The organism is Clostridium tertium (assembly GCF_017873245.1).
Lineage (GTDB): Bacteria > Bacillota > Clostridia > Clostridiales > Clostridiaceae > Clostridium > Clostridium tertium.
Genome location: NZ_JAGGJY010000006.1, coordinates 115,343 through 173,013 on the forward strand (window position 1 = coordinate 115,343; position 57,671 = coordinate 173,013).

Annotated in this window: 52 protein-coding genes (1 of these 52 cut by a window edge); 38 read left to right on the top strand and 14 right to left on the bottom strand. The window is 26.6% G+C overall.

Translation table 11 applies throughout. The annotated features are described in order from the left end of the window. Window positions 1-366: 366 nt before the first annotated feature. From J2Z25_RS08705 to J2Z25_RS08765, 13 genes are all read left to right on the top strand, one after another. The gene (locus J2Z25_RS08705; RefSeq protein ID WP_035285983.1) at window positions 367-1,014 is read left to right on the top strand and encodes a sugar transferase; all 648 of its coding nucleotides are present in this window, start codon (window positions 367-369) and stop codon (window positions 1,012-1,014) included. A gap of 56 nt (window positions 1,015-1,070) precedes the next feature. Then, window positions 1,071-2,075, top strand: a complete 1,005-nt coding sequence (gene galE / locus J2Z25_RS08710; RefSeq protein WP_209739847.1) for a UDP-glucose 4-epimerase GalE — start codon at window positions 1,071-1,073, stop codon at window positions 2,073-2,075. A 162-nt stretch (window positions 2,076-2,237) separates the two neighbouring features. Continuing rightward, window positions 2,238-3,392 (top strand): non-hydrolyzing UDP-N-acetylglucosamine 2-epimerase, encoded by a 1,155-nt coding sequence (gene wecB, locus J2Z25_RS08715; protein ID WP_209739849.1) that lies wholly within the window; start codon window positions 2,238-2,240, stop codon window positions 3,390-3,392. 13 nt (window positions 3,393-3,405) lie between these two features. Beyond that, window positions 3,406-4,131 carry a WecB/TagA/CpsF family glycosyltransferase gene (locus J2Z25_RS08720; RefSeq protein WP_209739852.1) on the top strand — a complete coding sequence of 242 codons (726 nt, stop codon included), beginning with the start codon at window positions 3,406-3,408 and terminating at the stop codon, window positions 4,129-4,131. Then, on the top strand, window positions 4,121-5,203 hold the full coding sequence (locus tag J2Z25_RS08725) for a glycosyltransferase (protein ID WP_209739855.1): 1,083 nt from the start codon (window positions 4,121-4,123) through the stop codon (window positions 5,201-5,203). Before J2Z25_RS08720 ends, J2Z25_RS08725 begins: the two co-directional genes overlap by 11 nt. A 21-nt stretch (window positions 5,204-5,224) precedes the next feature. Further along, complete coding sequence (locus tag J2Z25_RS08730; protein ID WP_209739857.1) at window positions 5,225-6,721, top strand: hypothetical protein; 1,497 nt, start codon at window positions 5,225-5,227, stop codon at window positions 6,719-6,721. Between the two features lie 15 nt (window positions 6,722-6,736). Next, window positions 6,737-7,645, top strand: a complete 909-nt coding sequence (locus tag J2Z25_RS08735; RefSeq protein WP_209739860.1) for a glycosyltransferase — start codon at window positions 6,737-6,739, stop codon at window positions 7,643-7,645. 56 nt (window positions 7,646-7,701) lie between these two features. Further along, a complete protein-coding gene (gene rfbA, locus J2Z25_RS08740) occupies window positions 7,702-8,568 on the top strand; it encodes a glucose-1-phosphate thymidylyltransferase RfbA (protein ID WP_209739863.1) in 867 nt (288 codons plus the stop codon). A gap of 10 nt (window positions 8,569-8,578) precedes the next feature. Next, window positions 8,579-9,628, top strand: coding sequence for a dTDP-glucose 4,6-dehydratase (gene rfbB / locus J2Z25_RS08745; protein WP_209739865.1), 1,050 nt, complete (start codon window positions 8,579-8,581; stop codon window positions 9,626-9,628). A gap of 24 nt (window positions 9,629-9,652) precedes the next feature. Then, a complete protein-coding gene (locus J2Z25_RS08750; protein ID WP_209739868.1) occupies window positions 9,653-10,060 on the top strand; it encodes a sugar 3,4-ketoisomerase in 408 nt (135 codons plus the stop codon). 11 nt (window positions 10,061-10,071) lie between these two features. Then, window positions 10,072-11,160, top strand: a complete 1,089-nt coding sequence (locus J2Z25_RS08755) for a DegT/DnrJ/EryC1/StrS family aminotransferase (protein WP_209739871.1) — start codon at window positions 10,072-10,074, stop codon at window positions 11,158-11,160. Window positions 11,161-11,232: 72 nt separating this feature from the next. Further along, window positions 11,233-12,669, top strand: a complete 1,437-nt coding sequence (locus J2Z25_RS08760; RefSeq protein ID WP_209739873.1) for a lipopolysaccharide biosynthesis protein — start codon at window positions 11,233-11,235, stop codon at window positions 12,667-12,669. Then, window positions 12,666-13,451, top strand: a complete 786-nt coding sequence (locus J2Z25_RS08765; RefSeq protein WP_209739875.1) for an acyltransferase — start codon at window positions 12,666-12,668, stop codon at window positions 13,449-13,451. The genes J2Z25_RS08760 and J2Z25_RS08765 overlap by 4 nt, the downstream gene beginning before the upstream one ends. 207 nt (window positions 13,452-13,658) lie before the next feature. Here J2Z25_RS08765 and J2Z25_RS08770 read toward each other — a convergent pair whose 3' ends face one another. Together J2Z25_RS08770 and J2Z25_RS08775 are read right to left on the bottom strand one after the other, a co-directional pair. Then, window positions 13,659-14,663, bottom strand: a complete 1,005-nt coding sequence (locus J2Z25_RS08770) for an LCP family protein (protein WP_008680505.1) — start codon at window positions 14,661-14,663, stop codon at window positions 13,659-13,661. An 86-nt stretch (window positions 14,664-14,749) separates the two neighbouring features. Beyond that, complete coding sequence (locus J2Z25_RS08775) at window positions 14,750-16,303, bottom strand: cell wall-binding repeat-containing protein (RefSeq protein WP_209739878.1); 1,554 nt, start codon at window positions 16,301-16,303, stop codon at window positions 14,750-14,752. Between the two features lie 186 nt (window positions 16,304-16,489). Between J2Z25_RS08775 and J2Z25_RS08780 the strand changes: the two genes are divergently transcribed. Then, a complete protein-coding gene (locus tag J2Z25_RS08780) occupies window positions 16,490-18,367 on the top strand; it encodes a cell wall-binding repeat-containing protein (protein WP_008680502.1) in 1,878 nt (625 codons plus the stop codon). A 170-nt stretch (window positions 18,368-18,537) separates the two neighbouring features. Here J2Z25_RS08780 and J2Z25_RS08785 read toward each other — a convergent pair whose 3' ends face one another. After that, window positions 18,538-19,524: a hypothetical protein gene (locus J2Z25_RS08785; protein WP_209739881.1), complete on the bottom strand. Its 987-nt coding sequence runs from the start codon at window positions 19,522-19,524 to the stop codon at window positions 18,538-18,540. Then, complete coding sequence (locus J2Z25_RS08790) at window positions 19,472-20,314, bottom strand: polysaccharide deacetylase family protein (protein WP_008680496.1); 843 nt, start codon at window positions 20,312-20,314, stop codon at window positions 19,472-19,474. The genes J2Z25_RS08785 and J2Z25_RS08790 overlap by 53 nt, the downstream gene beginning before the upstream one ends. Before the next feature lie 176 nt (window positions 20,315-20,490). Between J2Z25_RS08790 and J2Z25_RS08795 the strand changes: the two genes are divergently transcribed. From J2Z25_RS08795 to J2Z25_RS08810, 4 genes are all read left to right on the top strand, one after another. Then, a complete protein-coding gene (locus J2Z25_RS08795; RefSeq protein ID WP_209739883.1) occupies window positions 20,491-21,915 on the top strand; it encodes a lipopolysaccharide biosynthesis protein in 1,425 nt (474 codons plus the stop codon). Window positions 21,916-22,026: 111 nt separating this feature from the next. Beyond that, window positions 22,027-23,895, top strand: coding sequence for a polysaccharide biosynthesis protein (locus J2Z25_RS08800; RefSeq protein ID WP_209739886.1), 1,869 nt, complete (start codon window positions 22,027-22,029; stop codon window positions 23,893-23,895). An 18-nt stretch (window positions 23,896-23,913) separates the two neighbouring features. Further along, complete coding sequence (locus J2Z25_RS08805; protein ID WP_209739888.1) at window positions 23,914-24,519, top strand: sugar transferase; 606 nt, start codon at window positions 23,914-23,916, stop codon at window positions 24,517-24,519. Window positions 24,520-24,533: 14 nt separating this feature from the next. Further along, a complete protein-coding gene (locus tag J2Z25_RS08810; RefSeq protein ID WP_209739891.1) occupies window positions 24,534-25,616 on the top strand; it encodes a Gfo/Idh/MocA family protein in 1,083 nt (360 codons plus the stop codon). A gap of 120 nt (window positions 25,617-25,736) precedes the next feature. Here the strand turns inward: J2Z25_RS08810 and J2Z25_RS08815 are convergent, their stop codons facing one another. After that, window positions 25,737-27,149, bottom strand: a complete 1,413-nt coding sequence (locus J2Z25_RS08815; RefSeq protein WP_209739895.1) for an O-antigen ligase family protein — start codon at window positions 27,147-27,149, stop codon at window positions 25,737-25,739. A 385-nt stretch (window positions 27,150-27,534) separates the two neighbouring features. Here J2Z25_RS08815 and J2Z25_RS08820 point away from each other — a divergent pair, with 385 nt between their 5' ends. The 4 genes from J2Z25_RS08820 to J2Z25_RS08835 are packed head-to-tail and all read left to right on the top strand — an operon-like array spanning window position 27,535 to window position 30,425. Then, window positions 27,535-28,116 (top strand): hypothetical protein, encoded by a 582-nt coding sequence (locus tag J2Z25_RS08820; protein ID WP_008680490.1) that lies wholly within the window; start codon window positions 27,535-27,537, stop codon window positions 28,114-28,116. Window positions 28,117-28,137: 21 nt separating this feature from the next. Beyond that, window positions 28,138-28,521, top strand: coding sequence for a GntR family transcriptional regulator (locus J2Z25_RS08825; protein ID WP_008680489.1), 384 nt, complete (start codon window positions 28,138-28,140; stop codon window positions 28,519-28,521). A 1-nt stretch (window position 28,522) separates the two neighbouring features. Then, window positions 28,523-29,419, top strand: coding sequence for an ABC transporter ATP-binding protein (locus J2Z25_RS08830; RefSeq protein WP_008680488.1), 897 nt, complete (start codon window positions 28,523-28,525; stop codon window positions 29,417-29,419). Further along, entirely contained in the window at window positions 29,400-30,425 is a 1,026-nt protein-coding gene (locus tag J2Z25_RS08835; RefSeq protein ID WP_209739897.1) for a hypothetical protein, read from the top strand. Before J2Z25_RS08830 ends, J2Z25_RS08835 begins: the two co-directional genes overlap by 20 nt. Before the next feature lie 124 nt (window positions 30,426-30,549). Here the strand turns inward: J2Z25_RS08835 and brnQ are convergent, their stop codons facing one another. Continuing rightward, entirely contained in the window at window positions 30,550-31,821 is a 1,272-nt protein-coding gene (gene brnQ, locus J2Z25_RS08840; protein ID WP_008680485.1) for a branched-chain amino acid transport system II carrier protein, read from the bottom strand. Window positions 31,822-32,239: 418 nt separating this feature from the next. Between brnQ and J2Z25_RS08845 the strand changes: the two genes are divergently transcribed. The 6 genes from J2Z25_RS08845 (at window position 32,240) to J2Z25_RS08870 (ending at window position 38,565) form a co-directional block, all read left to right on the top strand. Beyond that, window positions 32,240-33,394 carry a glycosyltransferase gene (locus tag J2Z25_RS08845; protein ID WP_209739900.1) on the top strand — a complete coding sequence of 385 codons (1,155 nt, stop codon included), beginning with the start codon at window positions 32,240-32,242 and terminating at the stop codon, window positions 33,392-33,394. Between the two features lie 61 nt (window positions 33,395-33,455). Next, entirely contained in the window at window positions 33,456-34,478 is a 1,023-nt protein-coding gene (locus tag J2Z25_RS08850; protein ID WP_008680482.1) for a glycosyltransferase family 2 protein, read from the top strand. 30 nt (window positions 34,479-34,508) lie between these two features. Beyond that, on the top strand, window positions 34,509-35,618 hold the full coding sequence (locus tag J2Z25_RS08855) for a glycosyltransferase (protein ID WP_209739903.1): 1,110 nt from the start codon (window positions 34,509-34,511) through the stop codon (window positions 35,616-35,618). Between the two features lie 37 nt (window positions 35,619-35,655). Further along, window positions 35,656-36,546, top strand: coding sequence for a UDP-3-O-(3-hydroxymyristoyl)glucosamine N-acyltransferase (locus J2Z25_RS08860; protein WP_209739906.1), 891 nt, complete (start codon window positions 35,656-35,658; stop codon window positions 36,544-36,546). A gap of 179 nt (window positions 36,547-36,725) precedes the next feature. Then, window positions 36,726-37,595 (top strand): UTP--glucose-1-phosphate uridylyltransferase GalU, encoded by an 870-nt coding sequence (gene galU, locus J2Z25_RS08865; RefSeq protein WP_008680476.1) that lies wholly within the window; start codon window positions 36,726-36,728, stop codon window positions 37,593-37,595. A gap of 118 nt (window positions 37,596-37,713) precedes the next feature. Then, the gene (locus J2Z25_RS08870; RefSeq protein WP_195624023.1) at window positions 37,714-38,565 is read left to right on the top strand and encodes a hypothetical protein; all 852 of its coding nucleotides are present in this window, start codon (window positions 37,714-37,716) and stop codon (window positions 38,563-38,565) included. 114 nt (window positions 38,566-38,679) lie between these two features. On the opposite strand, the gene trpS is transcribed toward J2Z25_RS08870, so the two are convergent. The 4 genes from trpS to J2Z25_RS08890 form a co-directional block, all read right to left on the bottom strand. Then, a complete protein-coding gene (gene trpS / locus J2Z25_RS08875; protein ID WP_008680469.1) occupies window positions 38,680-39,690 on the bottom strand; it encodes a tryptophan--tRNA ligase in 1,011 nt (336 codons plus the stop codon). Between the two features lie 395 nt (window positions 39,691-40,085). Then, entirely contained in the window at window positions 40,086-40,232 is a 147-nt protein-coding gene (locus J2Z25_RS08880; RefSeq protein WP_161956047.1) for a hypothetical protein, read from the bottom strand. A 139-nt stretch (window positions 40,233-40,371) separates the two neighbouring features. Then, on the bottom strand, window positions 40,372-40,527 hold the full coding sequence (locus J2Z25_RS08885; protein WP_008680466.1) for a zinc-ribbon domain-containing protein: 156 nt from the start codon (window positions 40,525-40,527) through the stop codon (window positions 40,372-40,374). 169 nt (window positions 40,528-40,696) lie between these two features. Beyond that, window positions 40,697-41,791 carry an endospore germination permease gene (locus J2Z25_RS08890; protein ID WP_008680464.1) on the bottom strand — a complete coding sequence of 365 codons (1,095 nt, stop codon included), beginning with the start codon at window positions 41,789-41,791 and terminating at the stop codon, window positions 40,697-40,699. Window positions 41,792-42,125: 334 nt separating this feature from the next. On the opposite strand from J2Z25_RS08890, the gene J2Z25_RS08895 reads away from it, so the two are divergent. The 5 genes from J2Z25_RS08895 to tyrS all read left to right on the top strand — a co-directional run bounded on the left by J2Z25_RS08895 (window position 42,126) and on the right by tyrS (window position 48,089). Beyond that, window positions 42,126-43,541 carry a spore germination protein gene (locus tag J2Z25_RS08895; RefSeq protein ID WP_209739909.1) on the top strand — a complete coding sequence of 472 codons (1,416 nt, stop codon included), beginning with the start codon at window positions 42,126-42,128 and terminating at the stop codon, window positions 43,539-43,541. Then, window positions 43,538-44,656 carry a Ger(x)C family spore germination protein gene (locus J2Z25_RS08900; protein ID WP_209739912.1) on the top strand — a complete coding sequence of 373 codons (1,119 nt, stop codon included), beginning with the start codon at window positions 43,538-43,540 and terminating at the stop codon, window positions 44,654-44,656. The genes J2Z25_RS08895 and J2Z25_RS08900 overlap by 4 nt, the downstream gene beginning before the upstream one ends. A 127-nt stretch (window positions 44,657-44,783) precedes the next feature. Continuing rightward, window positions 44,784-45,863: a sensor domain-containing diguanylate cyclase gene (locus J2Z25_RS08905; RefSeq protein WP_008680459.1), complete on the top strand. Its 1,080-nt coding sequence runs from the start codon at window positions 44,784-44,786 to the stop codon at window positions 45,861-45,863. 125 nt (window positions 45,864-45,988) lie between these two features. Further along, window positions 45,989-46,402 (top strand): hypothetical protein, encoded by a 414-nt coding sequence (locus tag J2Z25_RS08910; RefSeq protein WP_008680457.1) that lies wholly within the window; start codon window positions 45,989-45,991, stop codon window positions 46,400-46,402. Window positions 46,403-46,868: 466 nt separating this feature from the next. Further along, on the top strand, window positions 46,869-48,089 hold the full coding sequence (tyrS, locus tag J2Z25_RS08915) for a tyrosine--tRNA ligase (RefSeq protein ID WP_209739914.1): 1,221 nt from the start codon (window positions 46,869-46,871) through the stop codon (window positions 48,087-48,089). A gap of 107 nt (window positions 48,090-48,196) precedes the next feature. Here the strand turns inward: tyrS and J2Z25_RS08920 are convergent, their stop codons facing one another. From J2Z25_RS08920 to J2Z25_RS08935, 4 genes are all read right to left on the bottom strand, one after another. After that, the gene (locus tag J2Z25_RS08920; protein ID WP_209739917.1) at window positions 48,197-49,648 is read right to left on the bottom strand and encodes a sensor histidine kinase; all 1,452 of its coding nucleotides are present in this window, start codon (window positions 49,646-49,648) and stop codon (window positions 48,197-48,199) included. A gap of 2 nt (window positions 49,649-49,650) precedes the next feature. Beyond that, window positions 49,651-50,334, bottom strand: a complete 684-nt coding sequence (locus J2Z25_RS08925; RefSeq protein ID WP_209739920.1) for a response regulator transcription factor — start codon at window positions 50,332-50,334, stop codon at window positions 49,651-49,653. A 276-nt stretch (window positions 50,335-50,610) separates the two neighbouring features. Beyond that, complete coding sequence (locus J2Z25_RS08930; protein WP_209739923.1) at window positions 50,611-51,690, bottom strand: tetratricopeptide repeat protein; 1,080 nt, start codon at window positions 51,688-51,690, stop codon at window positions 50,611-50,613. A 24-nt stretch (window positions 51,691-51,714) separates the two neighbouring features. Continuing rightward, window positions 51,715-52,737, bottom strand: a complete 1,023-nt coding sequence (locus tag J2Z25_RS08935) for an Ig-like domain-containing protein (protein ID WP_209739926.1) — start codon at window positions 52,735-52,737, stop codon at window positions 51,715-51,717. Window positions 52,738-52,926: 189 nt separating this feature from the next. On the opposite strand from J2Z25_RS08935, the gene J2Z25_RS08940 reads away from it, so the two are divergent. The 5 genes from J2Z25_RS08940 to feoB all read left to right on the top strand — a co-directional run. Continuing rightward, entirely contained in the window at window positions 52,927-54,963 is a 2,037-nt protein-coding gene (locus tag J2Z25_RS08940; protein WP_209739930.1) for a PC4/YdbC family ssDNA-binding protein, read from the top strand. Window positions 54,964-54,985: 22 nt separating this feature from the next. Further along, the gene (locus J2Z25_RS08945) at window positions 54,986-55,240 is read left to right on the top strand and encodes an EscU/YscU/HrcU family type III secretion system export apparatus switch protein (RefSeq protein WP_008680445.1); all 255 of its coding nucleotides are present in this window, start codon (window positions 54,986-54,988) and stop codon (window positions 55,238-55,240) included. Between the two features lie 128 nt (window positions 55,241-55,368). Continuing rightward, complete coding sequence (locus tag J2Z25_RS08950) at window positions 55,369-56,055, top strand: metallophosphoesterase (RefSeq protein WP_008680444.1); 687 nt, start codon at window positions 55,369-55,371, stop codon at window positions 56,053-56,055. A gap of 272 nt (window positions 56,056-56,327) precedes the next feature. Continuing rightward, window positions 56,328-56,549 carry a FeoA family protein gene (locus J2Z25_RS08955; RefSeq protein ID WP_209739932.1) on the top strand — a complete coding sequence of 74 codons (222 nt, stop codon included), beginning with the start codon at window positions 56,328-56,330 and terminating at the stop codon, window positions 56,547-56,549. Window positions 56,550-56,561: 12 nt separating this feature from the next. Continuing rightward, window positions 56,562-57,671: the 5' portion of a ferrous iron transport protein B gene (gene feoB, locus J2Z25_RS08960; RefSeq protein ID WP_209739935.1), read on the top strand. The gene runs 771 nt beyond the window's last position; the window shows 1,110 of its 1,881 coding nt (coding positions 1-1,110); it begins with the start codon at window positions 56,562-56,564; its stop codon lies off the right edge, out of view.

The following is a 57,671-nucleotide window of genomic DNA, read 5'->3' on the forward strand; positions in this document are numbered from 1 at the left end:
CATAAGCATTTTTATTTGTTTTTTAAAAAGACGATATATAGCTATTATAAAGATTAAAATAATCCTATCAAATTCGACAATATAATTTTGAATTTATGGAATGAAAAGTCAAAAATAAATAAAGTTTAATGAAATACTAATATTTCAGAAGGATTTTAATTATACTTTTAAAATAATAAAAAACAAACAAAGAAAATTTGAAATTATACTAAGTTCCCATATATTTACAAGTCTTTGTTTTGAGAAATATATATGATATAATGATTTGTGCAAAAATATGACTAGGTTTGTAGTATTAGGGATAAATACTTAGAAAGAATATATTAATACTGTAAGGTTTTATTAGGGGGATACGCTTTGAGTAATATTAATTTAGATATTAATGTAGAAGTAGAAAAAAGAGATAATAGATTAATATATAACTTATCAAAAAGGATAATTGACATTATAGGTTCATTGATTGGATTAATATTATTAAGTCCTATATTAATAATAGTTGGGATATTAATAAAGTTTGAATCAAAAGGACCAATTGTATTTACTCAAAAAAGAGTTGGTAAAGATGGAAAAGAGTTTGATATGTACAAACTCAGATCTATGGTAGTGAATGCAGAAGAAATAAAAGAAAAATTAAAAGAGCAAAATGAGATGTCAGGTCCTATGTTTAAGATGAAAGATGATCCAAGAATAACTAAAGTTGGTAAGTTTATAAGAAAGACAAGCATAGATGAATTGCCGCAATTAGTAAATATATTAAAAGGTGATATGAGTCTTGTTGGGCCTAGGCCAAGCCTTCCGAATGAAGTGAAGGAATTTGAGACATGGATGTTAAAAAGGCTTAACGTAAAACCGGGTCTTACTTGCTATTGGCAAGTAATGGGGAGAAATAATATAGATTTTGAAGATTGGATGAAGCTTGATGTTAAGTATGTAAATGAAAGAAGTTTTTGGCTTGATATAAAGCTTATATTTAAGACGGTTTTTGTTTTATTTGGAGATAGAAATGCGGCATAGTGATGTTAGTTTTTTTGAAAGTATAGGTTTATTTTCTGATAATTGGAGGGGGTATAATGGCTATTTTAATTACTGGTGGCCTTGGTTATATAGGAAGTCATACGGCCATAGAATTGTTGGATAATGGGTATGAGATTGTTATAGCTGATAATTTATACAATAGTAAATTAGATGTTTTAGATAAAATAAAAAAAATAACAAATAAGATACCAAAGTTTTATAAAATAGATTTATTAGATGAACAAGCGGTTGAAAGCATATTCAAGGAGAATGATATTGAGGCAATTATACATTTTGCAGCATTTAAGGCAGTTGGTGAATCTTGTACTATGCCAATCGAGTATTATCATAATAATATAACTAGTACATTAGTGGTTTTAAAAGCAATGAAAAAATATAAAGTAAAAAAATTTGTATTTAGTTCATCAGCTACTGTCTATGGGGATGCTAAAAGTATGCCTATCAAAGAAGATTTTCCATTATCAGTAACAAATCCATATGGAAGAACAAAACTAATGATTGAAGATATACTTAGAGATACATATAAAGCAGATAGTAGTTGGGGGATTACTATTTTAAGATATTTTAATCCAATAGGAGCGCATGAAAGTGGGGAAATAGGAGAAGATCCAAATGGAATCCCAAATAATTTAATGCCTTATATTACAAAAGTAGCTGCAGGGGAATTAAGTGAACTTAAAATTTTTGGTGATGATTATAACACTAAAGATGGAACAGGAGTAAGAGATTTTATTCATGTTGTAGACATTGCAAAGGGGCATATAAAGGCGCTAGAAAGCTTGAAAAATAAATCGGGAATATTTACATATAATCTTGGAACAGGTAATGGATATAGTGTGTTGGAAATAGTCAAGGCTTTTGAAAAAGTAAATAATATAAAGATTCCGTATAGAATTGTGGAAAGAAGAGAAGGAGATATAGCAATATGTTATGCTGATTCAAGTAAATCAAATAGAGAATTAGGGTGGGTTGCAGAAAAGTCACTAGAAGAAATGTGTAAAGATTCATGGAGATGGCAGAAAAATAACGGCAATTATTAAAAACGTAATATTCTAATAAAAAGTCTCAGGAATGTGATTTATTGTTATGTAAGTGTATTTTATTAATTTACATAATAGATAATTGAAATGGAATTTTTATAAGTTTTTACTTAGATGATTTAATTAAGTTAGTTATAATAAAATTATATTTAGGAGAGTAAAATGAATAAAATTAAAGTGATGAGTATATTTGGGACAAGACCGGAAGCTATAAAAATGGCACCTTTAGTTAAAGAACTGGAAAAAAGTAGGTATATAGATTCGATTGTATGTGTTACAGCACAACATAGAGCTATGCTGGATCAAGTATTGGAGTTATTTGATATAAATCCTGAAGTAGATATGGATATAATGAAAGATAAGCAAACATTAACTGGTATTACAAATAGGGTTTTAGAAGGGTTAGAAAAAATATTTGAAGAGGTTAAACCAGATATTATTTTAGTACATGGAGATACTACTACAACATTTGCTGCATCATTATCAGCTTTTTATAAACAAATTAAAGTAGCACATGTAGAAGCCGGATTAAGAACCGGAGATAAGTACTTTCCATTTCCAGAAGAAATGAATAGAAAGCTTACAGGATCAATTGCAGATTTACATTTTGCACCAACATATAGCTCTAAAAAAAATTTACTAAAAGAAGGTATTAGTGAAACAGAAATATTTGTAACTGGAAATACTGTGATAGATGCTATGAATTATACTGTTGAGGATGATTATAAATTTAAAACTGAAGAGTTGAACGAGATAGACTACATGAATAAAAAAGTAATTATGGTAACTGCTCATAGAAGAGAAAATTGGGGAGAAGGAATTGGTAATATATGCCTAGCATTAAAAGAGATAATTGAAGGAAATGATAATGTAGAAATCGTCTACTTAGTACATTTAAATCCAGTTGTAAGAGAGGTTGTGGAAAGACATTTATCTGGATTAAAAGGAGTTCATTTATTGCCGCCTCTTGATACAAAAGAAACTCATAACTTGATAAATAAATGTTTTATGGTAATGACTGACTCTGGTGGATTACAAGAAGAAGCACCACATTTAGGAAAGCCAGTTTTGGTTTTAAGAGATGTAACAGAGAGACCAGAAGCTGTAGAGGCTGGAACTGTTAAGCTAGTTGGAACTGTAAAAGAAACGATTATAACTGAAGCTAATAAGTTAATCAGAGATAAAAGTTCATATGAATTAATGAGCATGTCTATTAATCCTTATGGTGACGGTTTAGCATCACAAAGAATAGTAAAATTGATTGAAAATTACTTTAATAAAACAAATAACTATATAAGCGAGTTTAAAGTTTTATAGATAGGAGTATTGTATGCATAATTTATTTAAACTAAATTTCTATGATAGGAATTTAAATTGTTTATTAGAATGTTTATGTGAAGATATAGAATCAAGAAAAAAATCAGCGGTTTTTACACCTAATATTGATCATATAATTAATAATTTTGATGATAGTAGGGTCAATGATGTTTATGCTAAAGGAGAATATATAATAGCTGATGGATGGCCATTGGTTGCAACAGCTAAACTTAAAGGTAAATCAATACATAGAATAACTGGTGTTGATCTAATGGAAAGTTTGCTTAAGGTCGCTAATGATAGGAATTATAATATTTATTTTTTGGGGGCTAGGGATAAAACGTTAGATAAATTGCTGGCTAATATCAGAAATAAGTATAATAATATAGACAATATAAGAGTACATAATGGCTTTTTTAAAGACGACAGCAAAGTTATAAATGATATTAATAAAGAGCATGTTGATATATTGTTTGTGGGAATGGGAAATCCAAAACAAGAACTTTGGATTAAGGAAAATTTTAATTTAATAGATGCTAGTTTAATGCTAGCTGTAGGTGGGGCGTTTAATATATTTTCAGGTGAGGTTGATAGAGCGCCTAGATGGGTTCAAAAAATTGGGATGGAATGGTTTTATAGATTCCTAAAAGAGCCTAAGCGACTTTTTCATAGATATTTTATAAAATATCCTAAGTTCATAAAAATATTTTTTGAGGAGCTTTTTAAAAATGAAAACTAAGAAGAAAATTCTTATGATAGACTTAGGTAAATCATATGGTGGAGCTGAAAAACTTATCGAGAACATAGTGATTGGACTAAAAGAAGAATTTGAATTTACATTAGCATTAGACAATAATGGTGAGTTTAGAGAGAAAAGTCATATTGTGAGAGAGTGTGATATTATATATTTAACTAATGATATTAAAAATTTATTATTTAATGTTATAAAGCTAAGGAATTATGTGAATGCAAATAAAATAGATATTATTCATTGTCATGGAACGCCTAGCAATTTGATTGGATTAATATTGAAAAAAATTTGTAGAGTAAAGTTTATTACTACCATTCATAGTGATTTAATGTATGAATTTTATGGCAAAAAAAGGAGCATATATTCAAGAATAGAAAGGAATACGTTAGAAAATTGTGATTGTGCAGTTGCAGTTTCAGGGGATTTAAATTCTAAGCTTAAGAAAAGATGCAAAAAAAATAGAGAAAATATTTTACTAATTCGTAATGGAATAGATGTAAAGAAAAATTGTAATATCAAAAAAAATGACAATGAGATGTTTAAATTTCTGTTTGTGGGAAGATTAGTAGAAATAAAGAATATCCCACTTCTTTTAGATGGATTAAAGTACGTTAAAGGTGTAAATTCAAGATTTATATGTAATATTATAGGTGATGGAGAGGAAAGAGAATCTATAGAAGTATTAATTAAGAATTTAGATTTAAGTGATAATGTAAAATTACTAGGATATAAAGATAATATTCAAGAATATATGCTAGAGTCTGATGCATTAATATTAACATCTAAAATGGAAGGTATACCAATTACAATTATTGAGGCTTTTGCTAATAAGATACCAGTAGTATCAAGTGCGGTTGGTGGAGTTTTGGAAATAGTTGAGAATAACAAAACGGGTGTATTGTATAGTTTAGATGATAAATTTAAGTTTTATAACATATTACTAGAATTTGTGAATGGAGAATATAAATATAGTGATATAGTTGAAAATGCGTATGATGAGTATTTAAATAAGTGGAATTGCAATGTATTGATTCAAGAATATAAAAAAATATATTTATAGTAATAGCTAAAAGGAGTTTTAATGAAGGATATAATTAGTAAATATTTAGTTAATAAGATTACAAGATTTTTAGTAAATAGATTTAAATTTAATGAAATAGAAATTAATTTTGTGGAAAAATTAATAAATTTAGTAATAATTAATTTAGTTTTAATATTTATAACTATGTTTAATAAAATGCATGCCTTAAATATAGTTATAATGACTATATATACTATATATATAATTAAAATGGATTCAGATGAAACTTTATTAAATACAATTATTTTTTTCTTAACATCATCATTTTTAATTGAGAATTTTTGGTACGCCACATATATCACTATTAATACATATGCATTTTATTTGAAACCAATATTAATGATGATAATATTATTCAAGATACTAAGAGAAAGAGAAAAATATAAGGGATTAATTAAAGACCCGATTGTATTATTAATCATACTATTAGCCGTTATAAATTTATTAAGAATATTTTTGGGGGGATATAGTTTAAATGATTTTATAAATGGATTTTATAGTTATTTTATTATTTTCACATTTTACATTTTTGCTGCAATTAATAAATTTGAATATAAATATTTATATATTACAATACTTTTAGCGCAATTACCTTTAGTATTATTTGAGTTGTTAATTTACAAGGATCAAGATCAGATTACAGGTATATTTGGATTACATGCTACTAATTGGTCAATGCTAATAATTTCTATTTCTATATATTATATTTTTACAATGTATATGCAAAAACAAGTGAAAATAAGAAGATTTATATTTATTTTGATTTATACATTTTGTATATTTATGATAAATGAAACTAAAATGGCTTTTTTTATAATTCCATTAAGTTTGCTAATATTAATTTTATGCAATAAAGATTCATTAAAGAAAAAGATAAAAATTATTTCTTTCATAATTATGACATCATTAATTTGTATGATAGGAATTATAAAAATATATCCATCATTTGAGAATATATTATTTAATCCTAAAATGATAGCTGATTATGTATTTAAACAACACTCTGGATTTTATCAATATAATAGGTATGAGAATTTAGTATTTACAAATGATGTTTTTCTTCCTGAAACTATTGATAAATTTATAGGAATAGGACAAGGAAGTGCAATACCAGATAGAGAACTATCTTTAGATTTGTATAATAGGGGAAGGTATTTTACTGATACTCCGAATTCCAGTAAGTATAATGAATATAAATTATGGGGATATCATCAAAGTTCATTAAATACAATGTTCATAGATATAGGTATATTAGGTGTTGGAATATATATACTTATAATTATATTTATGATATATAAAAGTATGAAAATCTATTTAAAATCAATTGATTTTAAAGATAAAGCTTTAGGGATGGCGTATACATTATATGCTATAGGATGGATTTTTGAGTTTTGGTACACAGATGTATTTTATATTGTGAATTCTAGTATGTTTTTCTGGGTATTTTCAGGAATTATTCATATGAAATATTCTAAGTTAAAGAGCATTACAGAGTAAGAGGAGATTATTAAATTGGTAAGTGATTTAGTTAGTGTAATAGTATTGACATATAATTCAGAAAAGTTCATAGGTGAGACACTAGAGAGTATCTTGAATCAAACATATGATAACATCGAAGTGATAATAGCTGATGATTGTTCAAAAGATAATACATTGATTGTTGCAAAAAAGTTTTTAGAAGTATATGGAGCTAAAAATTTTAAAATTATAAGTATGGATAAAAATTCTGGAATTCCAGCTAATTGTAATAATGGAATAAAGAATTCAAATGGAAAATTTATAAAAATTATTGCTGGAGATGACATTCTATTACCTGAATGTATATTAGATAATGTTGAGTTTGTAAAAAAGAATAATTCGAAAGTTCAATTTTCAAGAGTAGTCAATTTTATTGATACTGAAGGTAAAAGACTGAAATTAAAGAGTCCATATAGATATGATAAAAAGAATAATTGCTATGATTCAAAAAAACAGTTATATAATATGATATTTAGGAATTATATTCCTGCACCAACTGTGTTTTTTTCACGAGAAATATTCACTCAATATGGGTTTTTTGATGAAAAGTACAGATTTTTCGAGGATTATCCTATGTGGATAAAACTTTTGTATAATGGGGAAAAGATATATTTCTTAGATAAGGATACTGTATTATATAGACAACATTCTAATTCTTTGAGTAACTCTTCAGATTACTTAATAAATGAAAAGATGTTTGAGAATCTTAACGATTTTATAAATAATGATATAATAGGAATTCTTAAAAAAGATAAAAAGTATATGTACATTTATCATAAAAAAATAGAAATTTTAAAAATGAAGTTTATAATAAATAGTGGAAATAAAAAAGGAATATTCGAAAAAATAGGGAAACTATTAAATTTTTTAGATCCATTATGGATAGCAAATAAGATTAAATAATTAAGAATATAATGATATTTATAAAAACAAATTTTTGAGTATGTGAGGTAATTAAGATGAAAGGAATAATTTTAGCAGGTGGGTCAGGTACTAGATTATATCCAGTCACTAAATCTATGTCAAAGCAAATGGTACCAATTTATGATAAGCCTATGATTTACTATCCTATGTCAGTATTAATGTTAGCTGGGATAAGAGATATATTAATAATATCTACTCCAAGAGATATTATTAATTTTAAAGAATTATTTAAAGATGGCTCAGAGTTTGGATTAAGCATAGAGTATGCAATACAAGAAAAGCCTAATGGATTAGCAGAGGCATTTATTATAGCAAAGGACTTTATTGGAGATAGCAATGTTGCAATGGTATTAGGAGATAATATTTTTTATGGAAGAGGATTAAGCTCTTATTTAGAAAGAGCATCTAAGATTAAAAATGGAGCAATAATTTTCGGTCAATATGTACATAATCCGAGGGAGTTTGGAGTAGTTGAATTTGATGAAAATGGTAAAGTAATATCTTTGGAAGAAAAACCTATAAAACCAAAATCTAAATATGCAATTCCTGGATTATATTTCTATGATAATTCAGTAGTTGAAAAAGCAAAGTCTTTAAAACCATCTGAACGTGGAGAATTAGAAATTACAGACTTAAATAGAGTTTATATGAATGAAGGAAAATTAAAGGTTGAGATATTCGGTAGAGGAATGGCGTGGCTAGATACAGGGACTCATTCATCAATGCTTAAAGCTTCAAACTTTGTAGAAGCAATACAAACAACTCAAGGAAATTATATAGCTTGCCTTGAAGAAATAGCTTTTAACAATGGCTGGATATCAAAAGAACGAGTGAAGGAGCTAGCTAAGCCATTAATGAAAACAGATTATGGTAAATATTTAATGGATATTATTGAAGAGTAGGGGGATTAATATGAAAACTTATTTAGTAACTGGCGGAGCTGGGTTTATAGGCTCAAACTTTGTGTTATATATGCTTAATAAATATGAAGATATAAGAATTATAAACTTAGATAAATTAACTTATGCGGGAAATTTAGAGAATTTAAAGAGAATAGAAAATGATTCAAGATATATATTTGTTCAAGGAGACATATGTGATATTGAATTAGTATCATCACTATTTGAGAAGTATGAAATAGATTATGTTGCTCACTTTGCAGCAGAATCTCATGTGGACAGAAGTATAAGAGAGCCAGAGGTTTTTGCTAAAACAAATGTACTTGGAACAGTGAATTTATTAAACTGTGCAAAAAGTGCTTGGGAAACTGAAGGTGAATGGAAAGAGGGCGTTAAGTTCTTACATGTTTCAACAGATGAAGTATATGGTTCTCTTGGAGAAACAGGATACTTTATGGAAACAACCCTATTAGATCCTCATAGCCCATATTCAGCAAGTAAGGCTGGATCAGATATGATGGTTAAGGCATATGGAGATACTTATAAAATGCCAGTTAACATAACAAGATGTTCAAATAATTATGGACCATTCCAATTCCCAGAAAAATTAATACCACTACTTATTAATAATTGCCTTCAATTAAAGGAATTACCAATCTATGGTGATGGATTAAATATAAGAGACTGGTTATATGTTGAAGATCATGCTAAGGCAATTGATATGGTTATAAACAATGGAAGGGTTGGAGAAGTTTACAATGTTGGTGGAAATAATGAAAGAACTAACATTCAAATAGTAGATACAGTTATAAAATATATCAATGAAAATGTAGATAGTAAAGTAACAGAAAACTTAAAGAAGTTTGTTGAAGATAGAAAAGGTCATGATAGAAGATATGGAATTGATCCAACAAAGATAAAAGAAGAGCTAGGATGGTATCCAGAAACTACTTTTGAAGTGGGAATAGTTAAAACAATAAAGTGGTATCTAGATAATAAAGAATGGATGAGTAATGTGACATCTGGTGAGTATTTAAATTATTATACTGAAATGTATAAATAATTTATATGAAATTGGAGAAGAAATATGTTTAATACAGGATTAATAAAATTCAAGAATATAAGTGATAAATATGGATCATTGATACCAATCGAATCAAAAAAAGATATACCATTTGAAATAAAAAGAATTTATTATATAAAAGATGTTAAAGAAGAGGCAGTAAGAGGATTTCATTCTCATAGAATGTTACATCAAGTATTAATATGTATTAGTGGAAATGTAAAAATTAGATTGAAAAATGGATTAGAAGAGAAAATAGTTCAATTAGATAACAGTGATTATGGACTATATATAGGACCAATGATATGGAGAGAAATGTTTGAGTTTTCTAATAATGCAGTACTTTTAGTATTAGCATCAGAATATTACGATGAGTCTGATTATATAAGAGATTATGATATTTACTTACAAGAGGCTAGAAAATTTTTTTAGGAGATGATTTTATGATAGTTCCGTTTGCGAGTTTTGAAAAAATGCATAGTGAGATAAAAGAAGAATTAAAAGATGCATTTGAAAATGTTATAAATTTAAATTGGTTTATAAAAGGTAAAGAATTAAGTGAGTTTGAAAAGGAATTTGCTAATTACTGTGATTCAAAATTTTGTATTGGATGCGGAAATGGATTAGATGCACTTATGTTAATACTAAGGGCATATGATATTGGTGAAGGAGATGAAGTTATAGTACCTGCAAATACTTTTATTGCAACGGCATTAGCAGTTTCTTATGTAGGTGCAACACCAATATTAGTTGATAACAATGAATTATATAATATTGATTATACAAAAATTGAAGAAAAAATCACAAATAATACAAAAGCTATAATAGCAGTTCACTTATATGGTATGCCAGCAGATATGGATAAAATAAATGATATAGCTAAAAAATATAATCTTATAGTTATAGAGGATGCAGCACAAGGTCATGGTGCTTTATATAAAGGTAAAAAAGTAGGAAGCTTAGGAGATGCAGCAGCATTTAGTTTTTATCCAGGTAAAAATTTAGGGGCTCTTGGTGATGGTGGAGCAGTTGTAACTAATAATGAAAAAGTTGCAAAAAAAGTAAGTACATTGGGGAGCTATGGATCAAATAAAAAATATCATCATGTATTAAAAGGCGTAAATTCAAGGTTAGACGAAATACAAGCAGCATTTTTAAGAAAAAAATTAAAAAAATTAGATAAATGGAATGAAGATAGAGAAAGAGTTGCTAACTATTATTTAAATAATATAAATAATGATAAAGTAATATTACCTAAAGTTACAGATAGCACAAAATCTTCTTGGCATTTATTTGTAATTAGAGTTGGTGAAAGAGATAGATTTTTAGAATATTTAAAGGAAAATGAAATAGAGGCGTTGATTCATTATCCAATCTCTATAAATAATCAAGAAGCGTATAAAGAAATGAAGGATGAAAGATTTGAAGTAGCGGAAAAATATGCTGAACAAATAGTAAGTCTTCCATTGTGGTATGGCATGACAGAGGATATGTTAAGATATGTATGCGATAAAGTAAATGAATGGAAGTAAGCTTATAAATTTAGTGTAAAGTGTAATAAGTAGGGTTAGTTTTACTATCCCTATTTTAATAGAGGAGATAAAATGAGTAGAACGAAACTATTTATACATAATTTTTTAGTATATGGATTAGGTAGTATTATAAGCAAAATAATACCTTTAATTATGTTACCAGTAATAACATCAATTATGACTGATACTAAGTATTATGGAATAAATGATATGGTAAATCTGGTTATAAGTTTTGCTAGTGCAATAGCAATGATGGGTATGTATGATGCAATGTTTAGAATGTTTTTTGATAAAGAAGATGATAACTATAAGAAAAGTATATGTTCAACTGCATTATTTTTTGTTATCTTATCATCTTTAGTTATATGTATAATAATGTTTATATTTAGAAAACCAATATTAAATTTAATAATAAATAATGTTGAGTATAATTTATTATTTTTCATTATAATATTTAATACATTTTTGACTGGAGTTCAAGGAATAGTATCTGCACCTACTAGGATGCAAAACAAACGAAAAGTTTTCTTAGTAACAAATACATTAACACCAGTTTTATCTTATGCTATAGCAATTCCATTATTATTAAAGGGAATGTATGTATATGCTTTGCCATTGGCAGCTGTTAGTTCAAGTCTAACTATGGCTATAACATTCTTTTTTTTAAATAGAGAATGGTTTTCGATAAGGGAGGTATCAAAGGAACATTTAATATCACTAATAAAAATAGGTGTTCCATTAATGCCAACATTTTTAATGTATTGGGTATGTAATTCATTTGATAGAGTAATGATTAAATCTATGTTAGGGTTAGACGAGTTAGGAATATATAGTGTAGCAAGCAGGATAGCACAAATATCTCAATTTATATATACAGCTTTTGCAATGGGATGGCAATACTTTGCATTTTCAACAATGAATGATAAATATCAAAAAAAATTAACTGCAAATATAGCAAACTATTTAATGATAATTTCAATAGTAGCAACAATCGGAGTAACAGCATTATCTAAGGTGCTATTTTTTATTTTAGCAAAAGGGGAATATTCAAATGGATTCATTATTTTACCATATTTATTTATATCTCCTTTATTCTTAATGATTTTCCAAGTAATAGGAAATCAATTTATTATTATAAAAAAGACATATCCAATACCAATGATACTAACAGGAGCTATAGTAGTAAATATTTCATGCAACTATTTATTGATACCTAAGATTGGAATTGAAGGGGCATCAATTGCAACTATGCTTGGATATATGATGGCAGTAATAGTAGCTTATTTAATAACTATAAAAGTTAAGTTATTAGAGAAAGAAAGTAGAATTTTAGTATCAATAATAGTATTTTTTATATATCTATTTTTGTGGAGAATTTTTACTGTACAGAATGTTGTTAAATCTATAATATTAACTATTCCTTTTTTGATACTTTATTTAATAATTTATAAAAAGGAAATTATTATCATTATAGGGAAAATAAAAAAAATAATTGAGGGTGTAAAATGAATATTAGAAAAGGTAAAGGCGTAACAATTAAAGATAATGTGATTATTGGGGAAAATGTTGTTTTGGAAGATAATGTATATATAGATTATGGTGCAATTATAAAAGACAATGTTCATATAAAAAATAATACTTTTATTGGTGCTAATTGTATAATAGGTGAATATTTATACGATTTTTTTGAAGATAAGGAAAATAAAAAACATTCATTAGTAGTAGGATCAAACTCTATAATAAGGAGTCAGAGTGTTATTTATGGTGAAACAATCATAGGAGATAATTTTCAGACTGGCCATAGAGTTACAATACGTGAAAAAAATAAAATAGGAAATAACGTTAGAGTAGGAACAAATTCTGATATACAACATGAATGTAAGATTGGAAATTATGTTTCTATACATAGTAATGCATTCTTAGGCGAAGAAACAGAAATAGAAGATTTTGTTTGGATTTTTCCTCATGTTGTTATAACTAATGATTCAACACCTCCATCTAATACATTAAGTCCTGTGAAAATTGAGAAATATGCAGTTGTTAGTGCTAGAAGTACAATACTTCCTGGTGTAGTAATAGGTGCAAAATCATTAGTATGCGGTGGTGCATTGGTAAGTAAGGATGTACCGAAAGGGTATGCAGTTGCAGGGATACCAGCTAGAGTGATAAAACATACTGAAGAAATATTAAACAAGCATACTGAAGAATCAGCATACCCGTGGATGTATAAATTTGATAGAGGAATGCCATGGGATAAATTGGGATTCGAAGAATGGAATAAAAATAATTAGCATTAAATTATACAATTTATAAATGATTATATTACATGTAATAGTTATTTAAAATATAAATTAATTGTTGAATTATATAAAAAATAAATAGAAAATATAGTTATATAACAAATCAGTTTAAATTTATGTAAAATCAAGGCTACTGATAGAATATCAGTAGCCTTGATTTATAAAAGTTTAATTAATTTCATTTATATAGAGATTAGACTATTTTACATCATTAAATATATAATCTCTCATCTGCTTAACAGTAGCTTCTTTATCAAAAGTTAAATAATAAACTCCATCAATCATGGTTCCTTCACCATATCCATCTCTAGGAAATCTATCTTGTTCTAGATTATTTCCTATTCCAAGTACTTTTGTACCTAAAGAGAGAATATCTCCTGCATTTAAGTTTGTTTGAACATATGGTAAAACTTCATTTAATAGTGAATTATATGATGTAACTGATGTGCTTGTTAATTTATTAAACAAAGCATTAAGAACTGTTCTATGTCTTTGTGTTCTTTCATAATCACCACCACTAGTATATCTTATTCTTGAATATGCAAGCGCCTGAGTACCATCTAAATGTTGAACTCCAGCATAACTTATATGTGGAGAATAAGTTCCATCTTTTGCATTAATATCATCAATATACGAATTTATATATTCGAGTTCTTCTTGTGTTATTTCAATATCAATACCACCTAAAATGTTTATAATTGTTGGTAATGATGAGAAGTTAACTGATACAAAGTCTTCTATGTTTAAACCGAAGTTTTCGTTTAAGGTTTTAATTGCTAATTCAGGACCACCAAATGCATAAGCATGATTTATTTTATCTTGTCCATGTCCATCAATATATACATAAGAATCTCTCATAACAGATGTAATTTTTAATTTATTGTGTACAGGATCTAATGTAGCTATCATAATTGAATCTGAACGACCGGTTTCACCATCTGTTGCATCAATTCCGAAAAGAGCTATATTTTTAATTTTATTTACATTTTCATATTCTTTAAATTCATCTTCTACTATTCCTAAGTTATCTTTGTTTAATTTAATATTATCCATCTTATTTAATAGACCTATTACATAGCCACCGCCAACTACAGCAATTGCGAGTATTACACATAAAAAGCCTATAAAAATTTTGAAACCTAAGGATTTTTTCTTCTTCTTTTTATTTCTTTTTTTAGATTTATTATTTTCCATTTGTGACATGGTTACACTTCCTTTCAAGTAGATATTTTATCATAAAGCAATGATGCCTTCAATTTAAGTGTTAAAATGTAATAAATAAGTATAATTTAAAGGCCTGGTTCATGCTGATATGATATATTTAATGGATCAGAGGTAAGTGCATCAAATAAAGATGAAACAGATTTATAACCAATACCTTCTCTAATCATATCTCTATTGTCAAGCTTATATTCAAAACAAGCCTTTAAAATCTTATTTTTTTCGGTTTCATTATCTGAAATACTTTCAATTAATAGTCTATTATTATTTGTAGGAATTAATTCCTTTCGACCAAAGAATTTACAATCTTTTATTTGACCTGATTTATATAAATCGTATATTATGTTACCTGTTTTTAAATGTTGTTCATGTAAATCGTATTTATAACTGTGGGTAACATGCGTAACATTACTAAATTTACTTTCAAAATCTAAAACGGTATTTTTAACTAGGTTTTCATCTAAATTTTTTTCAGATTGATTTAAGAATACTAAATTTTTTTCTAATATACCTAGTTGAGCTGTTGCAGCTCTAAATTCATTATTTCTTAAAGCTGTTTTTTTCTCCAGACTAAGATTACTGTATCTAGGATTATTAAATACTCCACTTTCATCACCATCACTTATAAGAACGACATACACATTTTCAGCTCCAACTGCTTGAATGGCATCTACTATGGCACTTCCTGCAAATATAGTTTCATCGTCTTGATGTTGAGAATAAAATACAACTTTATCAGAGTAAACATACCCTTTAGCTCTATTTATGGCTGTTTGATTAATATCTCCAAAAACAGTTAAGCTTTTAGTACCAGCTATAACTGATTTATCTGAATTATTATCTATAAGAACTACGGGTTCTTTTAGTGCTGATGATGTTAAGGCATCTATAAGTTCATCTGCTTTGCTTAAATTTAGATGAGTTCTATTAGGAAAAAACTTTTCTATAACATTTTTATTAGTTTCAAACCTATTTTTTCCATTTAATCTTTCTGAGAATTTATCGAAGGATTCATTTAAAACACCAATTCCACCAATTGTATAAGATTTAATGTTTCTTTTATACTCAGTAGTTTTTCCATCAGTTAAAATTACTGGATTGCCTGTGTTTGCAGCTACAGGGGCAATGCTCATAGCATCAGCTTCTCCAATTAGTCCATTTACATAGTAAATTTCCTCTATAGGTTTAATTTTTTCAATTTCATTAGCAACAGAATAAGAAGTTAAAAATCTATCTTTGCCTCCTAGTCTAACAATTGTCTTTCCAAGTTTTTTTAACTTATCTTCTATATTTTTTGATATTACACCTTCGCCACCTACTAAGTATATAGTTTTTACTTTCTCAATTCTTTTTAAGGTAGAGTCTGGAATATTATTTGTTTCAGTAAGTAATATTGGTGCGTCTAAGGTTCCACTTAAGCCACTTGCTGATAAACCATCAACTAAAGATAGTCCATTAACTAATATAGCTGAAGAGTACTGTAATTTATCAGCAATTAATGCTGCTGTTTCGTATCTATTTTTTCCAGCTACATAATTTATGGGGAACGCTTGTACAGAAAAAGTTGAAATAGATATAAAAGATAGTGATAATATTAGCGTCTTTAAAAAATTTTTTTTCATTTTAAAACTCCAATCTAGTAAATAATATAAATTATAACATATTATAATCTAATATTATATAATTTACATAATTCGCATAGTATTTACTTCATTTTATCACCAGGATTTCTTGAAGTATTTATTTCGATAATATATAATTATACTATGTAAAGTTTAATATAAATAAAAAAATGAAGAGAAGAAAGGATGGGGATCTTGGGAAAGAATAAAACTTTAAAGATTATAGGATATATAGTAGTATTTGCACTAATTTTTAATCTTGTTTCACCTTTATTTGACACAAAAACACATGCTTATGAAAATAGTTCTAAAAGGATAGAACAAGAATTAAAGAAAATTGTCTCTAAATATGGAGAAGCAAATGTAGTATTTGATGATGGGATGTATATTTATATTGGTGAGGAAATTGACCTTGTTGATTCTGAGAAGTATCAAGGAGTAATATGGAACTCTGAAAATGAAGAGATTGTCAAAGTAGAAAATAATAAATTAACTGGAATAAAAGAGGGTACGACATTTATTGTTGGTAAAAAGGATGAAACATATTATATAAAAGAAGTATATTCTTCTATGAAAAGTGTAAATGTAAGATCTATAAACAATTTAGAATCAAGAGCAAATTCACAATATGTTGTTTATATTGATCCTGGTCATGGTGGATATGATCCTGGTACTCAAGGTAATGGAATAGTAGAAAAAGATATAGTTTTAAATTATGGTCTTAGACTTAAAGGTAAACTTGAGGCAAATGGAATAAAGGTAATAATGAGTAGAACTTCAGACGTATATGTGTCGCTAGAAGATAGAAGTAAGGGTGCTAATAATGTAAATCCAGATATTTTTATTTCAATACATATAAATTCTGCAGGAGCTACCAGTGCTTCAGGAATAGAAACTTTCTATAAGAAAGACATAGACAAGCCTTTAGCAGAAAGTATTCAAAACAAATTAATTAGTTACACTGGTGCAGTAGATAGAGGAGCTAAATGGGAGGATTTCCATGTAGTTAGAGAAACTAATATGCCAGCAAGCTTAGTTGAATGTGGTTTTTTAACAAATGTAAACGAGGCTAATAATTTAAAAAGTTGGAACTATCAAGAAAAGCTTATAAATGCCATGTTAGATGGAGCGTTAGATTACTTATATAATAGTAATCCATTAGTAGCTAATAGAATATATGGAAGTAATAGATATGAAACATCTTATGAACTGTTTAAAAATGGTTGGAGTAGTTCAGAATATGCTGTTATAGCTCCAGGTTTAGATTATCCAGATGCTTTATGTGCAACCCCCTTAGCTACTAAGTATAATGCACCTATAGTATTAGCTGAAAATACTTCCTTGAAGAATCAACAAACACTTTTAAATTTATTGAAATCTAAGGGTGTAAAGACTGTATTTTTAGTAGGTGGGACTGGAGTTATACCTTCATCATTTGAAAGTGAGCTTTCAGCGCAAGGTATAAGTAGCAAAAGACTTGGTGGGAAAAATAGATATGAAACTTCAGTTGAAATAGCAAAGCAAGTAGGAAATAGTTCTGGTGAGGTTTCAATAGTAAGTGGATTAGACTTTGCTGATGGTTTATCAATATCATCAGTTGCAGCAACAAGAAATATGCCTATATTACTAACAGAAAAAAATCAACTTCCTAGTGAAGTATTGAATTATTTAAATGGATTAAATACAAGTAAGACTTATATTATAGGTTCAAGTGGTGCTGTATCTGATAATGTTGCTAGTAAACTTTCAAAAGTGGAAAGACTTGGTGGGAAAAATAGATACGAAACAAATAAGAATATCTTTAATAAGTTTAAATCTAGCTTAAATCTTAGTAACTTATATATAGCATCCGGATTAGATTTCCCTGATGCGTTATCTGTATCTGCACTTGCAGGAAAGAACTCTGGATTTGTTGTATTATCAAATCTTAATTCTGCAGAGCCAGATGTGAAAGAGCTTATGAAATCAATAAGACCTAATTTAGATAAGGTATATGTTTTAGGAAGTAGAGCTATTATAAGTGATAGTGTATTATATAATTTAGGCATAAATATTATAAAATAGAGGATAATTCTCAAATTTTGAATTGGCTAATTATTTCTGAGGATTATAAAATAAATAACACCTAATAAGAGTATTTATTCTTATTAGGTGTTATTTACTTCATTATAGAACATATAATTTTTGAAATAACAAATTTGTATTTTTAAAATTAATCATTTTAGACAATTTATTTATTTTATATGATTTTTAATAGTAAGTAGTAAGCTGTTTAATGAGTAATAAGGAGTTAACTCTCCGCCAAATTTTCTAAAATATTTTTCAATTGATGGTATCATAGATCCCTCAAAATCAAATACAGGAAGCTGTAGTATATTTTTAGTATATAAAAGGGCTTGCCAAAGTAAATAAGACATTCCGAAGTTATTTTCTCTAGAGATTCCACCCATTATATAATAAGCTCTTTTATTATCATAAGCTAGAACGCATCCACCAATTGCTTTATTGTTTTCATCGAATATAATACCTATAATACAATTATTATTTCTATTTAATTCAGTTAACAATTTTTTAGTAAGCATATTATCAAAGTTATTTATATTTTGACTGCTAAAGCTCTTATCATTTAGTTCAAAATAAGTATCTAAATATTCGCTAAAGCCCCACTTAACTGTTACATTGCTTTTATTTCCTTTATTTATTTTTGTTTTTTCCTGTAAATTACTCCAAAGAATATTTTCATCTACTAAATTTACTCTATATGTGTATCTTACTGAAGTTATATATTTATTCCAGATAAATGGTTGTATGTCTGTATGTTCTGGCGAAAAACTATAGTAAAGTAAATTTTCCTTTTTTAATTCCTTTATAAATATTTCATTTATCTCTTTTATGTTTGAGATTTTTTTAGAAATAGTTAATTTATGAATAATTGGAGATATCATAACGCCTCCAAAAGGTGTCATATGAGGCATAACAATAAAGTTTATTCCAAATTTTTTAGATGTAGGAATATAAAATGCTGCAATCCAATTTTTATTTGTATCTGATAAATAAAAGAATTTATATTCTTGGGCACTTTTAAAGCTTGACCCTATATTATTAAGTAGCCAATAGCTTTTGTGATAAAATGTCCCTTCAGGTGATTCATCAACAAATTTGTTCCATTTATCTAGTAGTTCTAAGTTCTGTATATCTATTTGATTTATCTGTAAGTTCATTTACTACCTCCTGATAGCTAACAAATTCTATTTTTTTACTATTGCAATAAGTAACAAGCCATATATACCAATCTTTCCAATCCTTCCATCCATTTGAGAAGTATTCTTGGTGTAAATTTATGTTAAAAATAATATCTTTATCATAGTTTAAATCTATTATTTTTTTTGTAAAATCTATTGCATATTTTAAGTTATATTTTTGAAGACCATTTTCTTGAAATAAATAACTATCCATTATATGAAAAGGAATTTCAATTAACCCTTCTTCAGTTATGTAAGGTTGTTTTAACTCCTTAGAATATTCTGTTGTATCAAAGGTATATCCTATATCTTTCATATAAGAAAAAGTATTGTTGTCCCTTCTCAGATAATGCATTCTAATTCCAATATCCTTGGTATTATGAAGTAAATTAAAGGTATCATATTCCTTTTTCATTTCATTAAAATTATTATAGGCTATTCCATGTAATCCAACATTTAAATTGTTTTTTAATATATATTGTATAGGCTCTTTAGCTGCTTCTGCTTTATAGGCAAGTGTATTATCATTTGAAGTAGCAAAGAAGTAAGTAGCCTTTGTATTGTATGTTACATCAAATTCAACTAGATTGTCTATATTTGTGAAATTATTTTTAATTATGCAATTTAGTCTAGATAGAAATGTCGATATATTTATTCTAAAGAGAAATAATTCTAGAAATGCACGAATAATCATTTTAATGACTATTAAATCTTTCTTATGTTCCTTTCTAGTTAAATTATCAACATCGTGAGATACAATTACTTTCATATTAAATCCTCCTAAAAAATGGAATGTATATCATGATTAATTATATAGCAAATACATATATTAGTCGATATATGTGAAGAAATCTTAAGAAAAGTATAAGGTTTATTTATTGTTAATTAGACATTATATGCTATAATTATATAAAAATGAAAAAATATAAATTGATAGGTGAATGAATGAATGGATTATTTAAAAAATTTATAGAATTTGCAATAGGAAATGGCTTAGTTATGATTTTAGGACTTGTTTCAACTCCGATTGTTTCAAGAATGCTAGAACCCTATGAAAAGGGAAGAGCCGATATATTCATAACATATACTAGCTTGATGGTTCTTATTTTAACTATGGGTCTAGATCAAGCGTATGTAAGATATTTTAATGAAGAAAATGAAAGAGGAGCCTTATTAAGAAGGGCTATAAAAGTTCCAATATTATTAAACTTTTGTTTAGGAGTAATACTTTTAATATTCTACAAACAAGTTTCAAATTATATGGTTGAAGAAACTTCGTTTTTTTTAGTATTCTTATTTGCGTTTCATAGCTTTGTTAGTATAATAAGTAATTTTGCGATGATTAATGTCAGAATGAAGCAAAAGGCTAAGACATATTCAATGCTTGGTGTTATTAATAAGGTAGCGTTTGTTATTTTTGTTGTATTGCTATTTTATGTGTTTAGAAATAATTACATGACATTAGTTCTTGCAACTGTTTTAGGTAATTTAGTTATGGTAATAATGGCAATCCTGATAGAAAGAAAAGATTGGTTTAGTTTTGGAAAAGGCGAGGAGTTAAAAACATCTTCTAAAGAGTTAATTAAATATGGTACGCCATTTATTTTTTCAATGGCTATAACTTGGGTGTTTCAATCAATAGATAGGATATCAATACAGCTTTTTAGTGATTATACTCAACTTGGATTATATGGTGGAGCAATGTACATAATTTCTATATTAAATACTGTACAAGGAGCTTTTACTACTTTTTGGGTACCAGTTGCTTATGATAAATATCATACCAATCCTGAAGATAGAAAGTTTTTTAGTAATATTAATGAAATTGTATCATTCTTTATGCTTATTATAGCAATAGGTTTAATAGCTACAAAGGATTTATTAATAATAATACTAGGTAAAAACTATGAAGGAGCTCAATTTATATTTCCGTTCTTAGTATTAATGCCAATTATGTACACTATATCTGAAACAACTGTTTTAGGAATTAATTTTAAAAAGAAAACTAAATATCATATTTACATAGCAGTATCATCTGCAGTTACAAATATAATAGGAAATTTAATTTTAGTTCCTTATTTGGGAGCAAAGGGTGCAGCTATTTCAACAGGATTAGCTTATGTTGTTTTCTTTGTAACTAGATCGTATTTTGGGAATAAGTTATACAAGGTGGAAGTTAAATATGCTAAGTTTTTTATAAGTGTTATTTCTGTTTATGTTTTAGCTACTATATCAAGTGTTTATAAATTTAATACAATAATATTAGTAGTTACTATATTAAGTACATTTGTTGTATTGTTTATGTATAAAAATGTTATTAAAGATTTTTTTACTATAATAAAGTCAATGCTTAAAGGGAAAAATAAATAATAAGTTAACGCAATTCCGGTAATATGGACAATATATCTCCATTAGTAGTATAATTGTAGAAGTTAATAGAAGTTTGAAAATTAATTAAATAAATGTTGGGAGAAGAAGAATATGAATAAGCTAAGAACTTTTATATTAGTAATAATAGATATTTTTATGGTAAATATGGCATATTTATTATCAATAAATATTACTTTTTATGAAAGATTTACTGAAATATCTACTATATATCAAAAAGATGTGGTTATTGTTACAATAATATATTTAGTATGCTTTATCTTATTTCAAATGTACAGTTCTCTTTGGCACCTAACAGGAACTGATGAATTTTTATTGGGTGCTGGTGGAGGAATTTTAGCAGGAGCTTTAGTTATATTATATACTAGAAGTATAGGTGCTACTATACCATTAAATGTTTGTGTTATTGGCACTATGCTTACATGTATTTTTGTTCTTGGATATAGGGTATTATATAGAGTTTATAGAAGAACATTATTATATGTTCCGTATAAGTATTCAAAGGATCAACAAAGGGTAATGATTATTGGGGCTGGATCAGCTGGAACTATGATTATTAATGAAATGCTTGCAAGAAGAAATCTTAAACTAAATCCAATTCTTTTAATTGATGATGCAGACTTTAAGCAGGGTAAAAGAATAAGTGGTGTAAAGGTAGAAGGAAAAAGAAAAGATATAATAAGGTTAGCAGAAGAGAGAGAAATAGATACAATAATTATTGCTATCCCATCTATTGATAATGAAAATAAAAGAGAAATTTTAGATATTTGTAAAAAAGCTAATTGTAAAATAAAAATAATACCAGGTATTTATGAAATAATATCTGGAGAAGCCACAGTTAGTAAGATAAAAGATGTAGAACTTGAAGATTTACTTGGAAGAGAGCCTGTTGTTTTAGATAACAAGGGAATTTCTGATTATTTAAATAATAAGGTAGTCTTAGTTACTGGTGCAGGAGGGTCAATAGGATCTGAATTATGCAGACAAATAGCTCAGTTTGGACCAAAACTTTTAATTCTTTTTGATATATACGAAAATACTGTTTATGATATTCAAAATGAATTAAAACACGATTATTCTAATTTAAATATAAAAGTATTGATTGGCTCTGTAAGAGATAAGGATAGATTAAGAGAAATATTTGATAGATATAATATAAATGTTGTATTCCATGCAGCAGCCCATAAACATGTTCCGCTAATGGAAGATAGTCCTAAAGAGGCAATTAAGAATAATGTTTTTGGGACATTAAATTTAGTTAATATATCTAATGAAAAGGAAATTGAAAAGTTTGTTCTTATTTCTACTGATAAAGCCGTAAATCCTACTAATATAATGGGAGCGACAAAAAGATTATGTGAGATGATAATACAATCATATAACACAATCAGCAATACTGAATTTGTTGCAGTTAGATTTGGTAATGTATTAGGTAGTAATGGATCTGTAATTCCTTTATTTAAAAATCAAATAAAAAATGGTGGACCAGTTACTGTAACTCATAAGAATATAACAAGATATTTCATGCTTATACCTGAAGCTGCACAACTTGTACTTCAAGCTGGTGGTTTTGCTAAAGGGGGAGAAATCTTTATTTTAGATATGGGAAAACCAGTTAAGATTTATGATTTAGCAATTGATTTAATAAAGTTATCTGGATTAGAGCCACATAGAGATATAAAAATAAAGGTTACTGGATTAAGACCGGGAGAAAAGTTATATGAAGAATTATTAATGAGTGAAGAAGGACTTTTAAATACAAATCATAGAAAGATATATATAGGAAGACCAACCTTTGATAGCATTGATAATTTAAGAAAGAAGTTATTTGATTTAAAATATATATTAGAAGAAAACGATGAAGAAAAAGTAAAAGAAAAGTTAAAGCAAATAGTGCCAACTTATAAAGAACCCAGTGAAGTGAATGAAGTAGCAATAACTGATAATGAAATAGTTGATTAAAACGTAAAGGGAGAAGAAATGAAAAAGATTAATGAGATTATAAAAAGAATATTTGATTTTTTAGCTTCTTTGTTAGGTATAATAATCCTATCACCAATACTGTTAATAGTAGCAATAGCTATAAAAATAGATTCTAAGGGAGATATTCTTTTTCTACAAAAGAGAATAGGAAAAAATGGAATTCCATTTTATATTTATAAGTTTAGGACAATGGTAAGTGATGCAGAAAAACTTGGAAAGCAAATTACAGTAGGAAAAGATAATAGAATTACTAAAGTAGGAGCTTTTTTAAGAAAATATAAAATAGATGAACTTCCTCAATTATTTAATGTTTTAAAGGGTGATATGAGCTTAGTTGGACCAAGACCAGAGGTTCCTAAATATGTAGAGTTATATACAGAATTAGAAAGAAGAGTTTTGGAAGTTAGACCAGGTATAACGGATTTAGCATCTTTAAGATATAAAGATGAAAATGATATTTTGGGGAAGGTAGATAATCCAGAAGAATATTATATAAATGTAATCATGAAAGATAAGCTTAAGTTAAATTTAGAATATATTGAAAAAAGTAATTTGATTTTTGATATTTCTTTAATTTTTAAGACAATAATAAAATGTTTATAAAGGTGGTTAAATAAATGAAAAAGCTAAAATTTGCAATTATAGGTTGTGGAAGAATTTCATATAAGCATGTAGAAGGTCTAGTTGAAAATAAAGATGTAGCTGAGTTAGTAGCAACATGTGATGTACAGCTTAATCTTGCAGAAGCTAAAAAAGAAGAATACTTAGCTAAGATGAATGATTCAACTTTAAATATTGGAGTTTATGAAGATTATAAAGTAATGCTTGAAAATGAAGATATTGATGTTGTTACAATTGCAACAGAAAGTGGATATCATGCTGAAATTGCTATTTACTGCATGAATAAGGGAAAACATGTAATAGTTGAAAAACCAATGGCAATGTCAATAGATGATGCAAATGAAATGATTGAAGTTGCAAAGAAAAATAACGTTAAGCTTTCAGTAGCTCATCAAAATAGATTTAATAAGCCAATACAAAAGCTTAGAGAGGCTGTAGAAGGAGAAAAGTTAGGAAGAATAATGAATGGTACAGCTAGAATACTTTGGAGAAGAGATGACAATTATTATAAGCAAGCTCCATGGAGAGGGACTTGGGATTTAGATGGCGGTACTTTAATGAATCAATGTATACATAATATAGATTTATTACAATGGATGATTGGATCAGAGGTTGAAAGAGTATATGCAGAATGTGATACTTTTAGAAATCCTATAGAAGGTGAAGACTTTGGTGCTATAGTTATTAGATTTAAGAATGGAGCTATTGGAATTGTAGAAGGTAGCGCAGTAGTTTATCCAAAGAATTTAGAAGAAACGTTAAGTGTATTTGGTACAGAAGGAACAGTTGTAATAGGCGGACTTGCTGTTAATGAACTTAAGACTTGGAGATTTGATGGAGAAGACGAAGAAGCTGTTAAAAAAGATTTACAAGTTCAAATAGATAGCGTATATGGAAAAGGGCACACTCCATTATTTAGAGATGTTGTAGATTCTATAAATGAAGATAGAAAGCCATATATAAGTGGTGAAGATGCTATAGTACCTTTATCAATTATTTTAGCTGCGTATAAATCAAGAAAAACAGGAATGCCAGTAAATTTCCCGTTTAGCAATTTTTCAAGTTCAGATATGAAATAAAAAGAAAAAAAGCTTCATATTTTAAGAGATGAAGTTTTTTATAGCATTAAACTTTTTTTAAATATTTATACTAAAAGAGTAGTATGTTTTTAATACTACTCTTTTGTACTACACATTTATTTATTTTGCCTTATCTAATCTTCTAGAAAGATAGCTTAGATAAATCCATAAAACAGTTGTTATATAACTTTGAGTAAGTAAAATTACATTTTCAAATAATCCATTAACAGCAATTGAGAGTACTAATCCTGTTATAAAGAACAATGGAATATATGAACTTTTATCTGATATAATTTTAGTGCTAAATAGTGAAAATAGTGTATCTTTTACTATAAGAATAATGAATAAAGAAAAAGCTATGAATCCAAGTATTCCATTTGATAAAAGTATTTGCAAATATCCATTATGCATGTTGTTTGTTACCATATATCTGCTTTTATCATTAGGATATATTTTTTGCTTAGCTAATCCTATGTTATCTGGACCATGACCAAATAGAGGATTGAGTTTTAATGTATTTAATCCATAAGTCCATATTTCTACTCTTCCTGTTGAAACATGTCCACTTTCGATATTACGATCTAATTCTATAACCTCGTCATTACTTTCTGTTTCGATTACCCCTACATTACTTTTTTCTGAATTAATTAATTTATCTATTGTTTTAGGAATATGAGCTAATCCTTTTTTTAATGAAGGAATAGAAGTAGTATAAACAAAAGAAATAATACATGTTAATAATAAAGAAATTATTATTGATTTAATATTAGCCATTTTTTTATCTTCTTTAAAGAAAATAAATAATAAATAAAATGATGCGAAAATTATAAAGGCTAATAGTGAAATTACAGCACCTCTAGAGTTACATAATATCAGATATAAAAATTGAACTACTATATTTAAGTAATAATATATTTTTCTTGCTAAGCTAGAATTTTTATCTTTTAAGCTTTTATATAAATATATATTAAATGTTGTGGCTATAATTGAAATAACTGCAACCATACCTCCAGAGTTTGGATTTCCATAAAATCCCCATAAAGCAGGTGAGTTAGGATAAACAAACCCTTGAGGAACATTATTATATGTAAATTGAATAAAAAATATAAAAGTCAGTAATGATGCAAAAGATACAATTGAGCTAATTATTATTATTATGCTATTTATGTTATATAATTCTTTTTGAGTATATCTTTCTTCAAAATCATTTTTGTAAGAATATACAACAAATAGAAAGAATCCAGTGTAGGCAAATGTTTTTATATTGCCAATTAAATTATTTTTGTAATTAATTAATATACCTATAAAAAATATTATCATATAAACTATTAGTATTTTTGAATACCTAGATTTATAATAAGTTTTTTCCTTGAAAAAATCATATACAAAATATAATGCTCCCCATAATAAAATTAATACATTAAACTCAGTTGTAATTGGAGCGATTATAGATATTGTAGATAACATCATTAAGGTAATAAGTGAATAAATTATATTGTTTTTATTTAGTATTTGTCGTTTGATTGCATTCATATAGATTAATCTCCTTTTAAATGATATCTATTAATAGTTTTATTTTTATCTCTTAATAGTTTTATTTTTATCTCTTTATTTAAATATATTCAATATTTTAATTATACGTATCAGATTTTCTTATGTCAATTAATGAGAAGGTTCAAGAGCAATAGAAGCGGCCGTATTTAAACATAAAAAAGTATTATTAAGAAAATTTTAAGATTAATCTTTACATATTAAGAAAATATTAATTGTTTAAATACATCATATTCCATATAATACTAAGTGTACTATGTAAAGTAATACACTCAGTATTTTTTATTTTAGTAAAACTAGTAGTTACTTCATATATAAATAAAGTAACTACATATATTATTTATTGATAAAAACAGGGGGATTTTATATGAAAAAATCTACGCTTTTAGCCTTTAGTGGGCTTATTATTATTTTTTTTATAGTTGTATCATTAGGTAATAGAACTAAGGTATATGAAAAGCAAGAAAGATATAATACTCCAGAGGAAGCAATAGTAAATTTTATTGGTTATATTAATAGTTATGAAGAAGTAAAATCAAAAAATACTTATTATCATGTAACTCCAAATGAATTTTTTGAAAGTATATCTAAGAGATATAGATTATATTTGGGAGAAGGTAATGGTAATAGGTATATAAATGATCAAGTACCTGTAGTTCATAGTTATGAGTTAGAAGAAGTAAGTTTAAATGATTTAATAAATTTAAAAGTAAATTATGAAGATTCTTTTAAAGGGATGACGAATTATAAAAATCATAGTGAAGTTAGAGTATATAAGTTAGATGTTTTAGCTTCATACAATCTTAGTGTTGATAAAAATTCTGTAAAAAAAGATGGAACTGTAGATAAAGTTAATGATACTGAAGAAACTCCAGTGGAAATATATTTAGTAGTAGTTGATGAAGGGGAAGGATATGTTGTTGATTATTACAATATAATATATAAATAATCTTTTAGAAGAGGTGAGCTTATGATAATAATTGATTCAAAAAGTAGTACACCTATTTATGAACAAATTACAATTGGAATTAAGGAACTTATATTGAAAAATGTAATAAAATCTGGTGATAAATTACCTTCTGTAAGGGAATTATCTACTATTTTAACTATAAATCCTAATACAGTAAGTAAGGCTTATATGGAACTTGAAAAACAAAATATTGTAGAAAGCATAAAGGGAAAGGGAACCTTTATAACTAGTGACTATAGAAAACCGGTGTCAGAAGAAAAGCTAAGTAAATTAATTTTAGATTTTAAAAGATTAATATTAGAAGCAAATTATTTAGGACTTGAGGAAAATGATTTAATTTTATTATTAGATGAAGGTTTTAAGGAAATAAGAGGAGGAATATGAAATGATAGAATTAAAGAACTATTCCTTAAATTATGGAGATAGTAAGATATTAGATAATATAAGTTTTTCCTTAGATAGGGGAAAGATATTAGGTATTGTTGGACCAAGTGGAGTAGGAAAAACTTCTCTAATTAGAGGAATAGTGGGTATTTATAAAGGTACATCTGGGAGGTTAATTTTCGATGGAGAAGATGTCTATGACAATCCAGAAGTAAAGAGAAAAATAGCATTTGTTCCAGACGAGCATAGTAGCTTTTATTTAATAACATTAAAAGAAATATTAAATTACTATAAAAGCATATATTCAAATTTTGATGAAGATAAGTTTTATAAGATTAATAAAATTTTTAAGATTCCTCTAAATAAAAGATTTTTACAATTATCTAAAGGAATGAAAATGAGAGTAAATTTAATGATTGCTTTTTCATTAAATTGTGATCTATTAGTATTAGATGAACCCACATCAGGATTAGATCCAATACTAAAAGAAAAAGTTCTAAAGATAATAATGAATGAAGTATACAGTAAAGAAAAGTCAGTTATAATAAGTTCACATAATTTAGGAGAACTTGAAAGAATATGTGATGAAATACTTATACTTAATGATGGGAAAATAGAATATCATAATTCTTTAGAAAATATAAAACGCAATATAAGAAAGATACAAGTTGCATTTGATATGCCAGTATATGAAGAGGATTTAAATATAGACGGTATATTTAGTATTTCTCAAGTTGGAAGAGTATTTACTATTATAACAGAAAGCTATGATGATGCTTTAAAAGAAAAGTTGAATAAGTTTAACCCCTTGTTTATAGAGGAAATAGATTTAAGTCTTGAAGAGGTATTTATACATAGGCTAGAAGGGGAGTGTGATTATGAAGAAATATTTGAATAAAAGTTTGTTTTATCAAGGAGATGCAAAAATAATACTTCCATTGTCTATAGCTTATATAGGAGTAATTTTATTTAGTAAGATTAGTTTAAGTAATTATTTTGATTGGCAAATAAAGCAAAGATTATATGGTTATTATCAGGATTCATTTATTCTTTCTTTTGATAGTATTGTAATATTACTATTATATTTAATAATAGTATATATAATATCAGTAGGTATTTTTAAAAGAAAAAAGTGGTCTACCCTATTAGCTGGTCCTTTTTCAAGAATGGATATAAGAACTAGAGAATTTATAATAGTAGTCATGTCTGCTATTTTTTATCTATTGTGTTATTTAGTTATAGTTGGACAAGAAACTGTTCAAAATATTGAAATAATAATTTATATAGGGAATTTTAAGGAAATTGTAATTATTGATGTAATTAGAATAATTAGTATATCTACAATTACTATAGGTGGATTAGCTTTGCTAGATTCTATTTTTTCTAATATGTATTATTTATTTGGATCATTAATATTTATTATAATATATATGATTTCTTTATTAATAAACTTCGAAGTAAGTCGTTATATTTATTTATACAATGGTGATAGAGGGCTTAGATATTTATATAATGGAATAATGGAATATTTAGGGGGATATTCTATTGGAAACGAAATAAGTAATTTACAAATTGCATGTATATCGGTGTTTTTTATAATAACAGGAATAGTATTAATCGTTATAGCTAAAAAGCTAACTAATAAAATGTTAGTAGAATATATGAATGAAGGCATAATTTTTGAGTTTCCTAGAAGAATTGCTAAGTTTATGTTAATAACTTTCCCTGGAATTATATTAGCACCTATATTAAGTAGTTTAATTGATGAATTTTATTTCAATTATACACTGAGTGATTCATATTTGATTTTTATAAGATTGGTAATTGTGATTATAATTACGTTCTTTAGTAATTTAGCATTAAAGAAATTTCAAAATTTAAAAAAAGATAAGTATTATTTTTAAATTAAATATAGAAATAGCTGTATTATTATTAAAAATACAGCTATTTTTTATAATTAAATTACTATTATTAAATATCTTAAAGAATATTATATGTTCTAAAATTATAAGTTTTTCCATTTATTCATTAATCTACTTGAGGAACTTTACTATCTTTAGTAGTAAAGATAGTATAACCTATTGCAATTGAAATTATTGTTGGAATAACCCAACCAAACCCAATACTTGCTAGAGGAATAAAACTTAAATTTATTCCTGGTATTGCAAATAAAATTCCAAAAACTAATGAAGTATAAACGCCAAGTCTTATAGCATTTAAATTTTTTAATACTTTAGATAAAAGAGTAGTTGCAATTAATGTAATTGAAACTGGATACAAAACATTAAGAATTGGTACAGATAAAACTACTATATTATCAACACCTAAAGTAGCAAGTCCTAAACTAACAATAGATAAAACTATTGCATTAACTTTAAATGGTAATTTTCCATTTGATATTTTTTCAAAGAAATTAGCTCCTGCAGTTAATAAACCAATAGAAGTTGTTAAGCAAGCAAGCCCCATAGCAAGTCCAATTATTACAGGTCCAATATTACCTAAAATGCTTTTTGATATTAATATTAAAAGTCCTGTTTTTCCAATATCAGTTGGTGCTAAGTTAACTGTTTGGGCACCTATGTATGTTAAGCCACCATAAATAAAAGCAAGGCCTATTACAGCAACAGTACTCGATTTTAAAATCATACTTGGCATTTCTTTTGAGTTATATCCTTTATCTCTTAAAGAAGTAGTTATAATCCCAGCAAATAAAAGTGCAGCTATAGCATCCATAGTTTGATATCCTTCTAATAATGAGGATGAAAATACATTTATTGAATTAGTTTCTACTATAGAGCCTATAGGACTTATAAATCCTTTTACAATAAGGAATACAAGAAGTATCATTAATGCTGGAGTTAAATATTTACCAATTGCATCTATTATTGAGGTACTGCTTAAAACAAAAAATAAATTAATAATAAAGTATACTGCCATAGCTATGAATGGAGATATACTAGGAAAAAATGGGTTTATTGTAAGTTCAAATGTTGTAGCTGCTGTTCTAGGAATAGCAAGCATAGGACCGATTGCTATAAAAAGTATAGCTGTAAAAATTACTGAAAATTTAACTCCTATTTTGCTTGAAAGAGTTTTAAAAGTTCCATCTCCTTTAGAACATGCTAATATTGCTAAAAGTGGTAGACCTACTCCTGTACATATAAAGCCGATGATTCCAAGAATAAACTCACTTCCTATTTTATTTCCCAGGAAAGCTGGAAATATTAAGTTACCTGCTCCAAAAAACATCGAAAATAGAGCAAAACCAACAACAATCGAATCTTTTGTACTTTTTTTCATTATTTAACTTCCTCCATTTAATTTCAATAGATATGTTTTAATTAATAATTTTAATTAAAGTTATCATGTTATAAATTATAAATAAATTTATTTAATGCTAATATCAAATTTAAAGAATATTACTTAATTGTTAAACAAATTCTTATAAATATTAAAACATTAATTCCTTATTTAATTAATAATTCCATAAAATATAATAAAAGTTAATAAATTAATAAGGAAATAACTATTTTTTTGAATAAACGTTAAATAGTTATGTTTTATATTAACATAATACGACAAAATATTCAATTAAAAGTACATGGTATTTTATAGTTATCTATTTATTAAGAAAATTGTAGCTTTCCTTTATTGTTTTAGCTTATCTATATGTTATAATTATTAATAAATTATATTTATTAATTTTAAGGAGAATTTTATGCATATTTTAATATTACCTTCTGGATATCCTACTAAAGAAGAGCCTTTAAGAAGTATATTTTTTAAAGAACAAGCTCTTGCCTTAAAAGATGGAGGACACAAAGTAGGAGTAATTTATAGTGAAACTAGAAGAATTACTAATATTAATTATAAAAATTTGAAAAGAAATCATTTTCAAATTACATTTAATGATGAAGAGGGTGTAAATACAGTAAGATTACATGGATGGAATATATTAATGATGAGAAATTTCCTTGGTGTAAACTTATGGGTAAAGCAAACACTAAGTTTATATGAAAAGTATGTGAAAATATATGGTAAACCAGATATAATACATGTTCATTGTGGTTTATATGGAGGTTTAGCAGCAAAAGTTATAAAAGATAAATATTCTATTCCATATGTTATAACAGAACATTCATCTACAATATTAAATAATTCTTTAAATGATTATAATAAACAAGTTTTAACTGTAGCTTATAATAGTGCAAATAAATTAATAAGCGTAGGTGAAAAGCTTAAATCCTCAATGAAAAATTATACCAATAATGATATAGTAGTTATACCGAATATTGTTAATACAGATGGATTTAAAGTTGATAAAGAGCATAAAAGAGAAAAGTTTAGATTTGTAACAGTAGCATATTTAAAGAAAAATAAAAGAATAGATCTTGTTATTGAAGCTTTTAATAAGATTAAAGAGAAGTATAAGAATATAGAATTATATATAGGTGGAGATGGTCCGGAAAAAATAAATATACAACAAATGATTGATAAATACAATTTAAAGGATGATGTTCATTTATTGGGAGAAGTTTTAAGAGAAGATTTGCCAGCTATTATGGGGAATTCTGATTGTTTCGTATTGCCAAGCATGTATGAAACTTTTGGAGTTGTATATATAGAAGCATTAGCATGCGGGGTACCTATTATAGCAACAAAGTGTGGAGGTCCAGAGGATTTCTTTAATGAAAATCTTGGATATATGATTAATGTAGATAAATTAAATGAACTTTATGATGCTATGGAAAAGATTATAAATAATAATTCGAAATTTAATAGCAATGAAATTTCAGAGTATATTAAAAATAGATTTAGTAGAAAAGTAATAGTTAAAGAGTTAGAAGAGGTTTATAATTTAATTTATAAATAATCTTAGAGATGAAATATTAATATAGTTTATAGAGCTAATAAGTTTGATAGGAGTTGTAATTGTGAAAAAGACGGTATCAATTGTTATCCCATGTAGAAATGAGGAAAATTATATAAAGAAATGTGTAGATTCTTTATTAAATCAAAGTTATCCTAAGGAATTAATTGAAATACTAATAGCTGATGGAATGTCAACAGATAATACAAGAGCTATAATTAGTGAAATAATAAAAGAAAATCCTTCTGTTAGGATTTTAGATAATAAAAAGCTTTCAGCTCCTTCAGGTATGAATCTTGGAATAAAGCAAAGTAAATCTGATATTGTAATAATATTTGGAGCACATGCATATGCAGATAAAGATTTTGTTAAAGAAAATGTTTTGGCACTAGAAAATAAAGAGGTTGGTTGTGCTGGAGGAGTTATAAGCACTATTAATGATAGCATAAAAGGTGAAGCTATTGCAGAAGCAATGAGTTGTCCTTTTGGAGTAGGAAATGCATTGTTTAGATATGCAGATAAGGAAAGTTATGTTGATACTGTAGGATTTGGAGCTTACGATAGAGAGTTTGTCCTTGGTATTGGAGCTTTTGATGAAGAATTAGTAAGAAATCAAGATGATGAATTAAACTTTAGAGTTCAAAAGACTGGTAAAAAGATTTTATTGACTCCAAAGATAAAATCAACTTATTATAGTAGAGGTGATTTTAAAAAGTTATGGAGACAATATTATCAATATGGATTTTGGAAGGTTAGAGTAATACAAAAGCATAAAAAGCCAGCTTCAATTAGACATTTAATACCACTTATGTTCGTGTTATTTTTACTGTTTGGTGGAATTGCTAGTATTTTTTCTAAGTTAATTAGAATAGGTTATTTTGCTACTATTCTTTTATATTTAATTTTAGACTGTTTATTTAGTTTTAAAATGTCCAAGAAGAAAGGCTTTAAGCACTTCCCATATTTACTTGTTACTTTTCCAATATTACATTTATCTTATGGGATTGGATTTATACTAGGTGTATTTAATTTTTATATTTTTAAAAGCAAAACAATAGAGGAAAAAAATAAAAAGATTTCAAGATAAACATTAAATTTATTTTTGAGGAGATAAGTAATGAAAAATAAAATTTGTCATATTTCTACTGCACATAAAGAAAATGATAGTAGAATACTTTTAAAGGAGTGTCAGAGTTTAAGTAAAGCAGGTTATGATGTTTCTTTAATAATAAATTCAGATCATGATAAAACGTTATATGGTACTAAGATAAAAGCTTTAGATCATAGTAATAATGGTAGATTACATAGATTTTTCAAAAAGAGTAAAGTAGCATTAGATAAAGCTATGGAATTAGATGCAGATTTATATCATTTTCATGATCCAGAACTAATAAAATTAGGGATGGCATTAAAGAAAAAAGGAAAGAAAGTAATTTATGATGTTCATGAAGATGTTCCAAAGCAAATTTTAGCTAAAAGCTATTTAGGACCTATGTGGGTAAGAAAAACAATTTCTAGAGCATATAATTTTTATGAAAAAAGTAGAAGTGAAAAATTTGATGCAGTTATAGCAGCGAGTGATGAATTAGCAGCTAAGTTTAATAATACAAATAGCATTTCAGTAAAGAATTTTGCTATTAGAGATGTAATAGAAAATGCGAAACCAATAAAAAGAGAAGATAATGATAAATTTGTTATAATTTATGTAGGGTCTATTACAAAAATTAGAGGAATTAAAGAACTTATACAGGTAACAGAACTTTTCTTAGGAAAGGTTGAACTTTGGATATTAGGAACTTTTGAAAGTGAAGAGTTAAAAGAAGAATGTATGAGTTTGGAAGGATATAAATATTGTAAGTATTTTGGAGCATTGCCTGTAAAAGACGTGTATTCATATATAAAAGCATCTGACTTAGGAATGTGCACATTATATCCTACTGAAAATTATAAAGAAAGTATTCCAATAAAGGTGCTTGAATATATGGCCTGTGAAAAACCATTAGTGTTATCTGACTTTGAATTTTGGAAGAAGTTCTTTGGAAATGTAGGAAAGTATGTAGATCCTTTAGATATCAATAGTATTAAAGAAGGAATTGAGTATTTTTTAACAGATAGAAGTAGGATAGAAAGTATTGGTAAAGATAATAAAGAGAGTTTTATTAACAATTTTTCATGGGATAGAGAAGAAAAGAAGCTGTTGGAATTATATGAAAAACTATTAAAATAAAGGATTGACCAAATAAAGAGTTATGGGAGGATATTATATGTTATTAAGTGAAATTTTAGCTTTAAATAATAATTTTGAACTTTTTAGAGAGGGAGATTTTTCATCTTTAGGCTTAAATATTTCTCAAGCAGATGAAAAATTACTATCATTTATTGAAAGCGAAAAATTTTTAAGTCAATTAAGCAAAAGTATTTCATGTGTTATTACTACAAAGGAAATGGCAAGTAAAATTCCAGAAAATATTGGAGTTATAATTTCAGAAGTTCCAAGAATAGATTTTTTTAATCTACATAATAAGTTGATTAGAAATAAATGTTATAAAAGAGAAGACTTTGAAACTGAAATAGGTGAAAACTGTAGTATTTCTCCGACTGCAATAATTAGTAATAAAAATGTTAAAATTGGTAATAATGTAGTGATTGAAGAGTACGTAATTATTCGTGAACACACTACAATTAAGGATAACTGCATAATTAGAGCTAATACTGTAATTGGTGGAGAGGGTTATGAATTCAAGAGATATGATAATAAAACTATTGGAGTTGATCATATTGGTGGAGTAATAATTGAAGAAAATGCTGAAATTCAATATTCTGCTTGCATAGATAAAGCGATCTATCCTTGGGATAATACTATAATAGGAGAGTATAGTAGAATAGACAATCTTGTTCATATAGCTCATGCTGTAAAAGTCGGTAAGAGATGTTTTATTACATCTAAGACAACAATAGGAGGAAGAACTATAATAGGAGATGATTGTTGGTTTGGTATAGGTGCAACTGTTTCTAATGGACTTATAATTGGAAATAATTCAAGTATTAGTTTAGGAGCTGTTGTTACAAGAAGTTTAAAAGAAAACAGTAAGGTTTCTGGAAACTTTGCAATTGATCATAATAAATATATAGATTTCATAAAAAGTATTAGATAGGATATTATATAATATAGTTAAAAGTTAAATTATAAATAAATTTCTAATATTAATAGCAATATAAGTTAAAATTGTGAAATAGTTCAATTTATATAAGCCATAAATTGAACTGTTTTTATTAATATGCTAAAATTAATATGATTATATTGTGTAAAGATATGTGAATGAGAGGGATAAATATGAAAGTAAGAAAAGCCATTATACCAGCAGCTGGTCTAGGAACTAGATTTTTGCCAGCTACTAAGGCACAACCTAAGGAAATGCTTCCAATAGTTGACAAACCAACTATACAATACATTATTGAAGAAGCTGTAGCTTCAGGAATTGAAGAAATTTTAATTATAACTGGAAGAAATAAAAAATGTATTGAAGACCACTTTGATAAATCAATAGAACTAGAAATGGAACTAGAGAAAAGTCATAAGGAAGAACTTTTAGAACTTGTTAGAGGAATATCAGATATAGCAGATATTCATTATATAAGACAAAAGGAACCTAAGGGGTTAGGTCATGCAATATTATGTGCAAGAGCGTTTGTGGGTAATGAACCTTTTGCAGTATTATTAGGTGACGATGTAGTTGATTCAGAAGTTCCATGTTTAAAGCAATTAATGGATTGTTATAAGGAATATAAAACATCTATTTTAGGTGTTCAAACTGTAGCACATGAAGATGTAAATAAATATGGTATAGTAGATGGAATTCATATTGAAGATAGAGTTTATAAAGTTAAAAAATTAGTTGAAAAACCAGCTATAGATGAAGCACCAAGTAATGTTGCTATTTTAGGAAGATATATAATAACTCCTCAAATATTTGAAATATTACAAAGTACAGAGCCTGGTAAGGGGGGAGAAATTCAACTTACAGATGCTCTGCAAACTTTAATTCAAAATGAAGCTATGTATGCATATAATTTTGAAGGAAGAAGATATGATGTAGGAGATAAGCTTGGTTTCTTACAGGCTACTGTTGAGTATGCATTAAAAAGAGAAGAGCTTAGAGAGCCATTTATACAATACTTAACAAATAGAGATTGGAAAAACTAATCAAGATTTTAAGTCAAAAGTTACTGATTTGTATCAGTAACTTTTTTGCTATTGACCACTTAATGCCTTAATAGTAAAATATATACAAGAGATAAAATGGGTATAATGGAGAGGTATTATGTTTAACATAAAATTAAAAAAGTATATTTTAATAATAGTTATTACATTTTTGAGTTTATTTATTTCATTTAATGTCGTAAGTGCAGATAATGGTCCTAAGCCGGAATTAACAATCATAGTTGAAAATCCACCAACTGATGAATATTATTTAGATTTACTTGTTGATTATGAGATTAATTATGGATATACATGGTTACATGAAGAAGAATATGATCAAGAAAAAATAAAAATATTTAAAGATTTTAGAGATGGAAATTGGAGACCTGCATTATTAACTAAGACACGAGCACCTATTACTGGAAGACTTATTGGGAGGAGAGAAGGAGATAGGGTTATACATGAATTTGGATATACTTTACCTAATAAATTAAAAATAGCTATATTAGATAGTAATAATAAAATTACAGTTTCTGACGAAATAGCCATAAAAGCGTTGAAAACTACTATTACGTATGACTATAAAAATAATAATATAACTTATAAAAGTAAGATGTCATCATTTAAAGACATAATAAGAACTTGTATAGTGACATTACTAATAGAAGGAATCATATTATTATTATTTAGATTCAGTATTAAAAAGAATATTAAATCTTTTATATTAGTCAATGTATTAACTCAAGTATTATTATATGTAGTTTTGAATTTAGTAGTTTATAAATACAATTTTACATCTTTTATACCAACATTTATTACTATGGAGGGAATAATATTAATTATAGAGAGCCTTTTATTTTCAAAATATTTAAAGGAACATACTATAAAAAGGAAAATAGCCTTTAGTGTAGTAGCTAATATTTTTAGCTGTATAAGTGGATTTGTAATATATCTATTTATTTATATAACTTAATAAAATGTTTGTTTTGCGCAAGTATTCTTAGTTATTTAATATAGTCAAATAAAAATTCTATTATAAGTTATATAGAAAAGTTGGATGAAATAAAAATCATCCAACTTTTTTTCATTATCCTCTAGGAATAAATCCAATCTTCTTTTGCATTTTTCTAAGTGTCTTCATTGAAACATAGTTTGCTTTTTCAGCACCTAGTTTGTAGATATCTTCTAATGCTTTTTTATCTTTAAGGATATCTTTAACCTTATTTTGAATTGGTTCTAATTCGTTAACTATAGCATCAGCTACATCTTTCTTTAAATCAGCATAGCCTTTATCCTTATAGTATTCTACAAGTTCTTCTGCTGTTGAACCATTGATTGCTATTAGAAGATCAAGTAAGTTTTTAACACCTGGTTGTTCATCAGAATAATTTATAACTCCAAGGCTATCAGTAACAGCTCTAGATATTTTTTTTCTTATTACTTCAGGTGGATCCATTATTAAGATGTAAGCATTTGGATTATCATCTGATTTAGACATCTTTTTAGTTGGTTCTTGCAGACTCATAACTTTAGCGCCAACCTTTGGAATATAAGGGTCTGGAATCTTAAATGTTGGGCTATAAGTATTATTGAATCTGTTAGCTATATCTCTAGCTATTTCTAAATGTTGTTTTTGATCTTGACCAACAGGTACTAAATCTGTGTTATATAAAAGAATATCAGCAGCCATTAAAACTGGATAAGTAAATAACCCTGCCCCTATTGAATCACCATATCTTTGTGACTTATCCTTATATTGAGTCATTCTGCTAAGTTCACCCATATAAGTGTTACATGTTAAAAGCCATGCACATTCACTATGAGCAGGAACATGTGACTGAATAAATAAAGTATTCTTTTCAGGAACTATACCTGCAGCTATATATATTGCAAGGACTTCAAGAGTTCTTTGTCTTAAATCCTTAGGTTCTTGTTTAACAGTTATTGCATGTAGATCAACTACGCAAAAATAACAATCAAATTCATCTTGAAGAGCAACCCAATTTTTTATTGCCCCTAAATAATTTCCTAAAGTTAATTGTCCTGAAGGTTGAATTCCACTAAAAATAACCTTCTTTTGTTCTGTATTATTTTCCAATTAAAGCACTCCTTTCATTTGTGCATGTTATATATAACGTTTAACTATATCATTAATTATAGATTTGGAAAATTGTCGTGTCAACAAAGAATGAGCTAATATTAGACTTAATAAATTTTTATGAATAGTATATGGTAGTTATTTTAAATATTAAGAAAATGTTTTAAAAGATATGATAAAGAATTCTGAGATAGTTTGGATTAATAAACACATATGATAGAATTGAAGTAGCCCAGGGGTTTTAAGATTTTACATTTGAAATCAGCAATAATTACAAAAAAAAGAAGATTTTGACTTATGTTAAGAATAGATGTATAGAGAGGGAGAAATTAAAAAAGTAAATGATACAAATATTTTAATTAAAGATATAATGTAAAGTTAATATATAATCACTTTTAAGCCTTAACATAAAAAATATCTACTATTAATAGTAAAATTGCTGAAATTAATATTACATCTATAGCCCAAAATGAAAATTTAAATATTAAAGATACTAAAACTAGTAAAGTTAATATTGTAAAAATTATTTTTAATGATTTCATTACACATGCCCTCCTATTAAGTAAATCATTGTATAGATTATTAGTTTATGCAAAATTAATAAAAAAATACTTATCATATAAATAAATCTTATAAAAAACAAAGACTAACCAATTAATAGGTTAGTCTTTAAAACAGAGATTATCTTCTGTTATTTTGAGCTTTTCTAGCTTTTCTACATTCAGGGCATCTTACAGGATCATTATCAAATCCTTTTTCCTTGTAGAATTCTTGTTCTCCAACAGTGAAAATAAATTCCTTTCCACAATCTTTACAAGTTAGTTTCTTATCTTCCATTTTGAAATCCTCCTTAAAATTCATAGGGATAAACTTGATATATTTCTTCGCTTAAGTATATTGAACTTTAAGGAGAGAATTTATCGAGATTAACCTAATCATTTAAATTTTCAAAATAATTATACCATAAAAATAAATAAATTCAATACTTATATAAAGAAAATTTGGATTATTTAGAATCTTTTAATAATTTTTCTTTAGACTTAAATTTAAAGTAGTAAGTAGAAAATACTATAAGAGGTATTAAAATAAAACTAAATAAATTAATTATTTGTAAATACTTTAATACATCATAAAGTACATAGTTATTCATTCCTAAAAAGCTTGATAAAACAAATACTATAAAAGTATATATCCCTATAAAAAGACGTTTATCTTTAATATATTTTCCTAGGATTAATAAGATACTATAAGTAGCTAATACATACTTTATAAAGAAGCCTAAAACTGTTTGGATTATGAAAAATAATTCCCCAAACTCTAAAAATCCTGCTACTTCAATTCTTTGCCCTAATATAAATTCTGGATAAAAAATATTTGCAGATCTTAGTGGACCAAAAGCTGTAATTACTCCAATTATTGAAATAACAACAAATGCAGAAGTTATAACTCCAGCATAAAGAGTATGTTTTCTTATATGTTCAAATTCATTTATATACTTTAAAAATGGTATTGCAATCATAAATGAGGAAAATCCACCTAAAATGAGGAAAAGAGAAACAGTAAAGCCTGAAGATATACCGTTTCCAAGTACAGGTAATAAATTATTTATATCCTTATAACTTTGAGTTAATGCAAAAAATACTATTCCATTTATTATAATTACAAAAACACTTACTAAAACAAATATTAATATAGTACGCAACCTTTTATTAAAAATAAAAAGTGATGGAAGTATAAAAAATATTAATGCATACCAAACTGGAGTTTCAAGAAATAATGTAGAATGTAATACATTAGCCTCAACAGCAGCTGACTCAATAGCATTTATAAATAAAGTAAGTGTAAATATAAGCATTAAAATAACGCTTATGGCTTTTGGCATAGAACGAGCAAAAATATCATTTATATCAAAAGTCTTAGTGGAAACACAAATATTAATTATATAAATTAAAAAGATAACAAATATAATTGATGCAATAAGAGAAGCAAGCCAAGTATCTCTTCCCCCTATATCTATGAATATAGATGGATATGTTTTAACAGATATAAATGCCACCCCAATTATAAATAATATAAAATGTTTACTAGAAATTTTATTCATTATTAACCACCCTTCTAAAGTTAATGGGAAAAGTGAAAGAATGAAAGAGTGAAAAGTTATTGAAATAATTTAGCTTTGCTAAATTTAAGAAATATAATTAATAATTCTTTCATTTTTTTATTAATACAATGTAAAAAATATATTAATGAATTAATGAAAGACTTTCTGAAACAATCTTTATTTCAATAAATTTAAGCTACTAATTTAATAGAAAAACTCCATAGGAGTTTAACCTTGATTTTTTCATTCTTTAATTCTTTCATTCTTTCATAGTATTAGCAAAAAAATGAATATTAAACAGTTTTTCAACAAATAATACAATCAGGTGATGTATATGAATAATTTAGAATATGTAAAAGAGAAATTAAAAAACTCTTTTGATGTTAAGTATAGACCGGTTCAAACGGTTATTGGTAAAGCGACAGTAGTATTTATCGATGATTTATGTAATGTAAATATGATAAGTGAATATGTACTTTTACCTTTAAGAGGTTTTGGAAAGATAAAACCAGAGGTAGGAAGTGTTACTTCTATAAAAGAAATAATAGAAAATGTTTTAGATATAGGAGCAACAGATATTGCAAAGGATGTAGATGATGCAATAATGCACATATTATCTGGAGATCCAGCTGTGATTTTTGAAGATTATGAAGAAATCATATTCGTAGAAACTAAGGGATTTCCAGTAAGAGGGGTTGGGACTCCAGAAACAGAATCAGTATTAAAGGGACCAAGGGAAGGATTTAATGAATTAATAGTTAATAATGTTGCATTAATTAGAAGAAGAATTAAAAATCCAGATTTAAAATTTGAAGCTGTAGTTGTTGGAGAAAAATCTCAAACTGCAGTTGCTGTATGTTATTTAGAGGGTGTAGCTCCAAAAGATTTGGTGGAAAATGTCAAAGAAAAAGTAAGTAGTTTAGATTTGAGATTTATTTTGGACACTAATTATATTGAAGATGCTTTAAAAAATCAAAAAAGTTTTTTTGATACAGTAGGTTATACTGAAAAACCTGATGAAGTTAGTGCGAAATTATTAGAAGGAAGAATTGGTGTAATAGTTGATGGAACACCATTTGTTATTACTGTACCATATTTCTTTTTAGAAAATTTTCAAATGCCAGATGATTATTACTTAAATAAGTACTATACAAATTTTAATCGCATATTAAGATGGTTTGCATTTTTTATAGCAACATTAGTACCAGGATTATATGTAGCAATAATAACATATCATTTTTCGATGATACCATCATTATTTATGTTTAGACTTGCAGTATCAAGGGCAGGAGTTCCGTTTCCTACTTTTCTTGAGGTAATATTAATGATGCTAGCATTTCAATTTATAAAAGAAGCAGGACTTAGACTTCCACAACCAATAGGTGGAGCAATGAGTATAGTTTCAGCTTTAATTTTAGGAGATGCAGCAGTTGGAGCAGGGATAGCATCAAGAATAACAATAATAGTTGTAGCTTTAAGTACGTTATCATACTTCCTAATTCCAAAGCTTTATGGAGCGGTTTCATTTTGGGCAATAGTTCTAGTTGTATTTTCTGCTGCATTTGGTATACCGGGGTTTTTATGCGGAGCTTTATTACTACTAATACAGTTAGCTGAATTAGATTCAATTGGATATCAATTTTTATTTCCAGTTGGAAGTATTAACGAATATAGATTTAAAGATGTGGTACTTAGAGGTAGTTTAGGTAAGATCTCAAAGGATTTTATAAAAAAGGGGGATGAAAAATGAAATTAAAAAGACTAAGTAAGATTTTAGCAGTATTTTTTATTCCTTTATTGTTAGTTGGTTGCTTTAATTATAGAGATATAAATAAAGTTAGTTTTGCAACTAGTATAATTTTTGACACAGATGATTTTGGAAGAGCGATAGTTTATGTTGATTGTGTTAAACCTTATAGAAGTACTAATGAAAGTTCAGATAAAGGAAAAAGAATAATATATAAAGGAATAGGCAAGACAGCATTGGAAGCTTTAAGAGATGTAAATTTAGCTTCAAGTTATGAATTAAATTATTCACAAAATAGAGCATATATATTTACTGAAAAGGCTACAAGAAATGGAATAAAAAGATATGTTGATTTAATCAATAATAATCAAGAATTTCAAATTAAGCCGTATATGTTCATTTATTTTGGAGAAGTTGATGAATTGCTTAAAATTACTTCTAGTGATGAAGAATATTTAGGATTATATTTAGAAGAATTAGTTCATAAGAATAAGAGAAATCCAAGAGCAATGAGAGCAAATATAAATGACTATTTAAGTAATTCCATAACAGCTAGTGATACATATATTGTTGGTGCAATTGAAATAAGAGAAGATGCATTAGATAAAAAGATAGAAATTGGTGGTGGGGCAATAATCAAGGATAATAAATTAGTTGAGAAAATAGATTCTAAAGATGCTATGAGCTATAATTTATTTATGAATAATATTAGAAGAGGAACACTTGAAATGTCTAATCCACAATCACAGCAAGGATTTATTACATTAGATATTTTAGATAATAGTACAGAAAGTAAACTTAAGTATGATGGAGAAAATATTACTTTAGTTAAAAATTTAGAAATGAAGGTTTCAGTCGCAGAAATTCAAGGTAGGCTTATAGTTGATAATGAACTTTTGAAATATATAAAAGATGTTAAAGAAGAAGAAATAGAAAGCTATCTTAAAGATATATTTAATAAGTATAAAGAAAAACAAATAGATGTTTTTGAGGTTGAAAGACTTTTAGATATATATTATCCTAAAGCAGCAGTGTATAATCCGATTGCAAATACTAATTTGGAAGTTAATGTTAATTTAATAGTTGAAGGAACTGGATTAGTAAAAGATAGTCTATAATAAATACTGCAATGAAAATGATTTAGAGGGCAAAAAGTTATTGATATTAAAATGGAAATAAAGTAATATTAAGTTATAGATTATCTGAATTCGATTCATACTATATAAGATGAGATGGGGAGGGAGTATGGACGATTATAAAGCAATGTATCACCAACTTAAGTTAGAGTACGAAGGATATCAGAAAATCACTGAAGAAAAAATACAAGAATTAAGTTCTGTTAATATTCAGCATGAGAAAAATCTTGATATGCTTTCAAATGTAATATTAATTAGTAACTATATAAACTCAAATTTAAGTAGTAAAAATATAATACCTATGATAAATGATATGATAATAGGAATTATAGGTGTAACTCAATCTACAATATATTTGTTAGAAGACTCTAAGTTTGTTATCAAGGCTACTAATGGTACACAAGATAGTATAGCTATTACAGAAGAATGTAAAAATTACATAAGTAAAAATAAGACATTTATCTTAAATTCAAAAGAACCAATTGTAAAAGATGAATTAAATAATATATATATTCATTCAAGGATGGGGGTACCAATAAAAGTTGCTGAAAAATTTATAGGATATATTGTAGCTGACCATACCCATTATAATTTTTTATCAGAGTTTCATGAAATATTCCTAAGTTCAATAGCAAGTCAAATTGCAATAGCTCTAGAAAATTCTATACTATATAAAAAAATAGAAAGGGCAGCTAAGTATGATGCATTAATAGGTATCTATAATAGAAAGACTTTTTATGAAATTATAGAAGAAAGGTTATCTAATGAAGGCGTAGATAAATATGCAATAGTAATGATTGATTTAGATAACTTTAAAAAAGTAAATGATACTTTAGGACATCAATTTGGTGATAAAGTTTTAATAGAAACTGCAAATTTAATTAGGAGTATGTTAGAGCCAAAAGATATAATTGCAAGATATGGTGGGGAAGAAATAATACTATATATAGATTGCAATGGTGATAATGAAGATGTATATATAAGAATAGATAAAATAAGAAATTCAGTATCAAGTAATTTAGTTTCAAATGAAAATAATGAAAGAAGTATTACTGCAAGTTTTGGAGTAGGCTTTTATCCTAATGATGGGAAGACACTTGAAACTGTTATTAATTGTGCAGATAGGTTTCTTTATAAAGCAAAGCACGCAGGAAAAAATAAAGTTATGAGTTCGCATTTTTTTAGATAAAAGATAGAGATTAAGGTATTTTCTCTATCTTTTATTATTTTTTATATTATATTGTAAATAATTTCAATGCTGTAGAATATATATAAATTAAGAGAATAAAAATTCTATAAGAGGAGTGGATTCCAATGATTCAAGTTTTTTGCGCAAAGAGAGGGGCAGGTAAAACTAAAAGATTAATAGAACTTGCAAATGAACATTTAAGCAAAGCAAAAGGGGATTCAGTTTATATTGATGATGATGCTAGACGTATGATGCAACTTAAAGGTAAGATAAGGTTTATAAATACTAATGAGCTTGGCGTAATAGATTGTGATAGCTTTTACGGATTACTTTGTGGAGTTATATCTCAAAATTATGATGTTGAAAATATATATATAGATGCTTTATCAAGTATAGTTACTAAAAATATGTCTGAATCAGCTAAACTGTTTGGAAAGTTAAAGGAATTCTCTCAAAAATTTAATTTAAATTTGTATATAAATTTGAATTGTGAATGTAGTGATGAACTACCAGATTTGATAAGGGAATATGTGGCTTAGAGGAATGGGAAAAGTTAAATAATTATGGAAATAACTCATGCAAGCTGAGTTATTAAAAATGAGAAATGAAAAAGAGAAGTAATGGGAATAATGGGGGATGGTTCGGAAATTCTGAGTGGTTGAGAATTTAGAGAGTAGAAGTATAAATGGATAAAGAGGGGTCTGGGAGTCTGGATTATGTGAATTACAAAGTTGTATGAATGAATATTATTTAAAATTTAAATTTGTATTTTAAGTTCAAATTTTGAATAATGAATAAGAGAATTTTAGTTATAATTTGGATTAACAGAATTAATAATAATTAAGTGTCGCAGATTTAGTAATGAGGGGTGATTCTAGTATATTGAATTACTCCTTTGTTATATTCTCAAAATATAACAATAGTATCATTAGTTGTTTTATTGTTGATAATATTTTAATAAAAAGATATACTATAATAAGTAAAATAAATAGGAGGTTACGTAGAATGGCTAATGTTTTAGACGAGTTATTAGATCGTGGATACATAAAGCAATTTACTCATGAGGATGAAACTAGAGAATTGCTAGAAAAGGAGAAAATAACTTTTTATATAGGCTTTGATCCAACAGCAGATAGTTTACATGTTGGACATTTCATTGCGTTAATGTTTATGGCACATATGCAAAAGGCAGGACATAGACCAATTGCACTTCTTGGTGGTGGAACTGCAATGGTAGGGGATCCATCAGGAAAAACAGATATGAGAACTATGCTTACAAAAGAACAAATTCAACATAATGTTGATTCAATAAAGAAGCAAATGGAGAGATTTATAGATTTTTCTGATGATAAAGCAATATTAGTTAATAATGCAGATTGGCTATTAAACTTAAATTATGTAGATTTCTTAAGAGAAGTTGGAGTTCATTTTTCTGTAAATAGAATGCTTACAGCTGAATGTTTTAAACAAAGATTAGAAAAGGGACTTTCTTTCTTAGAGTTTAATTATATGTTAATGCAAGGATATGACTTCTACGTATTAAATCAAAAGTATGGTTGCAAAATGCAATTAGGTGGAGATGACCAATGGTCAAATATGATTGCTGGTGTTGAATTAGTTAGAAGAAAGGCTCAAGGTCAATCAATGGCAATGACTTGTTCTTTATTAACTAATAGCCAAGGACAAAAGATGGGAAAAACAGTAGGGGGAGCTTTATGGCTTGATCCAGAAAAAACTTCACCATTTGACTTTTATCAATACTGGAGAAATGTAGATGATGCAGATGTAGAAAAATGTTTATCATTATTAACATTTGTTCCAATGGATGAAGTTAGAGAAATATGTTCTGTAGAGGGAGCAGCTATAAATGAAGCTAAAAAGCGTCTTGCTTTTGAAGTTACAAAGCTAGTTCATGGAGAAGAAGAAGCAACTAAAGCTAAAAGTGCAGCAGAAGCTTTATTCTCAGGTGGAGTTGATATGAGCAATGTTCCTACAGTAACTATAAGCAAGGAAAAGTTAGGATCAACTATTTTAGATATAATGGCTGAAAATAAAATAGTTCCATCTAAAGCAGAAGGAAGAAGATTAATTCAACAAGGTGGATTATCTTTAAATGGAGAAAAAGTAACTGAAGTTACTAGAACTTTAGAAGAATCAGATTTAGAAGATGGTTCAGCATTACTTAAAAGAGGAAAGAAAAACTATAATAAGATAGTTGTAGAATAAAAAACTTAAGGGAGTCGCGTTACGCGACTCCCTTAAGCTTTTGATTAAAAAATACTATTTTTAATCAAATTTAGATAACTACATAATAAGGAATATTTATATATTATTTATGAGAGATTACTATTATTTTCTAATGGTAAAGTTAATTTTACTTTTATTTCATTACCATTAACTATGCTGATTGAACCATTATGATCTTTAATAATTTCGTTACATAAGTATAATCCTAAGCCTGTACTATACTCATCATTAGAAGAATTTGACTTCGTAAATGGTTCAAAAATATGATTATAAACATCTTCAGGTATAGGATTTTCAACGAAGTTAGTAATTTCTATAGTATATTTATCATCAGAAGTATAAGAGCTTATAGTAATAATAGAATCTTTACTAGAGTATTTTATTGCATTATCTAATACATTAATTAAAACTTCTTTTATTTTATTTGGTTTAAAGTGTACTGTTTCTTTTGATATATTTGAGTTTATTTTTAAGTTATATTTTTCTGCTTTAATACTTAAATCAGAAATTGTTTGATTAATAATCTTAGAAATTTCTGTATATTCATAAGTATCTTTTATAGCGGATAATCCTTTTGAAATTTTTATTATTTCAAGTACTAATGTATTTAATCTTTCACTTTCTGAATGGATTCTATCAATAGCACGATATTTAAATTCCTCATCATCTACAACATTTTCTAAAATCATTTCTGAATATCCAATAATTGAAGTTAGAGGTGTTTTAAGTTCATGAGTAACAGTATCAAAGAATATTTTCCAGCTTAAAGCTAATTTTTCAACTTTTTCCTTTTCTTTTTCAATATCTAAAATTTGGTCTTGTATTTTGGATTTCATGTTAATAAACTCTCTAGACAATATAGATATTTCATCATTTTCTTTTGCATTGATATCTATATTTATATCATAATTTCCTACACTTAATTCCTTTGAAGCTGAAGTTAATTTTTCTATTGGACTAACTATTTTATTTGTTAATCTATAAGAAATAGCAAATATAAAAATGATAAGTGATATTTCAATTAAAGTTAATATGCTTGTAGCTTTCATATAGTCTGAATAAAGATAAGTATAGTCCTTAGTTAAATTGATTATTCCAATGTAAGATTCATTAATTATTATTGGATAGGAAAGCATTCCAATAAGATTGTTATTGTTATATTTTATATCAACAATAGTTTTACCAGATTTAATATCAGGAATATTTTCAGCAAATTCAGGATTAGCTTTTTCTAAATTAGAAGCAAGCACGTTACCATCTATATCGCATATTTGAATGTTGCTATCATAGTTAATTGAAATATATTCTATTAAATATTTACTTTCTTGAGATAAAGCTTTATCTTTGTATAGATAATTTCTAACTGACAATGTATATTTAACAGATTCGCGAGTACTTTTCATTATTTCTTTTAATGAAGAGGTAACTGTGCTTTCCATATTATCTTTTAATATTTTTCTAACAGATATATTTAATGAAATTCCTAGTAGTACAATTGTAAGAGTAATAATTAAAGTGAATTTGAATTTAATTTTCATACTTACCTCATCATATATCCAACACCAAAAACTGTTTCAATCACAGATGGTTGTCCATTTGTATCAAGTTTACTTCTAATTCTTCTTATATGAATATCTACAGTTCTTATATCGCCATCATAAGAAAACTCCCAAATATTATCTATAAGTTGTTCTCTAGAAAAAACTTTATTTCTATTTTGAACAAAGAATTCAAGAAACTCATATTCCTTTGGTTTTAATTGAATAACTTCATCATTTTTTAAAACAGTTCTGTTATTAAAATTAATCTTTATATTTGAATTTATCTTAATGAAATTTTTATTATCTTTAGAAGCAGACTTTTCAATACGTCTAAATACAGCCTTAATTCTACTTGTAACTTCTTTTATATGGAATGGTTTAGTAATATAATCATCAGCTCCAAGCTCAAGTCCAAGAACTTTATCAAATACATCATTTTTAGCTGTAAGAATTATAATAGGAATAGTATATTTAGCATTTATATCTTTACAAAAGTCAAAACCACTTCCATCGGGTAAATTTAAATCTAACAAAATTAAATCGGGTAAAGAGGTATTTAAAAAATCATTAGCTTCTTTTAAAGAAAAGACACTATGAGGTAAATACCCTTCAGCCTTTAAAGTATGAAATAGTATATCATTTATAGATTTATCATCTTCAACAATAAGTACTTGAGTATTCATTACACATTCTCCTTAATATGGATATTATAATTTAATTATATTAAATATATTTTAAATAATATATAGAAGTATAAAACTATTAGTATTATTTTGCGAAGCAAAATAGTGAAGAGTGAAATAGTTAATAGGGAAAAAGTTAAGGAGAAAATCCTTACAGGATTTTTTTAATAAAAGGTGCTTTGCATTTATAGATTAAATTTTGCGTAGCAAAATATCCTAAGCTTTTCACTATTTCACTTCTAACTTTTCACTAATAAATTGCTTCGCAATTTATAACTAAGGTGTATATTGTCTGTAGATTGAGTAAGCAACTCCATTTTTTAGTTCTATCCAACATAGGGTTTCTCTATGAGTTATAGGTTTTTCATCACTTATATCTAAATTTCCTATATCCATAGGATTTCTTAAATCAATATAATTTATAAAATCATTAAATGAAGCTTCTTCATTTATAGAAGAATTTTTAGGTGGTGGAACATTATATCCTAATGCTAGAAAATCGTGATTTAATAATTGGAAGCTGCAATTACTTGATATCTCATAGGTGGTTAATTTACTATTATTATTTCTTATATAATAACCATCTGGAACATAAGGCTCTCCATTTTCTAGATAAGCAATTTTTTCGTTATCTTTTAATGCTTCTCTTAAAGCAATTTCATTTCCAAAGTAAAATTCAACTAAGTCAACATCTATATAGGTTTTTCCATCAATAGAATAGATATTATTGATACATCCAATTTGTTTATCATAAACATTTTTTAAAACTGTCAAAGTAAATTCTACATGCCTTCCATACTCTTCATTTGTGCCATAATAAGTGAAAGTACCAGCGCTTGAAGTATCAACAGTTGCTACATTCCAAGTTAAAGGAAGTAAAAGCGAGGTTCCATTTATATCAGTAGATACACTTCCAGGAAGGTTATATTCTGATTCCTGATAAATAGAATCTGCAAGCTTAATTACCTCAAATTTAGATGAAATTTCTTTAGCTATTGATTTCATATTTTCAGTATCAACATTATTGGCTAAAGCAGATTTTATTATAAAGTAAGCATCATCATATTTATTAGAATTCATATAAATATCTTTTATTTCTAAATACAAATCCTTATTAGATTTATCTAAAGAAATTGCTTTATTAAAATAGGCTTTTGCCTCATCATATTTATTATCAGTTAGAAGTTTTTTAGCATTGGTAATAGCTTCATCAACTTCATTTTCTTCTACCAAAATTTCTTCTGAAGTATTATTAGAAACTGTTACTTTTTTTGTTGTGTCAGTACAAGAAAAGAGGGAGGAGGTTAATATTAAAAAAAGTGGGATAATAGTTAGTTTTATAAATTTTTTATTCATTGTAAAGTCTCCTTTTAAAATATTTTATGGTAAGTATTGTTCAGAAATTTTATAAACTGAGCCATTCTTTATATCAACCCAAACTAGTAGTATTCTTGCATTATTATTTTTAGTATCATTAAATGCTTTAAGGAAATTATCATAAGAAGAATTTACTAGTGTTCCACTAGTTTCATAATTATCGAGTTTTAGAGTAGCTGAGCATAAAGAATACATACAATTGTTATCTATTTGGTATTTAGTAATAGCAGCAGAATTATTTCTTATCCAAACTGGAGCTGGTAAAAAGTATTCACCATTTTCATCAATTCCGGCTTTTCCATCTTTAATAGCTTCTCTAAGTGCTTCTTCTCTTCTAAAATAAAATTCAATTAAATCTAAATCAATATATAACTTTCCATTGTCCATATAAAAATCTTTTACCCATCCAATTTGCTTATCATAAACATTTTCCATAACTGTAATTTCCATATTTACTTTTCTACCATAATCCTCATTAAAGCCTTCATAAATGAATATACCTACAGTAGAGGAATCAACTACTTGATTATCCCAAGTTACAGGAATCGATATAGATTCACCTGAAATTACAGCTTTGACTTCATTTGGTAAGGTATAACTAGTATCTTGATATATGGATAGGTTCATGTTAATAGATTCAAATTTAGATGAAATATCCTTTAAAATTAATTTCATATTTTCAATATCTATATTATTTGTTAAAGCTGTTTTTATAATGAAATAGGCATCATCAAATCTATTAAAAGACAAATATATGTCCTTAATTTTTAAATAAATATCTTTATTACTTTTGTCTAATGATAAGGCCTTATTAAAGTATTCCTTAGCTTCATTAAAATTATTTTCAGTAAGATATTTCTCACCAGTTTTTATTGCCTCATTTATTTCATTTTCTTCAGAAGAAATTTCATTTTTAGTATCTTCCGAGATAGTTATTTTCTTTGAAGTGTTTTGGCAAGATACAAATGTTGATGATACAGTAATAATGGATATAATAATTATCTTTGAAAAAAGTTTTTTATTCATTTTTAACCTCCAGTTAAATTCTATATTTATATCATATAAGGAAGAAATTTCTAAAGATTATATAGTTATTTCTAAAATATTTCCAAATGAAAATTATTTTGATAATAGAGTTTCTAAAGTTATATATGCTAAGGTGTTAGATAAAGTATTCGACATTATAAATAATATAGATGTATATGAGGTGAAGATATGCCAGGAGTTTTTAATGTAGGTAATTCGTATAATACAAATAATAAAAGAATATCTAGTAAGTTAACTTTTGATTCTGGTGAGAAGTTTTCAGGTAAAATAATTAAAAAAGACGATAAAAATGAAGTTACTATAAAGCTAATAGATGGTTGGGAATTTTCTGCACAAATAGATGGAGATGTGGAAGGATTAGAAAGTGGATTACAAAGATTTCAAGTTGAAGGCTTTATTGATGGAAAACTAAAGTTAAAAGTTATTGCTAAGAATATCAAAGGTGATGAGTTAGCTCAAGGTGAGTTTAATGATATAATTTCTAGTTCAGGACTAAGTAAAGAGGATGTTACTTTATTAAAATCAATGTTAAAGTTTGATATTCCTCTTACTAAGGAAAATATAAGAGAAATTAAGGGACTAATTCAATTTCTAGATAAAATACAAGCAAATCCAAAGGAAATAGATGAATTCATTTCTAAGTATTTAATGGGGAAGGGAATACCTCAAAATAGTGAAGAAGGAATAAAAATTAATAATGTATTAAAAGAGTTTTTAAGCGAGTTTAAAACTTTATCTTATGAGGATATTTTATTGTTCATTGAAAATGATATGGAGTTTAATAAAGAAAATATAAAAGGATATAATAATTTATTTAAAGGGAAAGAAAATTTAATAAAAGTACTTGATAACATTTCTAATTCAATACCTGAACTTAATGATTTTTCAAAGAAGAATATGCTAGAAAATAATTTAAAGCAAAGTATTAAAGGATTAGATACTAGTACTATAAGTCCTAAATCTATAGATGTAGATGGACAAAATATAGAAGAACAAAGAATTTCAAAAATATCTCAATATATTAATGGGCAAGAGACAAGTATAAATAATAAATTAGCTAATGATGTGTATCAAAAAAGTGATACTGGTAATTCTAAAGTTAGTATATTGTCACTTCTTAAGTCTATTTCAGGGAAAAGTGAAGATTTACTTAACACATCTTTAAAAGAAATATTAACTAATAGAAGAATGGAGTTCACAAGTAGTGAATTTGATAGAGTCTTCAATTTAATCAATACTATGAAATCAGAAGAATTAATAAATAAGCTTAAAGAAACTATATCTGAGTTTAATGAAATTGGTGCTAAAAATATAGTAGATGATTTTAGTGATTATTTGAATAAAACTAATAATGAAACTTTAGGGGTGAAAGAGGCTTTAGATTTTAGTAAAGGACAATTAGAAAAAGTACTTTCAAGTGTTATGGGAAAAGGTATAACATTAACAGAAGAGGAATTTTTAAAATTAAAAGATGTTATTAATTTAAAGAATCAAGGAATTATAGATAATGAGGTGTCACAAGATCAGATAGGCAATGATTTAGCAAAGGATATACTAACTAAAGATAGTATTATTGGTCTTAATAGTAATAATATTGATAAAGTAAATATAAATGAAAATAATATAATAAATAAAAATCTAACTACAAGTATTCCAACAAAAGAATTGGTAGAAGCTTCTCTAAATAAAGGAGTAGAAGGTAGTAAGGAAATAATTAAAGATTTAATATCTAATTTAAAAAGTGAATCTTTAATATCAGAGAAAATTTTAGATATTATAAAAAATAATATTAGTGATATAAAAGTATTTAATAAAATAAGCTCAGAATATTATTATGCAGATATTCCGGTCAATATAAGGGAAAGAGAATATCCGTGCAAGATAATAGTAAAGGATAATAGAAAAGAAGGTAAAAAGATAGATAGTACAAATGTTAAGATGGTAGTAACAGTAGAAACTAAGAATTTAGGTACAGTAGATGGATATATGCAAGTATTAGATAAAAAAATAAATATAGAATTAAAATGTGAAGAAAAATTTGTTAAAATAATTGATATTACAAAGAGTAAATTAGTTAATAATATAGAAAACATGGGTTTTTTAGTTAATGTGAAAGTATCTAAGAAGGAAAATGAAGTTTCCTTAACAACATGTAGAGATTTTTTTAGTTCAAATGCTGGAATATCACTCGATAGAAGAGTATAAGCTAAACATCTTAGGAGGAAAAATGAAATATAGAAAAAAAGCAGCAGCTTTAAAATATGAGGAAAATTTAATAGCTCCAACTGTTACTGCAAGTGGTATGGGACATATTGCAGATAAAATACTTGAAAAAGCAGAGGAAAATGACGTTCCTATAGTGTATAATAAGGAATTGACAGATCTGCTTTGTAATGTAGATATAGGTGAGTATATACCATCTGATCTTTATGAAGCAGTAGCTCATATTATTGCATATGTGACAGACTTAGATAGTTTGTAGAATTATAAAGGTAAATATAGTTAATATGTTTTGATATGTGAGCTTTCACATTAGTTAAGTAATTAATATTCTATAGATAACTTAATGTGTAATGTAAAGAAATTTATGTTAGAAAGGTGGTAGATTAAATGGCTTTATATGCTATTTCAGATCTTCATCTTGCTTTTACAACAGACAAACCAATGGACATATTTGGAGCAAAGTGGCTTAAGCATGATGAAAAGATAAAAGAAAATTGGATAAAAAAAATCACAGATGAAGATACAGTGCTTATAGCTGGAGATATATCCTGGTCAATGAGATCAGATGAAAGTAAAGTTGATTTAGATTGGATAGATGCGTTACCAGGGAAAAAGATAATTTCTAAAGGAAATCATGATTATTGGTGGGGTGGAATATCAAAGCTTAATAGGATGTATGAAAATACGAAATTTCTTCAAAATAATTTTTATACTTATGAGGATTATGCTATTTGTGGATCAAGAGGATGGATTTTAGAAGGTAGTGATAGATTCACAGAAAAGGATAAAAAAATATTTGATAGAGAAATTATAAGATTAAAACTTTCATTGGATAAGGCTAAAGAAGCAGGATATGAAAACATAGTAGTAATGATACATTATCCACCAATGAATGAAAAAAGAGAAAATTCAGCATTCACTAATTTATTTAAAGAGTATGGAGTAAAAAAAGTAATATATGGACATCTACATGGACCTTCCTTAGCAAATGTGCTTAATGGAGAACATGAAGGAATTGAATATTTAATGACATCATGTGATTTTTTAGATTTTGATCCAAAAAGAATACTATAAGAATAAACTTATCTACACCTTAGTAATAACTGAGGTGTAGATTTTTTTATTAAAAATATATTAATATTTAAAAAATAAATATTAAGTAATAAGTCTTGTAAAACTTATTACTTAATAGAAGATATTACAAATTATACTCAGATAAATAAATTTATATATTAAAAACTAACAAAATTAAAAAAATCTTTGATATAATTAGTCAAGAGTTATTGACAATCAATATCAATTGATTATAATTATAAATATAGAAAATAATGTAAGGGGGAGATTGCATGACTATTTATAATATGAAAGTAGGTCAAACTGGTACAGTTAGGGATATAGTAGGGGATTCAAGACTAGCAAAAAGGTTAAAAGCTTTAGGTTGTGTAAAGGGGACACAAGTAAAGATTAAATTAGTTGCACCACTTGGAGATCCAATATTAATATCTTTTAGAGGATTTGACTTAGCTATTAGAAAAAATGATGCAAAAAATATATATTTAAATGTTTAAGGAGATGGGGAAATGATAAATGTAGCATTAGTAGGTAATCCAAACACAGGAAAAACTACAGTATTTAATGCTTTAACAGGATCAAAACAATATGTAGGCAACTGGCCTGGAGTAACTATCGATAAAAAGTTTGGATTTATAAATAAAGATATGAAGTTAGTTGATTTACCAGGTATATATGCTATGGATACTTATTCGAATGAAGAAAAAATAGCAAGAGCTTTTTTAGAATATGAAGATGTAGATGTTATAATTAACGTAGTAGACTCAACAAATTTAGAAAGAAACTTATATCTCACAACTCAATTAATGCAATTCAATAAACCTATAGTAGTTCTTCTAAATATGATTGATATAGCAAAAAAGAGGGGAATTAACATTGATCATAATAAATTAGCTAAAGAATTAGGAGTTACTATACTACCTATATCTGCAAAGACAAAAGAAGGTCTAGACAATATTGAAAAAACAATAATCGAATCTAAAGAAATTATTCCAAGTTATAATATAAATTTTAAAACAGAAAAAGAAACTTATACTTATATAGATAAAATTATTAATAAAAGCTCAAAAGAAAAAGGTAATTCAAAGTACATAGGAGAAAAAATCGATAAATTAGTACTTAATCCAGTGCTTGCATATCCAATATTTTTATTAGCACTATTTATAATTTTTAAATTTACATTTAGTTGGTTTGGACAACCTTTAGCAGATGGATTAGATGCTTTTGTTGCTGATACTTTTACACCTTTTGTAGAAGGATTAGTTGAGAATTTCTCTTTATGGTTCCAATCATTAATAGTTGATGGTATTGTAGCAGGAGTTGGTGGAGTAATAGTATTCTTTCCAATAGTATTTACACTTTTCCTTGGAATATCATTTTTAGAAGACAGTGGATATATGTCAAGAGTTGCATTTCTTATGGATAAAATAATGAGAAAAATAGGTTTATCAGGAAAAGCATTTATTCCAATAATAATGGGATTTGGATGTTCGGCACCAGCTATTATGGCAACTAGAACATTAGAAAGTGAAAAAGATAGAAAAATGACTGCATTACTAGCTCCATTAGTATCTTGTGGAGCAAGGTTACCAGTATATGCACTATTTGCATCTATATTC

What these genes read in the sequence shown, in the direction of transcription:
- galE (WP_209739847.1), top strand. Translation starts at nt 1,071, where the DNA reads ATGGCTATTTTAATTACTGGTGGCCTTGGTTATATAGGAAGTCATACG.
- wecB (WP_209739849.1), top strand. Translation starts at nt 2,238, where the DNA reads ATGAATAAAATTAAAGTGATGAGTATATTTGGGACAAGACCGGAAGCT.
- J2Z25_RS08720 (WP_209739852.1), top strand. Translation starts at nt 3,406, where the DNA reads ATGCATAATTTATTTAAACTAAATTTCTATGATAGGAATTTAAATTGT.
- J2Z25_RS08725 (WP_209739855.1), top strand. Translation starts at nt 4,121, where the DNA reads ATGAAAACTAAGAAGAAAATTCTTATGATAGACTTAGGTAAATCATAT.
- J2Z25_RS08730 (WP_209739857.1), top strand. Translation starts at nt 5,225, where the DNA reads ATGAAGGATATAATTAGTAAATATTTAGTTAATAAGATTACAAGATTT.
- rfbA (WP_209739863.1), top strand. Translation starts at nt 7,702, where the DNA reads ATGAAAGGAATAATTTTAGCAGGTGGGTCAGGTACTAGATTATATCCA.
- rfbB (WP_209739865.1), top strand. Translation starts at nt 8,579, where the DNA reads ATGAAAACTTATTTAGTAACTGGCGGAGCTGGGTTTATAGGCTCAAAC.
- J2Z25_RS08750 (WP_209739868.1), top strand. Translation starts at nt 9,653, where the DNA reads ATGTTTAATACAGGATTAATAAAATTCAAGAATATAAGTGATAAATAT.
- J2Z25_RS08755 (WP_209739871.1), top strand. Translation starts at nt 10,072, where the DNA reads ATGATAGTTCCGTTTGCGAGTTTTGAAAAAATGCATAGTGAGATAAAA.
- J2Z25_RS08760 (WP_209739873.1), top strand. Translation starts at nt 11,233, where the DNA reads ATGAGTAGAACGAAACTATTTATACATAATTTTTTAGTATATGGATTA.
- J2Z25_RS08765 (WP_209739875.1), top strand. Translation starts at nt 12,666, where the DNA reads ATGAATATTAGAAAAGGTAAAGGCGTAACAATTAAAGATAATGTGATT.
- J2Z25_RS08770 (WP_008680505.1), bottom strand. Translation starts at nt 14,663, where the DNA reads ATGTCACAAATGGAAAATAATAAATCTAAAAAAAGAAATAAAAAGAAG.
- J2Z25_RS08775 (WP_209739878.1), bottom strand. Translation starts at nt 16,303, where the DNA reads ATGAAAAAAAATTTTTTAAAGACGCTAATATTATCACTATCTTTTATA.
- J2Z25_RS08780 (WP_008680502.1), top strand. Translation starts at nt 16,490, where the DNA reads ATGGGGATCTTGGGAAAGAATAAAACTTTAAAGATTATAGGATATATA.
- J2Z25_RS08785 (WP_209739881.1), bottom strand. Translation starts at nt 19,524, where the DNA reads ATGAACTTACAGATAAATCAAATAGATATACAGAACTTAGAACTACTA.
- J2Z25_RS08790 (WP_008680496.1), bottom strand. Translation starts at nt 20,314, where the DNA reads ATGAAAGTAATTGTATCTCACGATGTTGATAATTTAACTAGAAAGGAA.
- J2Z25_RS08795 (WP_209739883.1), top strand. Translation starts at nt 20,491, where the DNA reads ATGAATGGATTATTTAAAAAATTTATAGAATTTGCAATAGGAAATGGC.
- J2Z25_RS08800 (WP_209739886.1), top strand. Translation starts at nt 22,027, where the DNA reads ATGAATAAGCTAAGAACTTTTATATTAGTAATAATAGATATTTTTATG.
- J2Z25_RS08805 (WP_209739888.1), top strand. Translation starts at nt 23,914, where the DNA reads ATGAAAAAGATTAATGAGATTATAAAAAGAATATTTGATTTTTTAGCT.
- J2Z25_RS08810 (WP_209739891.1), top strand. Translation starts at nt 24,534, where the DNA reads ATGAAAAAGCTAAAATTTGCAATTATAGGTTGTGGAAGAATTTCATAT.
- J2Z25_RS08815 (WP_209739895.1), bottom strand. Translation starts at nt 27,149, where the DNA reads ATGAATGCAATCAAACGACAAATACTAAATAAAAACAATATAATTTAT.
- J2Z25_RS08820 (WP_008680490.1), top strand. Translation starts at nt 27,535, where the DNA reads ATGAAAAAATCTACGCTTTTAGCCTTTAGTGGGCTTATTATTATTTTT.
- J2Z25_RS08825 (WP_008680489.1), top strand. Translation starts at nt 28,138, where the DNA reads ATGATAATAATTGATTCAAAAAGTAGTACACCTATTTATGAACAAATT.
- J2Z25_RS08830 (WP_008680488.1), top strand. Translation starts at nt 28,523, where the DNA reads ATGATAGAATTAAAGAACTATTCCTTAAATTATGGAGATAGTAAGATA.
- J2Z25_RS08835 (WP_209739897.1), top strand. Translation starts at nt 29,400, where the DNA reads ATGAAGAAATATTTGAATAAAAGTTTGTTTTATCAAGGAGATGCAAAA.
- brnQ (WP_008680485.1), bottom strand. Translation starts at nt 31,821, where the DNA reads ATGAAAAAAAGTACAAAAGATTCGATTGTTGTTGGTTTTGCTCTATTT.
- J2Z25_RS08845 (WP_209739900.1), top strand. Translation starts at nt 32,240, where the DNA reads ATGCATATTTTAATATTACCTTCTGGATATCCTACTAAAGAAGAGCCT.
- J2Z25_RS08855 (WP_209739903.1), top strand. Translation starts at nt 34,509, where the DNA reads ATGAAAAATAAAATTTGTCATATTTCTACTGCACATAAAGAAAATGAT.
- J2Z25_RS08860 (WP_209739906.1), top strand. Translation starts at nt 35,656, where the DNA reads ATGTTATTAAGTGAAATTTTAGCTTTAAATAATAATTTTGAACTTTTT.
- galU (WP_008680476.1), top strand. Translation starts at nt 36,726, where the DNA reads ATGAAAGTAAGAAAAGCCATTATACCAGCAGCTGGTCTAGGAACTAGA.
- J2Z25_RS08870 (WP_195624023.1), top strand. Translation starts at nt 37,714, where the DNA reads ATGTTTAACATAAAATTAAAAAAGTATATTTTAATAATAGTTATTACA.
- J2Z25_RS08880 (WP_161956047.1), bottom strand. Translation starts at nt 40,232, where the DNA reads ATGAAATCATTAAAAATAATTTTTACAATATTAACTTTACTAGTTTTA.
- J2Z25_RS08885 (WP_008680466.1), bottom strand. Translation starts at nt 40,527, where the DNA reads ATGGAAGATAAGAAACTAACTTGTAAAGATTGTGGAAAGGAATTTATT.
- J2Z25_RS08890 (WP_008680464.1), bottom strand. Translation starts at nt 41,791, where the DNA reads ATGAATAAAATTTCTAGTAAACATTTTATATTATTTATAATTGGGGTG.
- J2Z25_RS08895 (WP_209739909.1), top strand. Translation starts at nt 42,126, where the DNA reads ATGAATAATTTAGAATATGTAAAAGAGAAATTAAAAAACTCTTTTGAT.
- J2Z25_RS08900 (WP_209739912.1), top strand. Translation starts at nt 43,538, where the DNA reads ATGAAATTAAAAAGACTAAGTAAGATTTTAGCAGTATTTTTTATTCCT.
- J2Z25_RS08905 (WP_008680459.1), top strand. Translation starts at nt 44,784, where the DNA reads ATGGACGATTATAAAGCAATGTATCACCAACTTAAGTTAGAGTACGAA.
- J2Z25_RS08910 (WP_008680457.1), top strand. Translation starts at nt 45,989, where the DNA reads ATGATTCAAGTTTTTTGCGCAAAGAGAGGGGCAGGTAAAACTAAAAGA.
- tyrS (WP_209739914.1), top strand. Translation starts at nt 46,869, where the DNA reads ATGGCTAATGTTTTAGACGAGTTATTAGATCGTGGATACATAAAGCAA.
- J2Z25_RS08920 (WP_209739917.1), bottom strand. Translation starts at nt 49,648, where the DNA reads ATGAAAATTAAATTCAAATTCACTTTAATTATTACTCTTACAATTGTA.
- J2Z25_RS08925 (WP_209739920.1), bottom strand. Translation starts at nt 50,334, where the DNA reads ATGAATACTCAAGTACTTATTGTTGAAGATGATAAATCTATAAATGAT.
- J2Z25_RS08930 (WP_209739923.1), bottom strand. Translation starts at nt 51,690, where the DNA reads ATGAATAAAAAATTTATAAAACTAACTATTATCCCACTTTTTTTAATA.
- J2Z25_RS08935 (WP_209739926.1), bottom strand. Translation starts at nt 52,737, where the DNA reads ATGAATAAAAAACTTTTTTCAAAGATAATTATTATATCCATTATTACT.
- J2Z25_RS08940 (WP_209739930.1), top strand. Translation starts at nt 52,927, where the DNA reads ATGCCAGGAGTTTTTAATGTAGGTAATTCGTATAATACAAATAATAAA.
- J2Z25_RS08945 (WP_008680445.1), top strand. Translation starts at nt 54,986, where the DNA reads ATGAAATATAGAAAAAAAGCAGCAGCTTTAAAATATGAGGAAAATTTA.
- J2Z25_RS08950 (WP_008680444.1), top strand. Translation starts at nt 55,369, where the DNA reads ATGGCTTTATATGCTATTTCAGATCTTCATCTTGCTTTTACAACAGAC.
- J2Z25_RS08955 (WP_209739932.1), top strand. Translation starts at nt 56,328, where the DNA reads ATGACTATTTATAATATGAAAGTAGGTCAAACTGGTACAGTTAGGGAT.